Raw genomic sequence first — 55,310 nt, forward strand, 5'->3', positions numbered from 1 at the left:
CGACTCGGAGAGCCCGACCACCGCGACCATCGTGGCGATCCCGATGGCGATACCGAGCGCCGAGAGCACCACCCGGGCCCGTCGGGCGCGCAGCCCGACCGCGCCGACCCGGAGCACATCGCCCGGGGCGAGGCGGGCGGGCCGGAGATCCTGCCTCATGAAACAGCCTCCTCCGGGCGCGAGGGCGGTGCGGGCGCGGCCGCCGAGCGCTGGTCCGAGACGATCCGGCCGTCCCTGAAGCGGACCCGGCGCGGCAGCGCGTCCGCGATCTCGTTGTCGTGGGTGATCACGCAGACCGTGGTGCCCGCCGCGTTCAGCTCGTGCAGCAGCTCCATGACGATGGCGCCGGACGCGGTGTCCAGGGCCCCGGTCGGCTCGTCCGCCAGCAGCAGGGTGGGCGCCCCCACCACGGCGCGGGCGATGGCCACCCGCTGCTTCTCGCCGCCGGAGAGCTGGTCGGGGGTGTGCGAGCGACGGTGGTCCAGCCGTACCCGGGCCAGCGCCTCCCGGGCCCGGGCCCGGCGTTCCCTGGGCGGGACGCCCGCGTAGAGCAGCCCGTCCGCGACGTTCTCCACCGCGTCGCGCCCCGCCGCCAGGTGGAAGTGCTGGAAGACGAAGCCGATGTGGCGGGAGCGCAGGGCGGAGAGCCGGGAGTCGGGGAGCCGGGACACGTCGTGGCCGGTGATCCGGACCGTGCCCGTGGTGGGCCGGTCGAGGGTGCCCATGAGGTTGAGCACGGTGGACTTGCCGGAGCCGGACGGGCCGACGACGGCGAGCAGCTCGCCCCGCTCGACGGTGAGGTCCACCCCGCGCAGGGCGTGGACGCCGCCGGGGTACGTCCTGGTGGCGCCGCGCAGTTCGACGACCGGGGCGGAGGACGCGTCGACGGGCGGGGACGCGGGGACCGGACCGTCTGCCGGCCCGGGGACCGGTCCGCTTGTCGGTACGGGGCTCATGAGGCGGCCACACCGACCTTCAGGCCGGCGCGCACGTCCGGCCCGCTGACCTCGATCAGCCCGTCGGCGGTCATGCCCGTCTCCACCCGCACCATCCGTGACGTGGCGCCCTCGACGACCTGGAGCCCGTAGCCGCCGTTCTCGCCGCGCAGCGCCACGACCGCCTCGACCGGGACCGCGAGCACCCCCTTGCGCTCCTCGCTGACGAACTTCACGCTCGCAGGGGCCTTGGGGTCCTCGCCCTTGACCGCGCGCGCCCCGCCGTCGAGGGAGATCTCGACGACGACACCGTCCCCGGCCCCCTGGTCCTCCGCCTCCCCGGACTCCCCGGGGCGTGCCGTCCCGGTGACCCGGCCGCCCTCGGTCTTCCCGCTGGGCAGGGTGACCTCGACCCGGGCGCCGCGTGCGGCGAGCGCGGCCTCGCTCCGGTCCAGCTCGGCCCGGACGACCGGGTCGGTGGAGGCGATCGTCAGGACCGCCCCGTCCGGGCCGACCCGGTCGGCGAGCGCCGCGTCGGCGGAGACCACCTTGACCGGGCCGGGCTGGAAGACCACGTCCCCCTGGCCGACCCGGCCGGTGGGCTCCCGGTTCAGCGACTTCTGCCACTGCTTCACGGCGGCCTCGGTGGCCGCGTCGTACCGGACGTCGATGTACAGCCCGGCCCCGTACCCCAGGTCGCGCAGGTTGCGCTCCAGCTGGAGCACGTCGCTGCCCCGGTCGCCGAGCTTCATCTCGCGGAACATCGGGACCGGTCCGTAGAGCAGGGTGACGGGCTTGTCGTTCAGCTCGTACAGCGCCTGTCCCCTGTTCAGGGTGCGGCCCTCGGCGGCGGCCACGGTCACGGTGCCCTCGACGGCGGACTTGACCGCACGGCGCCGGGCGAAGCCGAGGGTGCCGTCGACGGTGGTGGACCGTACGAGGTCGGCGCGGGCCACGGCCGTGGTGGCGGGCGGCAGGTCGCCGCCCCGGCGGGTGGCACCGGCGTCGCCGCCGCCGAGGAACAGCCACCCCCCGGTGACGGCGGCGGCCACCGCCACCGCGCCGAGCGCGAGCAGCAGGGTCGAGCGCCTCACTGCATGCCGTCCAGACCGTCGAGCAGCTTCGTCCGGCACGCCTCGCGGGCCTTCTTGTACGTCGGCGAATCCGAGTCGATGCTCGGGGACGCCGGGTTGGGGTCGCCGCCGGGCTGGGCGATGCCGCCGCTCATCGTCGGATTGGTGAACCGGGAGACGCCGTGGTCCCGCATGCACGTGGCGTGCGCCAGCATCGATTCGTAGGACTTCTGCTGGTCGCGCTTGGGTTCGGCGTCCAGTGCGGCCCTGAGCTCGGGCACGCAGGCACCGTCCTTGCCGCCCTTGATGCCCTCGTTGCGGCCGGGCTGGGAACCGATCTCGTTGACCTTGTCCCAGTCGAGGTGCCCGCTGAGCCTGGGGTCGGGGAAGTCCGGGTAACCGCCCTTGGCGCGCATGCACTGGACGTACTTGACCTGGGCGTCGTAGAACGCGCTCTTGCCGGCGGGCGGCGCGCTCGCCTTGTCGGTCTCCTGCGGGGAGGAGGTCTTCGGGCCGTCCGGCACGTCGGCGACCGCCTCGCTCCGCGTGCCCTCCGCTCCGTCGTCCCCGCCACCGCAGCCGACGGAGAGGGCGAGCACGGGCAGCGCCACGAGCGCGGCGACCCGGAGCCGGGCGGTGGTCCGGGGGCTCCGGGTGGTCCGGACGGTCCGGGTGGTCTTCCGGTGGGAAAGGTTCATGCACGGCACGTTGGCCGTCGCGGATGACGGCCCGTCCATGGCCACATGATGGGAACGTAACAATGCCCCCGGCCTGCGCGTTCGTCCCCTCGGACCCCGGACGGAACGGCCCCGGGCATGCACATAATCGGCCCCATGCCGCATGTGTTGCTCATCGAGGACGACGCGTCCGTACGGGACGGGATGGAGCTGGTGCTGCGCCGGCACGGGTACGGGGTGTCGACCGCCGCCACCGGCGAACAGGCCCTGGCCGCCCTCACCGGCGAGGAAGGCGCCCGGATCGAACTGGCCGTGCTCGACCTGATGCTGCCCGGCATGGACGGCTTCGAGGTGTGCCGCCGCATCCGCGCCCGCTCGGCGACCCTGCCGGTCATCATGCTGACCGCGCGCGGCGACGACCACGACATCGTGACGGGGCTGGAGGCGGGCGCCGACGACTACGTCGTCAAACCCGTCACCGCCCCCGTCCTGGAGGCCCGCATCCGGGCCGCGCTGCGCCGCGCCGAACCCTCGGCACCGGCGCACCGGCCCGGTGACCTCGCCGGGCTGGTGATCGACCGGCTCGGGCTGACCGTCACCAAACACGGCGTACCGGTCCCGCTGCCGCCCACCGAACTGCGGCTGCTGCTGGAGCTGTCGGCCTCCCCGGGCCAGGTCCTCAGCCGGGAGCAGCTCCTCGAATCCGTCTGGGACCACACCTTCCTGGGCGATTCCCGGCTGGTGGACGCGGCGGTCGGCCGGCTCCGCGCCAAGCTGGAGGACGTACCGGCCAGGCCCCGCTACGTCCAGACCGTACGCGGCTTCGGCTACCGCTTCGGTCCGCTGTGAACCGGCAACGAACCCGGACACGCGCCCGGCATCCGGTCGGCGGGCTGCGCACCCGGTTGGTCGCCACCTTCGTCGCCGTCGCGCTGATCAGCGCGGTCACCGCGACCGCGCTCGCCTACCGGGAGGCCCGCACCGCCGTCCTCCAGCGCACCCAGAACGCGGCCGTCAACGACGTCCGGGCGCGGGTCGGGGCGGTGGCCGCCGACTTCGACCTGCCGCCCGACCAGCGCTCGCTGGACCGGTTCGCGGCCCGGGTCTCCGAGGGCATCGGCGGCCGGATCGTGGCCGTCCGCTACCGGGACCTGTCCGCCACCTCCGACCCGTACGCCGACACCGCGTCCCGGATCGGCGCCGGGCTGCGCGCCGCCGTCCGCACCGGCGACGACGCGGTGTTCCAGCGGGTGCGGTGGCAGGACGAGCCGTACCTGGTGGTCGGCATGCCGGTGGCGTACGCGGACGGGGACCGCTCCGCCTCCGGCCTGGAGGTCTACGCGATCACCGATCTGCGCGCCGAGCGCGACGACACCGCCGCCCTGCTGGACTCGGTGCGGGCGGGGATCGTGCCGGTGGTGGTGCTGGCCGCCGTCCTGGCGCTGCTGGCCGCGGGAACGGTGCTGCGGCCGGTACGCAGACTGGGCCGGGCCACCCGTGAGCTGGCCGCCGGGGACCTCGGCAGCCGGGTCGCCGTCACCGGGCACGACGAACTCGCCGACCTGGCCCGGACGTTCAACGAGACCGCCGACGCGCTCCAGGCGTCCGACGCCGACCTGCGCGAACAGGAGGCGAAGGCGCGCCGCTTCGTGGCGGACGTCTCCCACGAACTGCGCACCCCGCTCGCCGCGATGACGATGGTGGCGACCGTCCTGGAGGAGGACGCCGACCAGCTGCCCCCGGACGCGGCCCGCGCCGCCCGGACCGTCGGCGCCGAGACGGCCCGGCTGGCCCGGCTGGTCGAGGAGCTGATGGAGATCTCCCGCTTCGACGCCGGAGCGGCCCGGCTGAACGCGGCGGAGACCGACCTCGCCGACACCGTCCGGGCGTCGCTGGCGCTGCGCGGCTGGACCGACCGGGTCCGCACGGAGCTGGACACGGGCGTACGGGCGGTCGTCGACCGGCGCCGCGTCGACGTGATCGTCGCCAACCTGGTCGGCAACGCGCTGCGGCACGGCGCCCCGCCGGTCACGGTCACCCTGCGGACGTGCCGCGCCGCGGACGGTGCGCCGTGGGCGGTGCTGTCGGTCGCCGACCGGGGCCCAGGGCTGCCGCCGGGCGCGGAACGACGGGTCTTCGACCGGTTCTACAAGGCGGACGAGGCCCGTACCCGTTCCGCCGACGGTGGCGATGACGGCGGGCAGGGCAGCGGCCTCGGCACGGCGATAGCGCTGGAGAACGCCCGGCTGCACGGCGGCACGATCGAGGTGGCGGACGCGGCCGGGGAACCGCCGCGCGGCGCGGTGTTCACGCTCCGGCTGCCGCTGCGGCGCACCGGACCGGATGAACCGGAGGAGGGGACGGAATGAGGATGCGACGAGCGGCGGCGGCCGCCGTGCTGGGCGTGGCCGCGCTGACCGGCTGCGGGGTCCAGCCGACCGGGGTGGTGGAGGCGGGCGAGCCCGCCTCCGGGCTGACCCGGGGAGTGCGGCTGTACTTCGCCTCGCCGAGCGGGCTGACCGCGGTGCCGCTGATCGACCAGCGGGTCGACGACCTGAACGGGGTGCTGAAGCTGCTCGGTGCGACGGAGCCGCCCGCCGGCCAGGGGCTGGTCTCCCTCGTCCGCCTCGGCGGCTACTCGGCGACCGGCTCGGGCGAGCGGGTCACCGTGCGGACGGAGGGGCCGTACGGAGGGTCGGGGCGCGACCAGGCGACCGGGCAGCTGGTGTGCACCCTGGCCCGTACCCAGTCGGTGCTCGACCCGAGGGTCAGGGCCGACGACGTCCGGGTCACCTTCCGTCCGTCCGAGGGCGAGCCGCTGGGGCCGCTGGGCTGCGCGGAGTTCCTGGGGCGGTGACGGCGGCGGGGAGCGGGGCGGCGTGAGGGGCCGTCACCGGGGAGGGCGGGGCGATACCGCCGGATGGCCCTCGTGCGGGTTCGCCCCGGCGGGGCGCGGCGTTGACTGAGGGCGGCGGCCGAGGGCGGCGACGGTGATCGCCCGCCCGGACCCGCCGCCACCCGCGAACGCCGAGGAGCCCCCGTGTCCCCGTCCCGTCCGCCGGTCCACCGGCGCACCCCGCCCCCCGCCCGGATAGGCCTGGGCATAGGCATCGGCACCTGTGCCACCGCCCTGCTCCTGCTCACCGGCTGCGGCACCACCCCGGCCGCCGGCCCCGCCGCCACCCGACCCGCCGTACGGCCCGGCACCGCGGCCTCCCCGGGCGTCGGCGGCCCACCCGGCCGGGCCCGCGTACGGGCCGCCCCCGTACCGCACGCACCGCGCGTCCACCCGCGCGAGATACCCGGCCTGGGCCCCAGGACCCGGGCCGGGATACCGGCGGACTCCCGCCAGGCCCTCGTCGTCACCGGCGACGACTACGACTCCAGCCTCTCCACCGCGGTGCTCTACACCCGCGACGACCCGGCCCGGGGCTGGCGCCCCGCCACCGGCCCCTGGCCCGCCCACAACGCCCTGGACGGCTGGACCGACCGCCACGAGCAGGGCGACCTCCGCTCCCCGGTCGGCGTCTACGGCCTCACCTACGCGGGCGGCCTCCTCACCCCGCCCCGCACGGCCTTCCCCTACGACCACAACCCGCTGTTCACGGTCGACGGCGAGGGTTTCGACGGCGAACCCCTCGAAGGCGCCTTCGACTACGTCGTGGCCATCGACTACAACCGCGCCCCGCACACCTCCCCCCTCGACCGCACCCGCCCCCTCGGCGAGGAACGCGGCGGCGGCATCTGGCTCCACGTCGACCACGGCGGCCCCACCCAGGGCTGCGTCTCCCTCCCCGCCGACCGCATGCGGGAACTCCTGACCGATCTGGACCCGGCGAAGAAACCCGTCGTCGTCATGGGCGACGCCGAGGGCCTGGAACGCTGAACCGACAACGGGGCACGGAACGGGCCCGTACGCTGATGGCAGCCCGTTTCCGTACCAGGAGGCTGTGATGACCGTGGTTGAGGAGAATGTGCTGACCCAGGAGGTCTTCGAGGACCTCGCCCGCCACGCCATACGCGCGGAAGAAGCGCTGCGTCTGGAGTTCGTGAACGGGAAAATGGGGGTCAAGGCAGTGCCGGACGGGGACCACGGGCGGATCATCGAATGGCTCACCCGGCAGTGCATGCAGGCTGACCCCAGCCGTTGGCTCTATGCCGAGCAGGGGCTGCGCATCGAGACGTACCGCAGGGGGAACGCCCGGCCCGATGGGGCGCTCGCCACTAGCGGCACCTTCGTCGGCCAGGGAGAATGGGCCGACCCCGCCGGTGTCCTGATGGTCGTCGAGGTCACCTCGTACGACGAGGACACCGACCGCCGGGACCGGGTCGAGAAGCCGCGCGCGTACGCCGAGACCGGCATCCCCGTCTACCTGCTCATCGACCGCGACACCTGCGAGGTCAAGGTGCACTCGCAGCCCGACGGGGTGCGGTACGAGTGCGTGGTGACGGTGCCGTACGGGAAGACCGTCGAACTGCCCGACCCGGTGGGCATCGAGCTGGACACCGAGCCGCTGAAGAACTGGGTCCGCTGACGCACGCCGAAGGGCCGGACCCTCTGCCGGGTCCGGCCCTTCGACGTACGTACGGAGAGGAGCGGCCCTACGCGGGCTTCTCCTCCAGGCGCGGGAACAGCACCGCGCCCTTCGTCACCGTGGCGCCCACCGGGAGGCGGCCCCAGGTGCCGGCGTCCTGCACGCGCTGGTCGGCCAGGGCGCCCAGGGACGCCTCGGCGCCCAGCGAGTCCCACAGCTTCTGCGAGGTCTCCGGCATCACCGCGTTCAGCAGCACCGCGACACCGCGCAGCGACTCGGCGGCCGTGTAGAGGATCGTCGCGAGGCGGGCCCGGCCCTCGGCCGAGTCGTCCTTGGCGACCTTCCAGGGCTCCTGCTCCGTGATGTAGCCGTTGACCTGCTTCACGAAGTCGAAGATCGCCAGGATGCCCGCCTGGAAGTCCAGCTCCTCGCCGATCTTCGCGTCGGCGGTGGCGACGGCCTTCGCCAGACCCTCCTGGACGGCCTTCTCGGCGTCGCCCGGGGCGGTGGCCTCCGGCAGCTCCCCGCCGAAGTACTTGCCGACCATGGCGGCGACGCGCGAGGCGAGGTTGCCGTAGTCGTTGGCCAGCTCGGAGGTGTAGCGGGCGGCGAAGTCCTCCCAGGAGAACGAGCCGTCGTTGCCGTACGCGATGGCGCGCAGGAAGTACCAGCGGTACGCGTCCACGCCGAAGTGCGAGGTCAGGTCCTGCGGCTTGATGCCGGTCAGGTTCGACTTCGACATCTTCTCGCCGCCGACCATCAGCCAGCCGTTGGCGACGACCTTGCCGGGCAGCGGCAGCCCCTGCGCCATCAGCATGGCGGGCCAGATCACCGAGTGGAAGCGGAGGATGTCCTTGCCGATCAGGTGCACGTCGGCGGGGAACGTCGCGTCGAACTTCTCCTGGTTGGCGCCGTAGCCGACCGCCGTGGCGTAGTTCAGGAGGGCGTCGACCCACACGTAGATCACGTGCTTGTCGTCCCACGGCACCGGGACGCCCCAGTCGAAGGTCGAGCGGGAGATCGAGAGGTCCTGGAGGCCCTGCTTGACGAAGTTCACGACCTCGTTGCGGGCGGACTCGGGCTGGATGAAGCCCGGGTTCTCGGCGTAGAACTCCATCAGCTTCGGGCCGTAGGCGCTCAGCTTGAAGAAGTAGTTCTCCTCCTTGAGGATCTCCACCGGCTTCTTGTGCACCGGGCACAGCTTGACGCCGTTCTCGTCCTCGATGAGGTCGCCGGGGAGCTTGTACTCCTCGCAGCCCACGCAGTACGGGCCCTCGTACCCGCCCTTGTAGATGTCGCCCTTGTCGTACAGGTCCTGCACGAACTCCTGCACCCGGTCGGTGTGGCGCTTCTCCGTCGTACGGATGAAGTCGTCGTTCGCGACGTTCAGGTGCTCCCAGAGGGGCTTCCACGCCTCCTCGACGAGCTTGTCGCACCACTCCTGCGGAGTGACGCCGTTCGCCTCGGCCGTGCGCATGATCTTCTGACCGTGCTCGTCCGTGCCGGTGAGGTACCACACCTTCTCGCCGCGCTGGCGGTGCCAGCGGGTGAGCACGTCGCCTGCGACGGTCGTGTAGGCGTGGCCCAGGTGAGGAGCGTCGTTGACGTAGTAGATGGGGGTCGAGACGTAGAAACTCTTCACGCCGTCGCCCCCTTGCTTCTCGGATCCAGTGGCCGCCATGGTCGAAATCCTAACGGCCCGCGGGAGACCGGATCACACCGATAAACCCTCCCGGGGGCGCGGAGACCTTTGCGAAACAACCCTTCCCGTAGCAAAGACGCATCCTGGGAGGGAGTGGACACGCATGCACGAGGCAGGGGACATCACGATGCGGGTACTGGTCGCCGAGGACGAGGAGATACTGGCGGAGCTGGTCGCCACCGGGCTCCGCCGGGCCGGCTTCGCCGTCGACACGGTGTACAGCGGTGACGCCGCCGTCGCCTACCTGGGGCTGCACGACTACGACGTGGTCGTCCTCGACCGCGACCTGCCTCGGGTGCACGGCGACGACGTGGCGCGCGGACTGGTCGCCTCCGGCTCCCGGACCAGGATCCTGATGCTGACCGCCGCCGTCTCCATGGAGGACCGGGTCGCCGGGCTCGACCTCGGCGCCGACGACTACCTGGGCAAGCCGTTCGAGTTCCCCGAGCTGGTGTCGCGGGTCCGGGCGCTGCGCCGCCGCAGCGCCCGCCCGGTCCCGCCGCAGCTGGAGCGGCACGGCATCCAGCTCGACACCGTGCGCCGCACCGCCTCGCGGGACGGGCGGGAGCTGGACCTGTCGCCGAAGGAGTTCTCGGTGCTCCAGCTGCTGCTGGAGGCGGACGGCGCCACCGTCAGCGCCGAGGAGCTGCTGGAACGGGCCTGGGACGCCAACGCCGACCCCTTCACCGGCGCGGTCCGGGTCTGCATGAGCAAGCTGCGCGGGAAGCTCGGGGAGCCGGCCCTGATCCGTACCGTGCAGGGCGTGGGGTACGCCCTGTGAAGCGGCTGACCGAACGGCTGGCCCACCGGCTGGCCGGGGTGGAGCACTCCCGGATCCGGGCCCGGATCGCCCTGGTGTACGGCGGGGTCTTCCTGATCCTCGGCACGGCCCTGCTGACCACCGTCAACCTCGCCTCCCGCGCCGGTACGGACTCCCAGGCGCGGGACATCGCCCGCACCGCGGCCGTGGTCCAGCCCGGCTACGCGGTGAACGGTCCGCTGATCACCCGGCGCAGCCTCGGCCCGCCCACCGTCTACGACCTCACCGACAACGTCAGCGACGCGGCCGGCCACCAGCTGATGATCTGGTCCGTGGCGGCGCTGCTGGTGATGACGGCCTGCGCGGTCTGCGTGGGCTGGTGGACGGCGGGGCGGGTGCTGCGGCCCGTCCACGCCATGACCGCCAAGGCGCGCCGGCTCTCCGAGCACAATCTGCACGAGCGGATCGCGTCCAGCGGCCCGGACGACGAGCTGAAGGAGCTGGGCGACACGCTGGACGCGCTGCTGGCCCGGCTGGAGAAGGCGTTCGACAGCCAGCGGCGGTTCATCGCCAACGCCTCCCACGAGCTGCGGACCCCGCTCGCCACCCAGCGCGCCGCGATCCAGATCGGACTGGACGACCCGACCCCGGAGGACCTCGTACGGACCCGGCAGACGCTCCTGGACAACAACCGGCGCAGCGAGCGGCTGATCGAGGGGCTGCTGGTGCTGGCGCGCAGCGAGCGCGGGCTCGCGGACGGTGAGCGCGAGGTGGTGGACCTGGCGGGTGTGGTGGAGGAGGAGGCCGCCCGGCATCCGGGCCGTCCGGGGCGCCCGGACGTGCGGGCCGACGCGCACTTCTGCGTGGTGCGCGGCAACCGGATGCTGCTCGCCCAGCTGGTGGGGAACCTGCTGGCCAACGCCGTCACGTACAACGTGCCGGGCGGGACGGTGGACGTGTCCCTGGTGACGGCCGGGGGCGGGGCGCTGCTGGAGGTGCGCAACACCGGGCCGGTGGTCGGCGCGGCGGACATCCCGGGGCTGTTCGAGCCGTTCCGGCGGGGCGAGGGCAAGGACCGGATGGGGCGCGGTTCGGGGCTGGGCCTCTCGATCGTGCGCTCCATCGCGGTCGCGCACGGCGGTACGGTCACGGCGGTGCCGGGCCCGGAGGGCGGGCTCGCCGTGACCGTACGGCTGCCGGTGGATCAGGCGCCGGTCTCGGCCGACCCGGCGGCGGAGCCGGTCCCGGCGTCGCTCTCGGTGTCGGCGTCGCGGGCCGTGAGCCAGGCGGGGAACGCGGCCAGTACCTCGCGGTAGAACCTGGCGTCCGGGACCTCGCGGGGGGCGGGGCCCGCGTGGAAGAACCCGGCGTTCGGGGCGTCCAGCTTCCGAAGGAAGTCGAAGCCCTTGCCGTCCTCCTCGCCGAACGCGACGAACTGGAAGAACAGCGGCAGCCGCGCCGCGTCGGCCAGTGCCTGCCGGGCGGCCTGCTTGGCGTCCGGCGGCCCGTCCGTCTGGAAGACCACCAGGGCGGGACCGGTGGACCCGGAGCCCTCGTAGTGCGCGACGACCGCCTCGACGGCCGCCTGGTAGTTCGTACGGCCGAGGCGGCCGAGGCCCGCGTTCAGCTCGTCGATCCGGCCCTCGTGGTCGGCGAGGCCGACGGTGGCGGTGCCGTCGATGTCGGTGGAGAAGAAGACGACGGGGACGGTCGCCTCCTCGTCCAGGTGCGCGGCGAGCGCCACCGTCCGGTCGCCCAGGTGCTGGGCGCTGCCGTCCTTGTAGAACGGCCGCATGGAGCCGGAGCGGTCGAGGACCAGGTAGACGGTGGCGCGCAGCCCGGTCAGCCCGTGCGCCTTCAGCCCGGACTGGGCGGCCTTGTACGCGTCGGCCAGCCCGGGAGCGCGCGACTTCACCTTGGCGAGGCTGAGGGCGGGCTTGGCGGTGGCCGCAGGGGCGGTGGTCGCCGGGGCCGGGGTTTCGGGGGCGGGCTCGGGGGCCGGCTCCTTCACGGTTTCGACTTCGGCCGCGACGGGCTCGGGGGCCGGGGCGGCCTCCGGCTCGGGGGTCGGTTCCGGGGCGGCCTCGGCCTTGGCAGGCGCGGGCTCGGGCGTGGGCTCGGCCTCGGCCGCCGGCTCGGCCGCCGGCTCGGCCGCCGGTTCCGGCGCGACGACGGGCTTCTCGGCCTCGGGCTCTTCGGCCTTGGGCTTCTCGGCCTCGGGCTCTTCGGCCTTGGGCTTCTCGGCCTCGGGCTCTTCGGCCTTCGGCTTCTCGGCCTTCGGCTTCTCGGCCTTCGGTTCCTCGGCCTTCGGTTCCTCGGCCTTCGGCTCTTCGGCCTTCGGCTTCTCCGCCTTCGGCTCCGTCGACTCCGGCTCCGGGGCCGAGCCCTGGGCCGGGACGGTGGCGAGGGACGGACGGTCGAAGGCGGCCGCCACCAGGTCCGAGGCCACGTCACCGGCGCCGGCGCCGCTGTCGTCACCGGCGGAGCGCGGTGCGGCCGGGGCCGGTACCGAGACCTTGGCGGCCGGCTCCGGGGCGGGCTCCGCGACCGACTCGTCAGCCGTAGCCGTAACCGCGTCGGCGGTCGTACCGGCAGTCGTGTCCTCGGCGGGCCCGGCCTCCGCCGCCTTCGCTTCCGACTTCGGCTCCGAGTCCGTGGGCGCGGTGCGTTCGGTCTGGGGCGGGACCGTGGCCGTCGGTGCGTCCTGCTCCGCGCGGTCACGGCCGAACACCTTGCGCAGCAAGCTCCGAATGCCCATGGGCGAGGCCTTTCGCGTCAGTTGGGTGAGGGAAATGTCCGACCTGCTGGAATTGATCCCTGGCCAGGGCGGATACGTAAGGTTAGCGGCCGGATCCGGCCCTTCGGCGGTGCGGCTCTCTGGACAAGTCCTGTGCGTATGGCGTGCGGGCCTGATGTGCGTCGGTCAAATCTGCTCATCCGGTCGTGAGATGCGTTGTTAACGTGACCGCGCGGTGTGTCCGATCCAAATGCGGGCACACCGTTGTCCGTTGTTCGAGACCGTTCCCAAGAAGGGCCTCCACGTGGGAAAACCAACCCGTAGAACACGTTTTGTCGTCTGTGCCGCAGCGGCCGGAGCGATGCTTTCCGGTCTTGTCCCCGCAGCCGGTGCGATGGCCTCCCCGGTCTCCGGGACGCCGTCCTCGATCCGGGCCGCCGAGGACCCCGCGACGCCCACCGAGGGCATGCCGGACGACGGCTTCGAGAACGAACCCGAGTCCGAACAGGACGACTTCGCGGGAACGGGAGCCGGGGCCGCGACCGCCACCCCCGCCCCGAGCGCCTCCGCCTTCGCCGCCGCCCCCGTTCCCGGCCGGGCCGGGGACTTCAAACTGGTCACGGGGAGCGACATCTCCGGACTCGTCACCAAGCTCGACGCCGCCCTGCCCAAGCAGGGCCTCACCGAGCTGATGGAGCAGGCCAACCGCCCCGCCGGCTGGGAGGGCGCCTGCGGAACCGCCGGAATCTACGGCCCCGACCTGGCGGTCAACCACCGGGTCTGCTGGAAGAGCGACGACGCCACCTCGTCGGAGTGGGTGCCGCAGGCCATCACCGGCGTCTCGGACGCGCAGGAGGACGAGGACTGGGGCACGTCCAACTCCGACCCGATCGCCGTGGCCGGCTACGACGCGGAGAACCCGGGCCGCAGCGACTACGCCTCGGGCGCCGGCAACTGCCTGGCGAGCCCGACGACGGACGCCTGCAACGAGAAGGGCATCCGGGTCAGCTTCTTCAACCAGGCGACCCGGATGTACCGCCATGTCCTGCTGGTCTGGCCGTACATGAATTCCAAGGACCACATCTCCTTCGACGCGCTGCACGCCCGCGAGGGCACGTGCGTCGGCACGGTGACGGCGTCCTGCGCCGCCCAGAACGGCATCCACGCCGGCGGCATGGTCTGGTACGGGAACTACCTGTACGTCGCCGACACCGCCAACGGCATGCGCGTCTTCGACCTGCGCAAGATCATGGACCTCAACCCGGACAACAACGCCGACGTCGACGACAAGACGCCGGACGGCCTCACCAGCAACGTCGTCGACAAGCGGCGCATCGGCCGGCAGAGCAACGTCTGGTACGGCTACGGCTACCGCTACGTCATGCCGCAGATCGCCACGCTGAAGTTCAGCACCGCCAAGAACGGCGGGACCACCAGCGGCAACCAGTGCTACGCCACCGGCCGCCCCAAGGCCTCGTACGTCTCGCTGGACCGCACCGGCACCGACCACCTGATCCTCGGCGAGTACTGCAACACCAACAACGGCGGCACCAGCCCCGGCCGGGTCGGCACGTACCCGATGACGGCGCTGACCGCCGCGGTCGAGGGCGCGCCCGGCACCGTCGCCGAGGCGGACCTGGCGTACGGGCTGCCCACCGGGGCCACCTTCAACGGCGAGGCCCTGTGGCACAAGATCCAGGGAGTCACCCGGTACGAGGGCAAGTGGTACTTCCACCGCAGCAACGGCTACAGCAACGGCCGGCTGCTCCAGGCCACGCCCGGCACCGTCGACGGAACGTCCCAGCTCGTCGGCAACGCGAAGACCCTGGCGTCGGCGTTCGGCCCCGAGGACCTCTATCTGGCGCACGGGCGCGGCGACGGCTTCGCACCGCAGCTGTGGTCGCTGAGCGAGCACGCGCCGAGCAGCACGTGCGGGGCGTGCAAGCGCGAGGTGTACAGCTACAACATGTCCGAGGTGATCAGCGACTTCGGCTGACCCGTACGTTCCACCGGCCCGACGTTCTAGAGTCGGACCCATGGTTTCCGGTGAGGCGCCGCAGGCGGAGGGCAGTGTCCGGGTCGATGCCTGGATCTGGTCGGTCCGGCTGACGAAGACCCGGTCGCAGGCGGCCGCCGCCTGCCGCGCGGGACATGTGAAGGTCGCCGGCGAGCGCGCCAAGCCCGCCCAGTCGGTGCGTGTCGGCGACGAGGTACGGCTCCGGCACGAGGGCCGCGACCGGATCGTGGTCGTGTCGAAGATCGTGAAGAAGCGGGTCGGCCCGCCGGTGGCGGCGGAGTGCTACGTCGACAACAGTCCGCCGCCACCGCCGCGCGAGGCGGCCGCCCAGATCCCGGTACGGGACCGGGGCGCGGGCCGCCCGACCAAACGGGACCGGCGCGAGATGGACCGCCTGCGGGGCGCCGGCCCCGGGCAGTAGGACGTACGGGGCTCAGAGCACGATCACGGTCTTGCCGCGAGCCCCGCCCGTCCGGTTCCGGTCCAGGGCCTGCGGGGCGTTCTCCAGCGGGAGTTCGGCGTCGACGGGCACCCGCAGCACCCCGTCGGCGGCGCCCGCCGCCAGCACGTCGAGCAGGACCGGGCTGGGCTCCAGCCGGAAGTCGATCCCGGTCACCCCGGCGGGCAGCACGGCCCCGGCGGCGACGCCCCGGGTCGTGACGGCGACCCCGCCGCGCCGCACCGGAGCGGCCCGTTCCGCGAAGGCGTCCGGGCCGTCGGAGACCAGGTCGATCATGGCGTCGACGCCGTCCCGGCAGCTCTCCCGCAGCGCCGCGTCGAGCGGGCCCGCGGTGGTGTCGACCGTGGCGGCGGCGCCCAGCTCCGCCATCCGCCGCCGCTCGTCGCCCCGCACCACGGCGATCACCCGGATGCCACGGGCCGAGGCGAGCTGGGTCAGATAGCTGCCGACACCGCCCGCCGCCCCGATCAGCAGCAGCGTCTCGTGGCCCCGCAGCGCCGCCGTCTCCAGCAGCTGCGCCGCGGCCATCCCGGCGGACGGCAGCGCGGCGGCGGCCCGCAGCGGGAGGCCGGGCGGGACGGCGGTGACGGCGGAGTCCTGCGGGACGGACACGTACTCGCAGTAGCTGCCGCCGCCGGTGGGGTTCGGGCGGGGGACCCGGCCGAAGACCTGGTCGCCGACCCGGAAGCGGTTGCGGCCGCTGCCGATCATGTCGACCCGGCCCGCGAAGTCCACGCCCAACACCATCGGGAACACCTGCGGCACCGGCCCGTCGCCCGGGGCGCCCTCCGGCGTCTGCCAGTCGGACGGGTTGAGCGCGGCGTACTCGACCCTGACCCGCACCTCACCGGCCTGCGGCTCGGGCTTGGGCAGCTGCACCAGTTCGGGGTCGGCCCGGAACGCGCCGACGGCTATGGCTCGCATGCGGAAGACCTCTCGCTCGCCCCCGGTCCGGCAGTCACGGGAACCACTCTTCCCCGGCCCGCCCGTCATCGCACGTCGGCGCCGGGGCCCCTGGATTTCCCGCCGCCGGAGCCGCTCCGCCGCCGCTCCGCCGCCGCACCAGCACCGCGCAGACCACCGCCACCACCAGCCCCACCGCGCACACGATCCACGCGGTCGTGCGCAGTGAGCCGGTCAGCGCGTCGTACACCGCCGCCGCTCCCGCCGTCTCGTCGCCCGGCACCTCGGACAGCACCCGGCCCCGGGCGACCGCCACCACCGCGCGCAGCACCAGCGCCCCCAGCGCGAAGCCCAGCCCGGTCCACGCGAGGGCGGCCAGCGCGGCGGTCGTGGAGCGCCGGTGCCCCGGACCGCCGCCCCGCGCCCAGGCCCCGGCCACCGCCAGGGCGGCCAGCAGCACGGTGGCCACGGCCGGCCACACGCTGCCGTCGCGCAGCAGCCGGAAGGTCTGGCGCAGCTGGTCGGCCCGGTCGGCGGAGATCAGGGTGATGTCGGTGTGCTGGACGGGGACGCGGTCGGCGAACGGCACCCCGTTCTCCTCCAGGTTCCGTTTGACCTGCTCGGTCACGGGTGCCAGGTCGATGGTGACGGCTTCGCCGGTGCTGCCGTCCAGGGCGGCGGTGACGGCCTCGTGGGCGGTGCGGTTGGCGGTGGTCCAGGCGTCCCGGAAGGCGTCGGTGGTGGTGAAGGAGAGCACGGCCCGGTGGAGGAAGCTCCGTGCGGCGCCCTGGAGGGGGCCGGCGTCGAGCTGGCGCATCGCCCCGTCGGTGATGAGGTCGGCGACGGTGTTCCGGACGTCGGGGTCGTCGGCGAGCGGGGCGACCGCGTCGACGTAGCGGTCGGTGTTGTCGATCTCCAGGTCGACCCAGGCGGAGAGCGCGCCGACCGGGACGAGGACGGCGAGCAGCACCACCAGTACCGCCGAACAGGCCGCCGAGAGATACGTCCGCACCCTCCCAGGGAATCCCGCGGCCGCCCGACGCGCCCCGGGCCGTACGCCATCCGAGTTGCCGGGTGACCCGGCCGGGTGTGCCCTGGAGGGGACAGGAGTCACGGAAGGAGAACTCCGCATGTCCACACACGCAGCAATGCCGACGCGCGGCCGGCCGGGATCGCGGGTCCGGACACACGGGCACAGCGCGCTCTCCTGGGCGATCCCCGTCATCCTGGGCGGGGCGTACGGGCTGTACGCCTCGTTCATCCTCCGCAACAACGGCGCGACCGGCTACCGCCAGTTCTGGTACGGCCTGATCACCGCGGTGGTGCTGGCCGTACTCTGCTTCGCGCTCGGCCGGGTCCAGCACCGGATGATTCCGCTGGTGCGCGGGCTGGCCTACGGTCTGCTGACCTCGGCGGCGATCGGCCTGCTGGTCGGGCTGACCGGGTCGAGCGTCCTGCGCTCCTCGATGCTGGGGCTCTCGGTCGGCCTCGGCATGTTCATCACGGCCTTCTACCTCTTCTACACCCACGAGCAGCAGACGTAGCCCCCCCGGGACGACGGAGCGGGCCCGTACGCCACGGCGTACGGGCCCGCTCCGTGTTCCACGGCCACGGTGTCAGTCGCGCACCACCGTCACCGGGCACGGCGCGTGCTGGGTGACGTGGAGGCTGACCGAGCCGAGCAGGGTCGCCTTGAAGCCGCTGTAGCCGCGCGCCCCGACGACCAGCAGGTTGGCGCCCTTGGCCCGGTCCAGCAGGGACTGGGCCGGGTTGCCGATCACCACGATCTTGCTGACCTTCGCCGCGCCCTCGGCGCCCAGCGCCTCCTCCAGCGTCTCGGTGAGGGCCACGGTCGCCAGGGCCTGGGGGTCGAAGTCCTCCGGCATGCCGGGCATCATCGACGCCCAGCTCGTCGCGGGGTACTCCCAGCTGTTGACGGCCTCCACCGTGTCGCCGGTCAGCTCCGCCTGGCGTACGGCCCAGTGCAGAGCCTTGACCGACGACTCGGAGCCGTCAACGCCCACCACGATCCTGCCCATCACTGCCTCCAGCTCGGTTCGGCTCAGTGCGCATCTTTCGGTGCAACTCTAATCAAACCGGGCGGTTGTGCTGGGCCGGGGGTCAGTCCAGGCGGAGGTCGGCGAGCTGCTGCTCGAACGGCACCACCTCGTCGTCGAGCCCGGAGGTCCGGGAGGCGCCGGAGACCGCCCGTCCGCCGGTGAGCGCGGCCGCCAGTTCGCCCCCGGCCCGGCGGATGCGGGAGGGCAGCCCGTCGGTGTACTCGTCGCCGCCCGAGCCCCAGTCCTCCGAGGCCGCGTACACGGACGTCGGCAGGACGGTGGCCCGCAGGTAGGCGAAGAGCGGACGCATCGCGTGCTCCAGCACCAGCGAGTGGCGGGCGGTGCCGCCGGTCGCCGCGACGACGACGGGCTTGCCGGTCAGCGCGGTGTTGTCGACCAGGTCGAAGAACGACTTGAACAGCCCGCTGTACGAGGCGGTGAAGACCGGCGAGACGGCGATCAGCCCGTCCGCCTCCACGACCTCCTTGATCGCCGCGTCCAGGGCGGCCGGCGGGAAGCCGGTGACCAGGTGGTTGGCGATGTCCACGGCCAGGTCGCGGAGGTCGATCACCCGGATCTCGACGGGGCGGTCCTGCTCGGCGAGCAGCCGATCACGGGCGGCCCCGGCCAGCCGCTCGGCCAGCAGCCGGGTCGAGGACGGGCTGCTCAGCCCGGCCGACACGGCGACGAGGCGCACGGGCTCGGTGGCGAACACGGTGGTCACGGTGGTCAGCTCTCCTTCGTGGTCGGTGCGGCGGCGCGGGCGGCGGCGACGGCGGGGTGGACGGGCGCGGAGTCCGGGACCCCGGCCGGGCGCAGTGCGGCGAACTCCTTGCGCAGCACCGGCACGACCTCCTCGCCGAGGAGGTCGAGCTGCTCCAGGACCGTCTTCAGCGGCAGCCCCGCGTGGTCCATCAGGAACAGCTGGCGCTGGTAGTCGCCCACGGCGTCACGGAACGACAGGGTCCGCTCGATGACCTCCTGCGGCGAGCCGACGGTCAGCGGCGTCTCGCGCGTGAAGTCCTCCAGGGACGGCCCGTGTCCGTAGACCGGCGCGTTGTCGAAGTACGGGCGGAACTCCCGTACCGCGTCCTGCGAGTTCTTCCTCATGAACACCTGGCCGCCGAGGCCCACGATCGCCTGCTCCGCGGTGCCGTGCCCGTAGTGGGCGTAGCGGCGGCGGTAGAGGTCGACCATCTTCCGGGTGGGGAACATCCCTTAAACACAGATCGAGGGTTCGGGCCCTGTGACCTGGGCAACACGTGGCCCCACCAGCGGTGTTCGGCTGGTGGGGCCACGTGTGCGGGGCTCAGGCTCCCCTAATAGTCCCGGGTGATCGCCAAGAACTGCTGGGTCACACCCCCGGTGCGCGGGTCCTCGGGGTGCCCATACTCCGCGTGCTCGGCCATCTGGAGGTACAACCCCATCAACAAGTCATTGTTCTCTTCCGCCAGTAGGTCTTTTAAGGCGATCATGAGACCGCCGCAGACCACGCAGTTTTCAGGGTTGACGGGCCCGGTTCGAGGGGTGCGAAGGAGTTCGGCTACGTCCTGGTCATCCATGGTGGTTCCTTGCTGCGGCTGCGTACTCGGGGAATGGGGCGTTCGGGTAGGTGTAGGGGTACTCGATCCCCAGTGCCTCTATCTGGAGCGAGAGACGGCGGTCTGTCTCGGCCGATGGCTTGTGGGGGCTGGCGTCCTGCTGCCGATCCAGGACCAGACGGTCTCTGACTCGTAGCGCGGCTGACATCGCTCGGGCCGGGGGCCCGGACACGTTGAACGAGTAGGCACCCACAAGGGCCTGCACTTCGGCTTTGGTGGGAGTCCGCCACGGGGTGGTCCAGGGGTTCCGGAGGGTGGGACTCACGTGCTGCGGCGGTGCGGCGTGGCGGCCACTACCGGCAGGAATGATCAGGGCGGCTAACACGCCGATCATTCGAACGATAAGGTCGATCACAGGTCGTCAGCTCCTCATAGCTGGTCGGCCGAATGCCCTGGCAGGATCGTGAGGCGGTCCTGTCGGGGCGCTTTCATGTGCCCGGGACTGTGAGTGTTCACGGAACGTGGCTCTTAGCGCCCGGCTCCCTCTGCGGTGCCCTTGTCTCTGTCGGGACAAATATTCGCCCTGCAAATGCAAGGTGGATATGCCAACGGAGAGGCGAAGCGGGGGTCTTCCTCTTCTGCATCGATCCGGGAGAACGGCGGTGCGCCACCGTGCCTCGGGTGCCCCTCCACTCGTCCGGCTGTCTGGTCCACTGGTCCCTCAAAGTGGCTCGTGCGAGTTTGTTGTTTCCAGACTCGACACCGTGATGACGAAGCAACAGAGCGTTAGGCTGGACAATGTGAACTGTCCAGTTGGACAAGCGCTGTTGTCCAACGAAGTCGGAGGGGCGTCATGGCTGTTGAAGCGGAACCAACCAACCCCGACCCGGCCGCTACTCCACTGACGTTCTTCGGCAACGAAGTGCGAGTCGAACGTGAGCGGTGGGGGATCAAACGGGAAGCCCTCGCGTCTGAGGCGGCGTGCGGCTACTCGTTGGTGGCCAAAGTTGAAGCGGGCGCACGGCTACCGCAGATGAGCTTCGCTCGCGCTTGTGATCGACTGTTCCCCGGGTCTGAGGGACGCTTCGAACGCCTCTACCCGCTCGCACTGCGTTACGCCTTCCCGGGTTGGTTCCGGCGCTACTTGGAACTGGAGTGGAAGGCAAGCAGTCTCCGCATGTTTCACCCCCAACTCATGCCAGGGCTGGTCCAAACCGAGCGGTACGCGCGGGCGGTTCTGCGGACCGATCGACCATCGAACCTTGAAAGCCTGGTGACTGGTCGCATAGAGCGGCAACAGATCTTGGAACGCGAGTCCGACCCTGCCCGCCTGTGGCTGGTGCTGAACCAAGCGGCACTGACCAACCAAGTGGGGGGCCGTGACGTCATGCGTGAGCAACTGGAACACTTGCTGGCGCTCGCGAACACGCCTCGCCATCGAGTGCAGATCGTCAAGGACGAAGGAAACCATCACGGGTACGCCTCGCCGTTCGGAATCCTGTCGTTCCCTGATGACGAAGACGTTGTTCACGTTGACGGCTTCCCCCGGGGGTACGTGCTCGCGGAACCGGACGACGTTCAGAAGGCCACGGATGCCTATGATCTGCTGATGGCTATGGCGGCCTCACCCGATGCGTCCGCTGACCTCATCTCTTCCATCCTGAAGGGCTACACATGAAGACTCCCCGACCGCGCCCGGTCCCTGCGGATGGGTGGCGTAGCAGCTCCTACAGTCAGGCGAACGGCGGTGAGTGCATCGAGTGGCACATGGACTACGCAACGGCGCATGACGTCGTTCCGATCCGGGATAGCAAGCTGGACGGCGGCCCGGTGCTGATGGTCGGCCCGGCCGCGTTCTCCGCCTTCGTGCGGTTCGCCAAGCTCGGCTAGCAGACCCATCCCAAGCCCCATTGCCCATGCGGGTGGTGGGGCTTCTTGCTGCCTGGGGTCGGTTGGACGTCGGCCACCAGGGTCGGCCTGCCTGCTTTTGGCCGGCTGACCCGATCCATCCGCAGATGATCTTGAAACTCCTCCGCGGAATCTCGTTGACATTTGCATTCGCGAACCGGCAGAGTCTCCCTCGTTCGGGTTCTACCTGCATGGTGAACCACGGGTCAACGAGAGGCTTTGCAAATGAACTTCCTACGTTCGCGCCTCGGCCTTGCTGTGGCTGCGGCACTGGCCGGGCTGATGATGATGGTCGGTGGCGTGGCGGCGGCGGGTTCGGCGTCGGCCGCTCCGGCATCGTCGGCAAGCGAGTACTGGATACCGAAGGGGCTCAAGACGCACAAGGTCACGGCCTCGGCGCTCCGCTTCCGGGCGTCCCCGAACGGTCGGGTCAAGGGCCTGCTGTTCAGGGGTGACAGGGTCTTCATCCGGGAGTCGTACGTCGGCTCCCCCTGGGTCAAGGTCGTCTTGGTCGGGAAGAGCAAGAGCGGTTTCCCGCACAAGACGCGCGGTTGGGTGCACCGCGCGTACCTCAAGCGGTGGTGATCACTGCTGATCCCCTCCGGCGCGGCCTCCTCATGGTTCGAGGAGGCCGCGCCTCTTGCTGTTCACGAGACCTGGCTCGGGTGAGTCCCGCGCGTGGGCAAGTGGAGGCTGGAGACAGGCTTTGGGCGGGAGCTGCGATTGGGCGAGTGATCACGGGCCTTACGCTCGTTGGCGAATCGGGCGGGTGGTGCACCTGCCCGTGTTTGCGTCCGATTGGCCCGTGATCTTAGAGGCTCGCCCAATCGTGGCTGCCTAAAGCCTGTCTCCAGCCTCCACCCCCGGCCACTCTGGAGGGACCACTAGGCGGAAGGAAGATCAACTGTGCGACGCACGAAGGTTGGTTCCGGCATCCGAACGAAGGGACGCGGAAAGGTCTACGTCCTGGGCGACGCGGACGGGCATCGGTGGGTCCAGTGCACGGGATGCAAGCTTGATCGATATGCCCCCGGCGTAGCACCGGCACAGGCAGCGGCGCGGCAGCACGCAAGGAGCTGCGCGGCCTGACGCTACGTCAGATCAGTTCAATCTCACCGCATGAGAACGCAGTTGCGTGCGGGCGGTGGGCGTCAGTCGAGACCGGCGTCAGCCGCAGCTCGGCGGGCGCCCGGCCGCCCGCACGCCTGTGCGGTCTTGAATGAGTAGAGAAAAGTTGGACCGCTCGACCCGCCGAGTGGCGGCATGACGCGGAGAGCTTCTTTCAAGCCAAACGGGCCGAACGGCGGCTTCGTGCCGGACTCGACGTGGCGGCGATACCGAGCCACGCTGAGTCACTTCTGGCAGGCTGCCCCGCACTTCTGATCACCGGACGCATATGCCCGGCCCGGCATGCCGGTGCGCAAATGGCGCATTCCCGATTCGGGCGCTGGCCTGAAACGGCCCCCCTCTGTCATGCGGCAGTGAATTGCTCTTGCAAAGACCTATGGGTCGGCGCAAGCTTTGTTGCCCGGGGCCTCGGAGTGACGCCGACGCAATCTGATGCCCCATCACAAAACTATGGGTGAGGGGATGAAATGCAGCGAATACCTGTTGATGTAGCCCGGCTCGGATCGCTCATGTGTGTGGTTCCGCCTGAGCCTCGGGTGAATCAGGAAACCGGGCAGATCCGCACAGATGCAGACGGCAAGGAAACCTGGGTCGTGGGAATTTCCGTCCGGCAGTTGGACCGGCGCCGGGCCGACGTAATCGAGGTGGCCGTCAGTGGTGAGCCGAAGGGCATCACAGAGGGGATGCGGGTCACCATCGATGGACTCATGGCCGTGGCCTGGGAGATCGACGGTCGAAGGGGGACCAGCTTCCGGGCCTCCTCGGTGCTCCCCGGGGGTGCTCCCGCGACTCCGCCGGCTCGCGTGAAGGGCGTTGAGTCGTGACCGGGATACCCGAAAGGGAATGGGACTGGGTGGCCTTTCTCGATTCCGTAACGGGCGTCGCAGCAATCGCGAAACTCCTGGACGCAAATCAGATGCCGGACAGTACGAGAGTCGTATGTCTAGAGCGTCTCGCGTTGGACTCTCAAGAGTCGGTCCGCCTCGCGGAGCTTCTGGTATCACGAGCAAAGAAGGGTGACAAGTGGTGGTAGCAAGCAAAGAAGTTGTGCGTTTGCTGATGCGGGATCTCCGAGTGTTGGCGGGCTGTGATGCTCTGCTGACGGCCTTGGACGATGGCCCGATCGTTGCTCAGCTCCTCTCTCTGGTGGAGGTTCGGGCGGCCTCGGCGTCGGACCACGCACGCGCGATTCTGATGGAACATCAGATACGAACGAGCCACGCCACGGATCACGGAGAGGGTGGCTGATATGCCCTGGGAGTTGGTCATCTGGATCTTGTCGGTGCTGCTCTGCCTGGTCCTCCTCACCCAACGATGGTGGGAGGAGTGGGCGGCGAAGCATCTCGCTCGGTTGAACGGTGGGCCCTGGCGGTGGTACCTGCTCGGCTATCCGATGGCTCTGGTCCGGGTGCCTCTCACATGGCGGAAAGTGTGCCGCGTGCTGGACCTCGACATACCGAAGCGCCATCGATACTCGATGGTCAATCGGGACACGATGGTCAAGGGAACCGCGCTGCGAGGGCTTCCGCCTCGGCTCGGGTTCCCCCGCGTGACGAGGATGGGATTCACGGTCTCCGTGAGGCTGCATCCTGGCCAGACACCGGCCCCGTTCATCGCCGCATCTGATGCGCTGGTTCACGCCTGGCGAGTGCATCAGGTGCGCGTGACCTCCCCACGCCGTGGCTTGGTCGAAGCGGTCGCCACGGGCTATGACCCACTGTCGCGTGTCGAGTCCTGGCCGACCATGCCGACTCCTCGACTGTTGGCGGCCACGCTCGGGAAGGCAGATGACGGTTCGTACTGGACTGTTGATCTACGCAAGTCCCCTCACTGGCTGGTGACCGGTGCCACGCAGTCGGGGAAGTCCACTCTGTTGGCGGCCTGGCTCACGGAACTGGGCTCACAGCCGGTGATCTTGGTCGGGGTGGACCTCAAGGGCGGGATGGAACTCGGTCTGTACGAACGGCGGTTGTCCGCGCTGGCGACCGACCGGGAGGAGGCTACGCGGCTCCTGACGGCGTTGGTCGCGGAACTCATGGGGCGCATGGCGGCGTGTCGGGCTGCTGGCGTGCGCTCCATTTGGGAGCTGCCAGAGGAGAGCCGTCCGGCCCCCGTGGTCCTGGTGGTGGATGAGGTGGCGGAACTGTTCCTCGTCGCCTCACTGAGCGCTCGGAAAGAAGTCGTTGAGTGCGCGACGCTGCTACTTCGGATAGCGCAACTCGGGGCCGCTCTGGGCGTTCACATGATCCTCGCTGGCCAACGCTTCGGGTCTGATCTCGGTCCGGGGGCGACTGCCATCCGGGCACAACTCGGGGGCCGCATCTGCCACAGGGTGCACGACGAACAGACGGCGGTGATGACTCTGGGTGACCTCGCGCCGGATGCGGTGGCGGTAGCCCAATCGATCACAGAGAACGAGAAAGGCGTTGCCGTGACTGCCCTGGAGGGGCATTGGATGCGGGTCCGCTCACGTCTGGTCACTCCTGAGTCTCTTCGGACACACGCAGACCTGACGGCTAATCAGGTCAGTGCGCCATTCCTCGACCGGATGCCGGAGGGGGGTGTCGAGGATGTCTGAGGTAGCGGCGCTTCCCTTGGTGATCGTCTTCGGAATCGTGACGGTCCTTCTGGTGAGATCGCGTGAGGTCAATTGGTGGGTTGCCTCGTTGATCTTCCTGTTCGGCCTCTATGTCGGGCAGACCCCGGCTGTGTTCATGATCTCTGGATTCGTGAACTGGATATTGGAGCGATTGACCGCGTGAGGTGATTTCGCGTGCCCCATCGTTACGTCCGCTGCCCGTTCTGTTTCCGCTCTCGACTCCGCACGAAGAGCGGGAGATTCCGGCGCTGCGTCTGTTGCCGGAAGAGCAGCCGAGTTAAGTAGCAGAAATCCGAACCGACCTTCTGGAGCGAAAGTGTTGGCAATCGATTGTGACGTCGAAAGTATCCCCTCTTCAATTCTTGCGAACGAAAGGGCACCGCCGTGACTCCTGGAATTGTTTCACTCATCCGCGATCGGCACTCCTCTCTGAAATACGGGGCGGAGTGCCGTCGTGTTCTCTCTGACATTGATCGCGACTTTATTCGGCTAGCTAATGAGCCGCAATTTGCAAGATGGCGGAATCAGGTCGAAAGGGCGGGTGGATGTGAGAATCCGATCTATTTGGCGGGTCGTGTAACGCATTATGATTCTGAGGGATTTTCCGTCGCTCATTATGAAACCAGTCTGGAGCCTGGCGGTCGAATAGCAGTCCGGTGCGGAAATCGTAGACGGTCTCAATGTGAGCCATGTTCACGTATTCATTCGGGTGACTCCTACCAAATCGTTCGGGCCGGGATGGTGGGAGGAAAGGGGACTCCTGAATCAGTTGGTAGCCATCCGCAGGTATTCCTCACTCTGACCGCCCCTTCATTCGGAGCGGTGCACCGCGCTGGTTCTACTCCTTGCCGTGTTCGAGCATCGGATATTAAGTGCCAGCACGGGCGCCCCCTGACGTGCCCTGTTCGGCACGCGGAGGATGATAGGAGAGTCGGCAGCGCATTGTGTGAAGAGTGCTACGACTACAGCGGACATGTTCTTTGGCACGCGCACGCCGGCGAACTTTGGAACCGCACGGTTCGCAATATCCGTAGGTTCCTCGCTGACGCGATCGGTGTGAATCGTTCCCGGCTTAACGATCACGTCCAGCTCGTCTTCGCGAAGGTCGCTGAATACCAACGGCGTGGCGCTGTCCACTTTCACGCCATCATGCGCCTTGACGGGCCTGACGGCGCCGCGTCGCTACCTCCGGACTGGGCGACTCCCGATCTGCTGGAGAGCGCGGTACGGGCGGCAGGGGCCTCTACTAGCGTCCCTCTGAATCACACGCTGGCCGTGGGGCCCCGGGTGCTGACCTGGGGGCGTCAGATCGATGTTCGTGCCCTGGATGGCGCTGCTGAGGGTTCGATGTCGGCTGAGACCGTGGCGGCCTATCTGGCCAAGTATGTAAGTAAGAGTGTCGGTGATGCCGGAGGCGTGGATAGCCGAATACGGTCCTACGAAGAAATACGCTGCGCATCGGCCTCTACTCACATCCGCGCGCTTATGGGGGCATGTTGGCGACTTGGTGCGCTGGCTGAGTTCTCATCTCTACGCCTCCGAGCATGGGCCCACACCCTCGGATATCGCGGACACGTTCTCACCAAGTCTCCTGCGTACTCAACTACCTTCGGCCGACTCCGGGCTATCAGGGTGGAATATGTGAAAGCGAGAGCCAGTGAGAATAAAACTGTGCTCGGATCTCTGATGGTATCCGCGTGGCGTTACGTTGGACGCGGATACACCCCGGCAGAGGGAGAAATAGCCCGTGGAATCCGGGAGGATCTAGAGGAGAACCGGCGCATCAAGCGTTGGGGGCTCGAATGATCAGTAGGGCGGAACTTTCGATAGTTCACACCCTTGGTGAGGAGAGCTGGATTCTCGCTGGTGTGCCTGAAAATGCGCGGACTGATTCTTTCGAAGAGAATTCGACCATGATGCTAGGTCCAGTGATTTCGGTGCTAGCTGGATCGGTGCAGGGAGACACGTTCACGCTGGGGGGCGGCCTAGGGGCAGTGCGGTTCATTTCCGGTTCGCGAAACCTATTCAGCTACACCCTGGGGGTTCTGAGGAAAGAGGCGGATGTCGTTGCTTCGGACGGCCTTATTCGTCTGAGGCTTGTCCGGCGTGAGTTCTCCAGTCTTCACGGAAGAATTATTTCCCTCGTGGTTCCTGAGGCTGAGACCTTTTAGTGAGAAAAAAGATAGGGCCCCAAGCGAATGATCCGCTTGGGGCCCTATCTCTTTCCCTATTTCTTTTCTGGTGCGGAAAATGAATCATACGGATTGATCGCACTTACGATTAGTCTTGGTTTTGAGCCTCGGGGGAGCAAGGTGACCTTTACGCCGAACTCCGAGAGGATTTCCTGGCGTGACTGGAGAGTTCCGGATTCCCATTGCTCCCTTATGGTTTTACCGGTGGGGACTGATTTGATTCCCGAGGGCGTCTCGGGCAACTTTTTAAGCTGAGCGATTTTATCGCCCATCCGTCGATACTCCTCCTTGTACCACTCGTAATCGTCCTCGTCCTCGTACATTCCCGCCTTTCGATCCTCACGCAAGCGTGCGCGGGAGGCTTGAATTTCTGCTATTCGTGCAGCGTAATTGGTCCCTGCTATGTAGACTCTCTCCATTACTTGACAGTCTCCGAATTCGTCCAGGAATACCTTTGTCGCTTCCTGGTCGAATAGATGCGCGCGCATATTGGGTGATGGCTTGCAGTGGTCGGCCACGCCTCGGTGTCGAGCATTGCAGTGATACCCGCCCTTGTGGCTAGCGCGCAGACTGTGCGAGCAAAGTCCGCAGATTCCGCGCGAAGAGTAGAGTTCCTTTCCTTGCCCGGCTCGACCGAACGGGCGGCCCTTGGTCGTATCACGTGGTTCGGGTGCGCACTTCTCGACTAGCGCAAGATGAGTCGAGTAATCCCAAAGTTCTGGTGCAATCTTGATCGGTTCTCCATGTTCGTCGCATATCGGCTCGCCCTGAGAAAGGAGATATCCGAGCGCGGCTTTACTAGTGAGGATTCTCCGCAAGCTGTGGTCGCTCCAAAGGATGCCTTTCGGCTCTCTTCCGTACATCACTGCTAGCTCGTCCTGAGGGGAGAGTATCCCCTCACGATTAAGCCGCTTCATCTCGTAATGAACGGTGATGTCGCCCGATGAATCAAGGAGTATGCGTTGGGCGACTTTGCGAATTTCCTTAGTCGGGAATTCGCGTAGGCGGACCTCGGTTACCTTGCCATTGGGTATGGCTCGGTAATACTCGTACCCGTAAGAGGGTTTGCCGAACACTCGGCCCAAGTTGCGTGAACTTTCCCTCGACTCGGCGGACCTCTTGCGGCTAGCTCGGTGTTCGAGCTGGGCACCCAAAGCCTTCACGAGTAGTTCGGTCTCGTCGTTCGGGTCGTCGAGATTCCATACGCCGTCGTGGTCAGCAGTAATGAGTAGCTGGCCTTTTTCGTGGATGGTGTACGCGGTATTGAGAACATCGCGCACGTTGCGTCCGATGCGGTCGACGGCCGCGCCTGCGATCCCGTCGTACGGCCCCCTGCGGCCAGTAAGCCATGGGCCTAGCTGAGGGCGTTTCAGAGGGTCTGTTGCCCCGCTTACCTCCCAGTCATCGGCCCACGCAATGATATGCGCGCCAGCTTCTGTGACTTCCTTGATTACTAGATCGCGCTGTTTCTCTGGGCTGTGGCTGGCTTCGTTTTTCCGGCTGAGTCGGCGTACCGCTACTAGGCAGCGACCACAACCGTCATAGGGCGTTGTCGCGGGAGTTTCCACATTCGCCATGGTGCCCCTCCTAGAGACTGTTCTCTAGGGATTTTTGCCGTGTGCTCCATGGGCCAGAAGATGTTGTTGTGGAAGAAGCCGTCGCCGTAGTACGCGGCCTGCTCGGCGATCTCCGGGGAGCGGATCGAGCCGTGCCAGACGAACGGCGGGACGCCGTCCAGCGGGCGCGGGGTCGCGGTGAAGGACTGGAGCGGCGTGCGGAACTTGCCCTCCCAGTCGACGACGTCCTCCCGCCACAGCTTGTGCAGCAGGGCGTAGTTCTCGATGGCGAGCGGGATGCCCTGGCGGATGTCCTTGCCGAACCAGGGGTAGACCGGTCCGGTGTTGCCGCGGCCCATCATCAGGTCGACGCGGCCGTCCGCGAGGTGCTGGAGCGTCGCGTAGTCCTCGGCGATCTTCACCGGGTCGTTGGTGGTGATCAGCGTGGTGGACGTGGACAGGATCAGGTTCTCGGTGCGGGCCGCGATGTAGCCGAGCGTGGTCGTCGGCGAGGACGGGACGAACGGCGGGTTGTGGTGCTCGCCGGTCGCGAAGACGTCCAGACCGACCTCCTCCGCCTTCTGCGCGATGGCGAGCGTGGCCTTGATCCGCTCGTTCTCGCTCGGGGTCCTGCCGGTCGTCGGGTCGGTGGTGACGTCTCCGACGGTGAAGATGCCGAACTCCATGGCCCGCCTCCAGAAACCTAGTTTCGTTGAACGTTGAACTATCTGAACACACCCTACAACGGAGAGCCCCCCCTGACCTATTCCACGGGGGCCGACGGGGCGGCCGTACCCTGGACGGGACGCGAGCGGGCCGCCCGGCACCGCCGCCGTGACGAAGGGCAGGGCCATGAGCGGGACGGGCGGGAGTGAACGCTGGAAGGAGCGCGGCGTCATGCTGCGCGTCTTCGTCTACGTCTTCGCCACGCACCTCTTCGCGGGCTTCGTCTGGATCCTCTTCTACGTCGGCGAGCACGCCAAGAAGTAACGGCGCGCGCGGCACGGGGAGACCCTCCGGGGCGGTCCCGCTCCGGAACGTGACACCCGGGGCGTGCTCGACACGCCTCCCGGAACGACACCCCCCGGACCCTCCGGAAGCCCTGGTCCTCCGGCCCTCCCGGTCCTCCCGGAGGCGTAGGCCCCGGGGCCGCGCCGGGACCGGCCCCCGGACCGATACGGCCCGCCCCGCCGCCCGCCTACGCTGCGGCGACGGTACGCGGCAGGGCGTACCACCGCGCCCCCGGAGGAGTCCCCGTGCCGTTCCCCGCCGCCACCCACGTCCGTCTCGCCCGCCCGTCGAGGGACCTCGCCGCCGCCGAGCGGTTCTGGTCCGACGGCCTCGGGCTCACGGTCCTGTTCCGGGCCGGGGCGGGCCGGGAGCCGGGCACGCACGACCTGCTCATGGTCGGCCACCCGGACGCGTCCTGGCACCTCGAACTCGTCCACGGCGGCGACCACCCCGTCGACCCCCGCCCCACCGAGGAGGACCTGCTCGTCCTCTACTACGACGGCCCGGTCCCCGAGGAGACCGTGCGCCGCCTCCTGGCCCACGGCGGCACCCGCGTCACCTCCCCGAACCCGTACTGGAACGAGTGGGGCGTCACCATCGAGGACCCCGACGGCTACCGCCTCGTCCTCTGCCGCCGCGGCTGGTCCCATTCCTGAAGCTCCGCGGGGGCGCGATCCCCGCGATGCCACGGCTGGATGCTGTCGATCCTCGGATCCTGGAGGAGATCGACGACCTGCGGGAGCAGCTGCACCACGCGGTGCAGCAGGTTCCGGTGAAGTGGACCCTCGATCTGCGCAAGGCGCTGACGGCCGGCGCCATCGCGGCGTCGAAAACGATCGAGGGGAACTTCTCAACGCTCTGCACTGGATGCTCCAGGGGCACCACCCCCGCAAGCTCGCCGGGCAGTGGCGCAGGACCTCGATCCGCATCACCGCGCCGGGCGACGAACTCGCCACCGACTACGAGGGCCCGGACCAGGAGCGCGTCCCCGGGCTCATGAGCGAGTTCGTCGACTGGCTCGACGGCGGCGACCTGGACAGCCACGTCCTGCTCCGCGCCGCCATGGCCCACCTGAACCTGGTGAAGATCCACCCCTGGTCCGACGGCAACGGCCGGATGTCCCGCTCGTTGCAGACCCTCCTCATCGCCCGCGGAGGCGTGCTCGCCCCCGAATTCTCCTCGATCGGTGGTGTCCCGGGGCCGTCCACTCCGGGAACCTGCCCCGGAGTGGACGTGCGGGCGGGGTGGGCTGTCGGTCCTGACCGCGGCGAGGAACGCCGGCCAACTGGCGGTGCCGAAGATCGGCAGAGCCCCATCAACCGGAGCAGATGCCGAGCCTGCTCCCTCATGACGTGGCGTCCACCCACGAGACGTCTCACTGCGGCTCCGTCCACGATGGCCCAGAGCTGGAGCGGGTCCTTCCTGGTGAGGGAACACGGGGCGGGACGCGGGCCGGGAAAGGTCGTGTCGGCGGAACTCGGGCGCGTTAAGCTCGGGCCATGACCTTCACGCCGTGCCGGAACTGGTGGCGCTCCTTCTAGGAGCGGCCGCCCCGCCTTCGCACGGAAACAGGGCCGTTCGTCCACGGACGGCCCTTTTCGCTGCCCTCATGGGGGCCGTCCTCCGCACCGCCGCGACCGCGGCCGGGACCACAGGGAGAGACCCCGCCATGAGCACCGCGACCGTACCGTCCGAGCAGCAGCGCACCGCCGAGCTGGAGGAACGCATCCGGCAGGCCCCGGGGGAGTTCCGGGTGATGACCGGGGACCGGCCGACCGGGCCGCTCCACCTGGGGCACTACTTCGGCACCCTCCACAACCGGGTCCGGCTCCAGGACGCCGGGGTGGACGTCTTCGTGATCGTCGCGGACTACCAGGTGCTCACCGACCGGGACGTCGCCGACCGGCTCACCGAGAACATGGAGGGGCTGCTGCTGGACTACCTCGCCGCCGGGATCGACCCCGCTCGGGCGACGGTCTTCAACCACAGCGCCGTACCCACGCTCAACCAGCTGATGCTGCCGTTCCTGAGCCTGGTCTCCGTCGCCGAGCTGAACCGCAACCCCACCGTCAAGGACGAGATCGCGCACTCCCGGCAGTCCTCCGTCAGCGGGCTGATGTTCACCTACCCCGTGCACCAGGCCGCCGACATCCTGTTCTGCAAGGGCAACCTGGTGCCGGTCGGCCAGGACCAGCTGCCGCACCTCGAAGTCACCCGGACCATCGCCCGCCGCTTCAACGAGCGGTACGGGCGGGTCTTCCCGGAGCCGGACGCGCTGCTCTCCGCCGCGCCGCTGCTCCTGGGCACCGACGGCACCAAGATGAGCAAGAGCCGCGGCAACTCCATCGCGCTGCGCGCCGACGCCGACGAGACCGCCCGGCTGATCAAGGGTGCCCGGACCGACGCCGAGCGGCACATCACCTACGACCCCGAGAACCGGCCCGGGGTGGCCTCCCTCGTCCTGCTGGCCGCCCTCTGCCTGGACCGGGACCCGCACGCGGTGGCCGAGGAGATCGGCGGGGGCGGGGCGGCGGTGCTCAAGCGGACCGTGACCGAGGCCGTCAACGCCCGGATGGCGCCGATCCGGGCCCGGCGGGCCGCGTACGCCCGCGACCTCGGGTACGTACGGTCGGTGCTCCGGGCCGGGAACGAGCGGGCCCGGGAGATCGCCTCGGAGACCCTGGCCGAGGTGCGCGGGGCGATGGGCGGGGTGGTCTGAGGGCCGGGTCAGCGGGCGTCCGGCGCCGGCCAGGCACCCCGGGCGGCGGTGTCCAGGACGAGCGCCGCGATGTTCCACGCGTCGTCCGCGCCGCTGTGGTGGCGGCCCTCCAGCGGGAGGCCCGCCACCTCCAGGGCCTGGGCCATCCCGGGGCGCTTGCGCAGGCCGTGGGCGGCGGTGAACGGGATCTTGGCGTTGGTGTGGTGGCGGCCAAAGGGGTACGGGGTGCCGGTCGCCCGGCACTGGCGGACGAACTGGTTGCGGTCGTAGTCGCCCCAGCTGGCCCAGGGGCGGATCCCCGCCCGGTGCTCGGCCGCCAGCAGCCGGCAGGCCTCGGCGAAGGAGACCCCGGTGTCCACCTCGGCCTGGGTGAGGCCGGTCAGCCCGGTGCAGAAGGCGCTGACCGAGGAGCGGGCGGGCCGGACCAGGATGCGGTGGCGGGCGACCCTTCCCCGGGCGATCCCGTCCTGGAGGGCCTTTCCCCGGGCGGTCCTGCCCCGGGCGGCCCGTCCCCGGGTGCGCGGTTCCTCGTCGTCGGGGTCGGTCTCCGCCTCCGCGGCCGCGCTCAGGTCGACGACGGTGAGCCCGATCTCGATGATCTCGCTGACCGCGCCGGGCGGCGGCTGGCCGTCCCAGCAGGTCGCCTCGATGTCGATCACGTTGAGGAGTTCGGGGGTCGTGTCCATGGCCGCAGGGTAGGCGGCGGGCGGTGCGTCCGGCATCCGGGATTCCGGGGGCCGGACGCGCCCTTGGTCACCGCCTCGGGGCCGCGCTCCGGCTGCGGCGCAGGAGTTCGGCCAGGCCCCGGCGGGTCGCGGCGATCACCACCCGGTCCTCGGCGCGCAGGACGTACCCGGGGTGCAGGTCCCAGAGCAGGCCGGACGGCTGGCCCGGGGAGGCCGGGGTGGGGAAGGACAGGTCCGGGCGGCGGTCGCCGGGCGGGTTGGCGTCCAGGGCGAGGACCCGCCAGGCACCCGCCTGGAACGCCTCCTCCACCGTGCGGCCCTCCAGCTGCGGATGGCCCGCCACGGTGATCGCCGCGAACAGCATCACCTTCCGCTCGACCGGGATCGCGCCCAGGATCTGGCGCCCCATCATGGCGACCGCGAAGGACGGCGCGGCCAGGTGCGAGACGGAACGGGACCGGGTCACGGCGTGCGGGTGGGCGGTGCGCAGGGTGCGGTAGACGGCGGTGGCGAACTCGTCGTCGTACAGCCGCAGCGCCACCCGCAGGTCCTGCTTGACCGAGCGGGCGTAGAGCGTCGCCTCCAGATTGGTGATGTCGACGCTGGTCAGCGCGAGCAGGGCCCGGGCGCGCTGGATCTTCGCCGCTTCCAGGACGCCCTCCTGCGTGACGTCCCCGACGACCACCGGTACGTGCAGCCGCCGGGCCACCGGGATGCCGCGCGCGTCCGGGTCGTTCTCCACGCACACCACCGGGACGCCCAGTTCGCGCAGCCGGACCAGCACCCGGGTGCCGATCTTGCCGAGCCCGAGCAGCACCACATGGCCGGAGAGCCCGCGCGGCGGGCGGCGCAGCGAGGACGCGGTGCGCAGCGAGCCGAACGCCTCCAGGACCCCCGCCACCAGCAGCGGCAGCAGCATCAGCCCGGCCACACCGGACAGCAGCTGGATGATCTGACGGGCCTTCCCGTCGTCCGCCGGGTCGCCCATCGCGAACAGGTCGAGCAGGGTGAAGTACGCCGCGCGCACCGGCGGGGTGTGGGTGGTCACCATGGACGCGACGGCCAGGCCCAGCACGGCCAGCCCGACGCCCAGCGCCGACCAGCGCAGCCGCCGCGAGAAGACCTGGCTGAGCGGCGCGCCCCGGCCGCCCATCCGGGGCGTCGGTCCGCTCTCCCCGGCCTGGCTGATCGCCTCCAGGACGACCGTGCCGCGCCCGGTGGCCGCCGCCACCTGGCGCTCGTCGGGCAGCAGCCGGGGCCCTTCGTCGCCGCTGCTGTCGGAGCCCTCGGCCCCGGCCGGGTCGTGGGTGGTGGAGGAGAGGAGGGCGAGGGTGCACAGGCCGGGGTCGGCGATCTGGCCGCCGCCGGGCGGGGTGCGTTCGGCGGCGCGCAGCAGCAGGCCCTCCGCCTGGATGACCTTGCTGGAGCCGGTGAGGACGGTCGCCGTGAGGGCGGGGGCGGCGGTGTCGGCGTCGGAGAGCACGGTGGTGGAGGCGTCCAGGGCGGCCCGGTCCAGGCCGGGCGCGGTGACGGCGGCGGCCTGGTCGAGCAGGGTCTCCAGATGCTGGCCCAGCTTGCGGTTGTAGAGCCGGATGACCAGGCGGATCCGCGGGTTCATGCGGCGGGCGGTCAGCGCGGCCCGGATGTTGCGCTCGTCGTCGTCGTAGACCAGGGCCAGCGCGGTGGCCGTCTCCACGCCCGCCTCCTCGAACGCCTCGTCGGACGGCTCGGCGGCCTCCAGGATGCGGACCGCGTCGACGCCGGCGTTGGTGTCGTCGCCGAGCCGGGACGCGCCGCTCTGCGAGTCCGTGTCGTCCGGGTCGGCGCCGCCCCGGCGGGCGCCGTTGCCGCCGTTGCCGTTGCGGTTCATCGCCGAGGAGACGCGCCCCAGCAGCGAGCTCAGGCCCCGCCCGGCCAGGGGCAGTTCGGGGCGGCGGGCGTCGCGGCCGGGCGGCAGGACGAGGGTGACCCGCTCGCCGTACACGTAACGCAGCTCTACGGCGAGCCGCCGGGCCAGCGTGTCGTCGCCGCAGACGACCATGTGGCCGCTGAACGGGGAGCGTTGGGGCTGTGGGGGAAGTGAGGGCACGAGTCCCAGCATGCCTTTCTCCTTCGCTCCGTGGGGAGTTGACCGGTGGAAAGGAGCTACTCCAGGGGCGGGGCCGCGTGGCGGGCCGCCGGGTTGGCCAGGGCGTGGCGGGGGTCGGCGACCCGGACGATCGCCGTCTCGACCGCCGCGATCCGGTCCGCGAGCAGCCCGAGCGCGGCGACGGCGCGGGCCATCGGGTCGCCGTCCGGGCCGCCCAGGGCCTGGGTGCGCACGTAGGAGGCGGTGATCGCGGACCAGCGCTCGGACTGTTCCGGGGTGAGCAGGCCGCGCAGCGCGGCCAGCTTGAGCAGGTTCGACTCGGCGCCGCTGGTCAGCGTCTGGGCCTCGCCCGCGTAGTGGTCGCCGACCACGGCGGACAGCTCCTCCTCGTTCATCACCGGCACTATCCGCTCCGCGATCTTGTTCATGTCGCGGTACGAGCCCTGGAGCCGGAACGGCGGCTCGGTGCGGGTCTGGTCGGTCTGCGCCGCCGAGGCGATGTACGCGGAGTTCACGGCCAGCACCGTCTCCCGGGCGGTCAGCAGATGGCGCAGCACCGCCGTGATCCGGTCCGTCTCGGCGGGTGTGTACGGGTGCTCCAGCCGGTCCGGGCGCGCCGAGGGGTCGCCGGAGGCGATCCGTACGAACAGGGCGAGGTCCTCGCGGGAGCGCCCGGCGAGCGGGGCCAGTGCCGGGTTGGCGGTCAGGGCGTTCTCCACGAAGCTCAGCGCGAAGACGTCCTCCCGGCCGGTCAGCACCTCGCCCAGGTTCCAGACGTCGGCCCGGTTGGCGAGCATGTCGGGGATGCGGAACCGCTCGCCCGACTCGGTGTACGGGTTGCCCGCCATGCACACCGCGAACCGCTTGCCCCGCAGGTCGTGGCTGCGCGGTTCGCCGTCCCGGACGCCCTCGATGCGGCGGGTGGCGTCGCAGAGCGGGATGAACTTCTGGAGCAGCTCCGGCGAGGTGTGCTGGATGTCGTCGAGGTAGAGGAGCGTGTTGTTGCCGGACTCCAGCGCGAAGTTGATCTTCTCGATCTCCTGGCGGGCGGTCGCGGTGCGGGCCTGGGCCGGGTCGAGCGAGGTCACGTCGTGGCCCAGGTTGGGGCCGCTGACCTTGACGAGGACCAGGCCGAGCCGGTCGGCGACGTACTCCATCAGCGTCGTCTTGCCGTAGCCGGGCGGCGACACCAGCAGGAGCAGGCCCTGGGAGTCGGTGCGCCGGTCGGCGTCGGCGGTGCCGAGCTGCTTGGCCAGGCTGTCGCCGATCAGTGGCAGGTACACCTCGTCGAGCAGCCGGTTGCGGACGAACGCCGACATGACGCGCGGCCGGTGGTCGTCCAGCCGCAGCCGGGCCCGCTCGGCGTCGACCAGGGCGGTGCGGCGGCGCTGGTAGGCGCGGAAGCCGGGGACGGTCACGGCGCGGAACTCGGCGGTACGGGCGAGGAGTTCGTCGATCCGGACGGTCAGGGCGGAGCGTTCGATCCGGGGGTGGGTGCCGAGCAGGCCGTCGACCCGGGCGGTCAGCGGGGCGTCGTGGTCGTAGCGGTCGAGGACCCCGGCCGGGCACAGCTCCACGGCGACGGCCTCCGCGAGGTCGCCCGCGTCGAGCCCGGCACCGCTCGCGGCGGCGTACGCGCCGAGCCAGCCCTCCACGAGCTGGCGGCGGGCCGGCAGGTCGTCGCCGAGCGCGGCGAGGTCGTCGTCGTAGGCCGGTGTGCCGGTGGTACGGCGGAACTTGTCGAGGAAGGTGCGGACGGGGGCGCTGGTGACGAAGCCCTCCGGGCCGCCGGTCAGCTCCTCGAAGAGGTACCCGGCGACGGCCGCCGGATCCGCGTCCGGCACGGTCGCGTCCGCGGCGCCGATCTCCGCCGCCCACTCCTCCCGCAGCGCGTCCACCGCCGTGTCGAGCCCGAAGGTCTCCCGGGCGCGGGCCAGCGAGCGGGCCCGCCGGGTCCACGAGACGCGGCGCGCCTCGTCGGTCCCGTACGCCCAGAAGAGCTGGGCCGCCGCCCGCACGGTGGGCGGGCAGCGCAGCAGCCCGGCCCCGGAGTGCAGCCGCAGCAGGGCGGTGAGGATCGCGGTGGCGTCCTCGTCGTGGACGCCCCGCTGGTACCCCTCGTCGTACGCGGCGGCCGCCGCCTCCCGGACGAGGGCGGCGAGCCCGGCCGGGTCCAGGGCGGCCAGGGTGTGCGCGCCGTGCTCGTCGAGCAGCCGGGCCGCCAGGTGCTCGCCCCGGTAGACCCGGGGGGACTCCGAGGGCAGGGTCTGCTCCCAGTACGGGCGGGTCGCCTCGAACTCCGGGTCGGTGACCGGGGACCGGTAGTCGGTGCCGGTGAGCGCGAAGGCGAGCCGGTCCCCGTGCGGGACGAGCGTCAGGTCGAAGGGCTGGGTGTTCACCGCGAACCGGTGCCGGCCCAGCCGGATCGTGGCCCCGCCGTCCGCGTACAGCTCGCCCCGGTCGCGCAGCGCCCGGCCCGCCTCCTGGCGGGCGGCGACCAGCCGGCCGTCCAGCTCCTCGGCCCGCACCGGGTCGCCCAGTCCGCGCAGCTCGTCGGCGGTGCGGCGGACCTTGGCGACCATCGGGTCGGAGGCGAAGTAGGTGTGGATCGCGTCGGTGTCGTCCAGCGCGGCCAGCCGCCGGGAGACGGTCTCCAGGACCCGGGCCGCCGACTGGGCCAGCCGCTCGGCGCGCCGGGCGCGGGCGTCCTGGAGGGTCTGCTTGCGCGCCGAGAACGCCTCGTACACCTCGGTGCGGCGCCCGGCCAACTCGGCGAGGAAGTCGTCGAACTCGGCGAACCGCGACTCCAGGTTCTCCAGCTGGAGCAGCAGCCGGGACAGCTGCTCGTCGCAGGCGTCCGGGGTGTCGGCGGCGGCGATCGCCCCGGTGACGGCCTGCCCGAGCAGCGCGAACTCGGCGGCGAACTCGGCCCGGCCCTCGTGGTCGAGGAGTTCGCGGCGGCGCGCGTCGAGGGTGGCGCGGGCCCGGTTGACCCCGCCGAGGACCTCCGCGATCCGCTCCAGGATGCCGGTGCGGACGGTGGTGTCGCCGATGTCGAGCCCGGCGACGACGTCCGTGACGGTGCTCAGCCCGTCCGTCATCGAGCCCAGCCGCTCGCCGAGCTCCGCCGCGTCGGCGACGGTGGCCAGGTCGGACGCCTCGGCGGTGAGCCGCTCGACGTCCTGGTGGTAGGAGGCGAAGGCGTCGTCCCGGCCGAGGAAGGCGACGGCGCGCTGGGCGGCCGATTCGAGGTCGGCGGCGGCCTGGGCGGACAGTTCGGCGATGCGGTCGGTGTCGGCGTACCGCATCTCGGCGAGGGTGGAGAGACGGCCGTGGGCGCGGCGCAGCGCGGTGAGCTGCTCCACCCAGGCGGCGGCCGAGCGGGGGGCCTCGCCGCGGACGCGGCGGACCAGGGCGGTGAGGTCGTCGGCGGCGGTGTCGAGCGCCTCGGCGGCCTGCCGGGTCAGCTCCCGTACCGTCTCGAACTCGACGACGACCTGCTCGGCGGTGGCCTTCAGTTCGGCCAACGGCTCTGCCAGGGAGTCGAGTTCGGGGTCGGTGAGCCAGTGGTAGCGGTCGGTGGCGCGGGTGCAGTCGGCGACCAGTCGCGCGTACACGGCGGCGGTCGGCGTCGTCTCGGCGGCGCTGTGGGCCAGCGCCAGGCAGTCGGAGATGCCGCGCACCAGATCGGCGTTGCCGACCCGGGCGAGCGGGCCGGTCCCGGCGGGGCGGGAGGCCGCGTACGTGTCGGAGACGTACGGGGTGCGCCAGCGCTGCACGGGGTGGACCCGGGCCGGTTCGTCGCCGGTGCGCAGCAGGACGAGGGTGCCGTCGTCGAGCAGGGCGTGGCCCCGGCCCTGGAGCGGGGTGGCGACCTCCTGCCGGATCAGGTTGTACGGCAGGAGCAGGGCGCGGCCGTCGTCGGGGGAGCGGAAGACGTAGAGGACGTCCTCGCCGTTCGGGGAGCGCACGGCGCCCTCGAAGACCGGGTCGGTGAGCGGCTCGGCGATGTCGAAGGTCTTGGCGGTGCCGGTGGTGAGGTAGTAGCCGCCGGGGAAGATGATCCCCTGGTCCTCGGGGAGGCGGTGGCAGGCCGGTCCGATGCCGTCCAGCCGCCGCACGGTGGAGAGCAGCGAGTTGAAGACCAGGTACCGCCAGGCGTCCTCGTTGTACGGGCGGACCCGGAGCAGGACCAGCGGGCCGATCGTGGCGTGCTCGACCTCGGCGTCGGCGAGCGACTGGAGGGGTTCGGCGACCGGCTCGCGGTAGATGCCCTCGGCGGTGTCGGTGTCGTTGACCGTCTTGACGGTGAGGTGGCCGCCGAGGGTGTCGACGAAGAGCGGGGCGTCGTCTGGGGTGTCGCCGCCGACCGCGATGTGCGGGTGGCGGCCCAGGACGTGGGCCTCGCGGCCGGCGGCGGTCCAGGTGAAGTCGTGCGAGGGCGGGAAGACGTGGTCGCGGTCGCCGCGCGCGTCGAGGAAGGCCCCCGGCGCGCCGTCCGGGCCGAGCGCCCAGCGCAGCACCCGCACGCCGTCCGCGTTCTCCCCGGTGCGGAAGACGGCGAGCAGCCTGCCCTCGACCCGGCGCAGCCGCAGCAGCCGCGCGTCGCGGTAGTAGCGGTGCAGGGAGGCGAACTCGCGGACGAAGTCGCCGTCGGCGAGGAGTCCTTCGGTGTCGGGCGCGTCCAGCTCCGCCCCGTACCGGGCGAAGACCTCGGCCACCTCGGCCGGGTCGGCCGCCCCCGGTCCGCGTTCGAAGCCGAACAGCAGCCGCCCGCCGGCCGCCACCAGGTCGCGGGCGACGGCGGGGTGGGCGGTGCGGAGCTGCTCGGTGCCGGTGAGGCGCAGCTCGGTGGAGCCGAACTCCTCGGTGCGGCGGGCGTTCAGCTTCTCGGCACGGCGGGCCAGTTCGGCGGCCCGGTCGCCGAGCCGGCGGCGCAGTACGTCGTACGTGCCCGCGTCCACGGGGCCGCCGGTGGGCGCTGCGGTCGTGGTGTCGGTGTCCATACGTACGGCTCTTTCTGCGAGGTGTGCGGTGAGACCGACCGGCACATGGGGGGCGGTGTGTCGCGTCCCGGTACCGGGCCCGTCCGGCGGTGGACGGGCCCGGCACCCGCGGATCAGACGGCCGGGGCCGATCCGTTCCGCGCCGCGGGGACGGGGACCGGGGCGGCGGCCGGGGCGCCGGTGAGAGCGGAGACCGGCAGGTCGGCGAGGCCGGCTTCCCGGGCGGCGGTCAGCAGCTGCTCGACCTGCCCGGCGCTGACCCCGGCTCCCGGCGCCTTCATCATCCGCATCAGCAGCGCGGAGACCGTCAGGTTGCGCACGTCGCCGGTGGAGACCGAACCGAGCATCCGGGTCAGGTCCTCGGTGAACGACGAGGAGCCGTCCAGCCACGGCCCGGCGAGGGCCTTCGCGGTGTCCGAGTTCGCCACGAACCCGTCGAAGCTCTTGCCCATCGAGACCGCGGAGACCAGCCGGTCGAAGAAGACCGACTCCCCGCCGACGATGTCGATGTCGGCGTTCTCCAGGCCGGTGGCCAGCACCGTCGCCTGCGCCTCGGCGACCTGCCGCTGCACGTCGAGCCCGGCCAGCCGGATCTCCTTCTCCGCGGCGAGCCGCAGCCGGTACTCCTCGTGACCGCGCGAGGCGTCGTCCAGCGCCGCCATCGCGGCCGCCTTCTCGGTGAGCCCGGCCGCCTCGGCCTTCAGCTTCTCGCCGATCATCGCCGCGTCGGCGGTGGCCTGCGCCTGGGTGCCCTCGGCCGTGGCGAGCGCCTTGAGCCGGGCGCCCTCCGCCTCGGCCTTGAGCCGCGCGGACGTGGCCTCGGCCTCGGCGAGACCCTGCTTCTCGATGACGTCGGCCTGCGCGTCGCGCACCTGCACCTCGGCGAGACCGGGGGCGGCGGACTCGGCCTGGATGCCCTCGGCGAGGCGCAGCTTGGCCTGCGCGTCCAGGTCCGCGGTCTTCAGCCGGGCCTCGGCGAGCGTCAGCTGCTCGGCGGCCAGGTGGGTGGCGGCGGCCTCGGCGGCCTCGGCCGCCTTGATGTCCTTGACCAGCTTCTCCTGGGCCTCCGCCTCGGCGGCGATGATGACCGAGCGGCGGGTGCGCTCGGACTCCTCGACGGCCCGCAGCGTCTTGATGGACTCCTCCTGCTCGGCGACCGTGCGGTCGACCGCGATCCGCTCCCGGATCACGTCGGCGACCTCGCGGCGCTCGGCCTCGACCTCCTTGGTCGCGGCGATCCGGTCCAGCTCGGTCTGGCGCTCGCGCCCGATGACCTCGATCAGCCGGTCCTTCTCGATCCGCTCGTTCTCCACGGCGATGACCCGCTCGCGGTTCTTCTGCGCGACGGCGATCTCCCGGGCCTGGTTCTCCCGCTGGATGCCGAGCTGCTCCTCGGTGCGGATGAACGCGGCCTGGGCGCCGAGCCGCTCCTCCTCCTGGACCTTGGCGGTGGCGGCCTCCTCACGGGCCCGCAGCGTCTCGACCTCGCGGCGCTGCTTGATCTCGGCCTCGGCCTGCCGGCGCTCCAGCTCCAGGATGGTCTCCCGGGCGTCGACGTCCTGCCGGGTGATCTCCTTCTGCTCGGTGCGCTGGAACTCGTTGGTGCGGACGTGCTCGATCGCGGTCAGCTCGGTGATCTTGCGGATGCCCTGGGCGTCCAGGATGTTGGCGCCGTCGAGCTGCGTCAGCGGCGTCTGCTCCAGGAAGTCGATCGCCGCGTCGTCGAGGTGGTAGCCGTTCAGGTCGGTGCCGATGACCCGGATGATCCGGTCCCGGAACTCCTCGCGCTTGGTGTAGAGGTCGACGAAGTCGAGCTGCTTGCCGACCGTCTTGAGCGCCTCGGCGAACTTCGCGCCGAAGAACTCCTGGATCGCCGCCTCGTTGCTGGCCCGGCCCGTACCGATGGACTGGGCGACCTTGATGACGTCCTCGACGGTCTTGTTGACCCGGACGAAGAACGTGATGTGGATGTCGGCGCGGATGTTGTCCTGGCAGATCAGCCCCTCGCGCCCGGTGCGCCGGATCTCGATGGTCTTCACCGAGATGTCCATGGTCTCGGCCTTGTGCAGCACCGGCAGGACGATGGCACCGGTGAAGGTGACGTCGACCTTCTTGGTCTTGGAGATGATCAGCGCCTTGCCCTGTTCGACCTTGCGGAAGAGCCGGGTGATGACGAGCAGCAGCGCTACGGCGATGAGGAGGACGACGGCGACGAGCACACCGAAGCCCAGGGTGATGGCATCCATGACAGTCCTTGACGGCTGGTGAAGAAGAAAGTGGTGAGGGGCGCGACGGCCCCCGGCGGCGACGGCAGCGGCCTGCTGCCCGTGCGGCGGTGACGGCGGTGACGGTGCGGCGAGCGTCGTCGGCCCGGCCCGGTCCGGTGCGCGCGGTGGCGCGGACGGTCAGCCGGTGCGGCGCTTCGCCCCGCGTGGTCGGGCCGGTGACGGCGGGCCCGGGTCCAGGGCCTTGTCGTAGGGCGAGATCCAGAAGAACTCGCCGGCCTCGTCGTACGCGTACAGCAGTCCGGCGCTGCCCGAGGCGAGGGCGGCGGGGTCCGCCGGAGCGAGCAGCCTGACCTGGACGATCGCGGTGGAGCCGTCGTCCGCGGTGACCTCGGCCTGCCCGAAGTCGGCACTGACCGTGCCGGTGCGTACGGTGCAGACCCGGCCCAGGAAGTCCTGGCGCGACGGCGGGGGCTCGTCCGGGAAGCGGCGGCGGAAGAGGCGCACCAGCACCCGCAGGACGATCAGCCCGATCAGCAGCGCCCCGACGAGCACCCCGCCGGCCAGTCCGGCCCGGGTGAGGCCCGAGACGGTGGAGCGGTGCAGCAGGACGGTGCCGCTGAGCGCGGCGAACCAGCCGACGACCGTGATCACGGAGACCGAGACGGTGACCGGCACCCCGCCGGCCCCGGCCAGGTCGGTGTCGAGGTCGCCGTCGAAGGAATGGTGGTCGGCCGCGCCGATCAGGACCAGGAGCCAGAAGAAGACGACGACGGCGAGTGCGGCGCCGAACAGTACGGCAGGAAAGGAAGTTGCCGCGTTCAGGAACTCTCGCATCTCTCCACCCCCTTGACTGGCTGGGGGCGGTATGAGGCCCGGATGCTGCGGCGCGGCCTGAATCGACGCCGCAGCAGCCGGGTCTCCCCCCGTTTCCCCCGTGTTTCCCCCGGTTGGTGCTGACGGCATCGTGTCATGGCGGCAGAAGAGAAACACTGCCGGAACCCGGCAATCTTCACCCCGTCTTGATGCCGGGCACCGGCACCGGCGAATATGCGTTGGACAGGTGTGTCATCACCACGTCACAAGTGTGTCAATACCCCGTCAGGGTTGGAGGAGAGTGCGTGCCGGAGCCGGAGATCCCTGATGGAGTTCTGGGTGACTATGCCCGCATCCTGGCCGAGGTGGCGGTCACCGGCCGCCGGCTGACGCGGGACGAGCTGGAGGACCGCCGGCTGCTGGGCAAAGGCGCGGCCGAGGACGGCTTCCAGCTCCGCGCCCTGGTCTCCCGTCATCTGGCGGAGACGCGCACCGTCTGGCCGCTCGGTCCCGGGGCGGACGCCGCGTCCACGGAGTCGGTGCTGGCGGCGGTCGAGCAGGCGGTGGACGCCTTCGCGGAGGGGTTCGAGCGGGCCCAGCGGATGACGGTGCGCCGCGAGGAGGCGGCCCGCCGCGAGTTCATCGACGACCTGCTGTACGGGCGGAGCGACCTGGGGCGGCTCGCCGAGCGGGCCACCCGGTTCGGGCTGCGGCTCTCGCGCGCCCATGCCGTCGCGGTGGCGACCGGCCCGGAGGCGTACACGGAGACCGACTCGGTGCCGCGCACGGTCGAGACGGCGATGCTCACGCGCTTCAGCGGCCGCAAGATCCTGCTGACGACGAAGGACGGGCGGCTGGTCTGCATCGCGCCGGGCAGCCAGCCCGACGTGCTGCGGTTCTTCGCCAAGCAGTCCCACGCGGCGACCGACGGCGGCCGGGTCGCGGTGGGCCGCCCGCACCACGGCCCCGGCGGGGTGGTCCACTCCTACGACGAGGCGCTGGAGGCGCTGGACCTCGCGGAGCGGATGGACCTGGAAGACCCGGTGCTCTACGCGGCGGACCTGCTGGTCTACCCCGTGCTGACCCGTGACCGGCAGGCGATGGCGGACCTGGTCCGCAGCGAGCTGGGCCCGCTCCAGCAGGCCCGGGGCGGTGCCGAACCGCTGCTGAGGACGCTCAACGTCTACTTCGAGGCGGGCTGCGTGGCCGCCGAGACGGCCCGCCGGCTCTCGCTGAGCGTGCGGGCGCTGACGTACCGGCTGGAGCGCATCCACCAGTTGACCGGCTCCGACCCGGCCGACCCGATGCACCGCTACACCCTGCAGACGGCGGTCATCGGCGCCCGGCTGCTGGACTGGCCGGCCAACGAGCTCTGACCGCACCCCGGCGGAACGGGAGGCGGAACGGGAGGCGGAACGAGAAATGGCCGGGGACGCGCAGGGGGGAGTCGCACGTCCCCGGCCTGCCGGGCACCGCCGATGGTCAGTCGGCCGTGCTGTGTCCGGCGATCCGGGGCCGGAGCGGCGACGGGCCGCTCCGGCGGACGGAGGATGAGGGAGCAGTCCGAGGGACTACAGGTCGAACTCGTGCGGCGGGAGGTCCAGCGCGAAGCACGCCTCGCGCACGACGGCCTGCTCCGTCTTGTCGAAGTCGCCGTCGGCGCCGCCGATGACGATGCCGATCTGGATGACGGCGCGGGCCTCGGCCGGCTTCTTCTTCGCCTTGCCGATCTCCTGGAGGATGCTGACCTTGCCGAAGGCGAAGTCGGCGGTGAGCTTGTTGACGTACTCGTTGAAGCGGCGCTGGAGGTCGTCGGCCGGGAAGTTCTGCAGGACCTCGTTGCTCGCGATCAGGGAGGCGACGCGCTGGCGCTCGGAGGGGTCGACGGAACCGTCGGCCGCGGCGACAAGGGCGCACATGGCCATGCTCGCGTCACGGAACGCCCCGCTCTTCAGGTCGTTCTTCTTCGCTTCCAGCTGCGACTGCATCGACGAAGCGGATTCCTTGATCCGGTCCCACAGTGCCATGTCGTCTCCATACGTTGCGTTGCGGCTCGCCTTGCGGCGCGGTGCCGGACGGGAGTTCAACTCTACAGACGTGTAGAAGTTAGCAGCAGGAGTACCCGCCGCGCTCCCTGACCGGAGGTCAGTAGGATGCTGCGACACCGCGGCGGACGCGGCGGCGCAGAAGGGCGGACCCCCGATGGACTCGGCCAGGCCCGGCCACCCCCAGGACAACGAACCACGATCCGGCCGAGTGCCCGACACCCCGCACCGGCTTCCCGGCGGGGTGTGTCCGCCCCCCGCGGAGGCCAGGCCGCCCCGGCGCGGCCAGGGCGAACTGGAGTCCCAGGTCCTCGCCGTACTGCGGTCCGCGAAAGGCCCCGCGACGGCCGGCTGGGTCCAGGAACGCCTGGACGGCGACCTCGCCTACACCACCGTCATCACGATCCTCTCCCGCCTCCTTGTGAAGAAGGCCGTGACCCGCACCCGCGAGGGCCGCTCCTACGTCTGGACGTCCGCCGCCGACGAGGCCGGACTCGCGGCCCTGCGGATGCGCCGGGTGCTGGACGGCGAGCGGGACCGGGGGGCCGTCCTCGCCCGTTTCGTCTCGGCCCTCTCGCCCGGCGACGAGGAACGCCTGCGCGCCCTGCTCGCCGGGGCCGCCGCCCCGGACGACCCGCCGCAGCACGGCCCCCGGGAACCCGGTTCCCGCGAGACGGAAGGCCAGTAGCCCGCCGATGGGTGTCTTCGTCTGGCTGCCGCTGATCCTGCCGTTGACCGCGCTGCCGATCGCGCGTCTGGCCCAACAGCATCTGCACCCGCGTATCGCGACCCGGCTGCTCGCCGTCGTCGGCGTGCTGCTCGCCCTGTGCAGCACGCTCTGCCTGGGCCTGCTGATGGTCGTGGGCACCGCCCAACTGCCGGGCAACCCGCTCCCGGACAGCTGGGCGGACCCGGAGGTGCGCGAGGCGGTGCCGTACGACGAGAAGGCGGGCGTCGTCGCGATCGGGGTACTGGCCGTGGTACTGGCGGCCTGCGGCCGGACGGTGCTGCGCCATGTGCGGCTGCGGGTGCGCGCGGGCCGGGCACTGGCCGCCGCGCCCTCGGTCGTCGAGGACGGGGTCGCGGTGCTCCCGGACCCGGAGCCGTACGCCTACGCGCTGCCGGGCACCCCGGGCCGGGTCGTCGTCTCGACCGCGATGGCCGACTGCCTGGACGCCGACGAGCGGCGCGCCCTGATCGCCCACGAGCGGGCCCACCTCGCGGCCCGGCACCACCGCTATCTGCTGGCCGTCCATCTCGCGGCCCGCGCCAACCCGTTCCTGCGGCCGCTGCGCACCGCGGTGTCGTACAGCACCGAGCGGTGGGCGGACGAGGAGGCCGCCCGCGCGGTCGGCGACCGGCGGGTGGTGGCGATCGCGGTGGGCAAGGCGGCGCTGTACTCGCACCGGGGGCCGGACGCCTCCGCCGGGTTCGCCGCCTTCGCGGCCCCGGCGGGCCCGGTGCCGCGGCGGGTCGAGGCGCTGCTCACCCCGGTGGAGCCGGTGCGGCTGTGGCCGCCGTCCTCCGCCCATGCCGCCCTCGCCGCGCTGGTCGCGACGGTGGGCACGGTGGCCTCGGCGCTCTCCTCGCTGAACGCGGCGGTGACGCTGGTGGGCATCCTGCACGCGGCGACCCCGCTCTGAACCGTTCGGGAGCGGACGGTTCGCGGCGGGGTCGCGGGGGTGGTGCGGGTGCTGCGGGTGCGTCAGGACTGGTCGGCGGCGGGCGCGAAGTCCTGCTGCGCGGCGACGGGCTCGGCCCGTACGTCCCCGGGCTTCGTACCGGCTCCGGCTCCGGCCGGGGTGCCGGCGCCGCCGGAGACCCCGGCGTCCGTCCCCTTCCCGGCGCGCCAGGCGCCGATCCGGGCCGCGACCGGCTGGGTCCAGCGGGCGGTGAGCGGGCCGACGATGACCAGGATGAGGACGTAGGCGGTGGCGATGGGCCCGATCCGGGGCTCGGTGGCCACCGCGAGACCGGCGATCACGATGGAGAACTCACCGCGCGCGACGAGCGTGCCGCCGGCCCGCCAGCGGCCGCGCGAGCCGATCCCGGCCCGCCGGGCGGCGTACCAGCCGGTGGCTATCTTGGTGAAGACGGTGGTGATCGCGAGCAGCGCGGCGGGGATCAGCACCGGCGGGATCTCGGCCGGGTTGGTGGAGAGCCCGAAGAAGACGAAGAAGACGGCGGCGAACAGGTCCCGGAGCGGCGTCAGCAGCTTGCGGGCCCCCTCGGCGACCTCCCCGGAGAGCGCGATGCCGACCAGGAAGGCGCCGACGGCGGCGGACACCTTCAGCTCCTGCGCGACCCCGGCGACCAGCACGGTCAGCCCGAGGACCACCAGCAGCAGCATCTCCGGGTTGTCGGAGGAGACCGCCCGGCTGATCAGCCGGCCGTGCCGCAGCGCCAGGTAGAGCACCAGCCCGACCGTGCCGAGCGCGATGAGCAGTGCGACGCTGCCGCCGGCGAGGCCGACACCGGCCACCATCGCGGTGAGCAGCGGCAGGTAGACGGCCATCGAGAGGTCCTCGATGACGAGGACGCCGAGGATGACCGGCGTCTCCCGGTTGCCGAGCCGTCCGAGGTCGGTGAGCACCTTGGCGATGACCCCGGACGACGAGATCCAGGTGACCCCGGCCAGGGCGACCGCCCCCACCGGACCCCAGCCGAGCAGCAGCGCCGCCACGGCTCCCGGGGTCGCGTTGAGTACGAAGTCCACGGCCCCGGAGGGGTACTGGGTCTTGAGGCTGGTGACCAGTTCCGACGCGCTGTACTCCAGTCCGAGCAGGAGGAGCAGCAGGATGACGCCGATCTCGGCGCCGACGGCGGTGAATTCCTCACTGGCCCCCAGCGGCAGGAGCCCGCCCTGTCCGAAGGCGAGTCCGGCCAGCAGGTAGAGCGGGATCGGGGAGAGGCCGATGCGGCCGGCGAACCTCCCGATCAGTCCGAGCCCCAGAATGACGGAGCCCAGCTCCACCAGCAGTGCGGTCGTGTCGTGCACGGTCAGCCCTCCGCGATGATCTCGGAGAGCGTGTCCACGCCCTCACGTGTTCCTACGACGACAAGCGTGTCCCCGATGGCCAGCCGGAAGTCCGGCCCGGGGGACGGGTGCGCGCTGTGGGTCCTCAGCACGGCGACGATCGACGCCCCCGTCCTGGTGCGCGCCTTGGTGTCCCCGAGCAGCCGCCCGCCGTACGGGGAGCGGGTGCCGAGCGGGATGTGCTCGGTGACCAGGTCGATGCCCTCGGTCCGGACGGCGTCGATGGGCGCCGCGTCGATGAGGTGCGCGAGGCCGGTGGCCTCCTGGGGCGTCAGCGGTACCGAGAGCCGGCACGAATCAGGGTCGTCCTGGTCGTAGAAGCCGATGAACCGGCGCCCGTCGTGGTGGACGACGACGGAGATGTGCTGGCCCGACTCGGTCGTGTAGTCGTACTGCACACCGACTCCGGGCAGCGTGGTGCGGTGGGTTCCCATGGCTTCCTCCCGAGGGTGCGCGCCGACTCCGACGCACTTGGTGATCTCTTTATCCGCCCATTACCTTATCCGGAGGGTCCCACCGGCCACGGGGCGTGGGCCGCACGGGTGGGTGTACGGGGGGTTGCGCGGGGGTGCCGGACGAGCCGGAGCGGGCCTCTGCTCCCTTCCGGGCCGTCACCCCGCTGGATACGCTGCCGGGATGTCCGCCCCGGAAGGCCTTCGCCGAGAGTCCGCCCGCGTTCTCCTCCTCGACGAGCGGGAACGCCTGCTCCTGCTGAGGTTCCGGGTCGACCCGGACGACCCCGGGAGCGGTCACGGATGGTGCACCCCGGGCGGCGGCGTCGAGGACGGGGAGAGCCCGGCTGAGGCGGCGTCCCGCGAACTCCGGGAGGAGACCGGGCTGTCGATCGGGCCGGAGGAGCTTGGCGCGATGGTCGCGGAGACCTCCGGGTACGCGGATCTCGGATGGGCCGAGGGTGTCTTCCGGGACGTGTTCTTCCACGCCCGGGCCACGGGCGGCCGCATCGACGAGTCCGGGCTGGCGGACGACGAACGCAGGTACCACGCCGGGTACCGCTGGTGGACGCTCGCGGAGCTGGCGGCCACCGAGGAGACGGTCTACCCCTTCGGCCTGGCCCGACTGGTGGCCGGACTCGTGGCAGGGCGGGTCCCGGAAGCCCCGGTCCGGCTGCCCTGGCACCACTGACCCCGGGCGGCACGACCCCTACCCTCGGGCGGTATGGAGTGGATATCGCCAGTCAGCACGGCGCTCGGTGCGGTGATCGGAATCGGTTCCACGCTGCTCACCGACCGGCTCAGATGGCGCAGGGAGCGGGCCGGGCAGAGCCTCGACGTCCGGCGGCAGCTCTACGCCGAGTACACCGCCGCGCTCTCCCGGACGCGCACGGCGCTCGACGAGTGCGCGCGGGAGGAGGGCCACGGGGAGGAGCGCCGGCAGCGGGTGCGCGAGGTGTTCCTGGCACCCGGGGCCTACGAGATCCGCCACCAGCTGGCCATCGTCGCGCCCCGGGAGATCGTGGACGCGGCCCGTTCCGCGTTCCTGGTCCTGCGGGACACCCGGGACCTGCTGGTGGCGGGGGCGGCGGACGCGGACGGTCCCGTCGCCGGCGGCCCCGCCTACCGTGAGCTGGAGGACCGGCTCGACCGGGCGCTGGCGGAGCTCCGGGCCGTGATGCGCCAGGACCTCGGTGCCGTCGATTCGATCACCCGGCGGTGAGGCGGGGGCGCGGGGGAACGTCCGGCCCGGGGCCGCCCCGGGTCAGCGGACCGGGAAGCCGTAGAGGTAGCCCTGCTCCCGGAGCCAGGGGAGGACCTCGCGGAGGGCGGTGAGGGTCTGGGAGCGGTCGCCGCCGGCGTCGTGGAAGAGGACCGTCGGGCCGTTGGCTATCTCGCGCTTGACGGTGGCGACCATGACGTCCGCGCCGGGGCGCTCGAAGTCCTTGGTGTCGACGTTCCAGCCGAGCGGACGCATGCCGTGCGAGGCGGCGAGCTGGCGGCTGAACGGGGTGAAGGCACCGCCCGGGGCGCGGTAGTACTGCGGGCGGACACCGCCGGACGCCTTGGTGATCATGCGCTCGGCGTCCAGGATCTCCTTGGACTGGTACGCCTCGGACTTGCGGTCCATCGAGGTGTCGTGCGAGACCGTGTGGTTGCAGAGCCGGTGGCCTTCCGCCACGACCCGCTTGACCAGGTCCGGGTAGGCCTGGGCCTGCGTGCCGACCATGCAGAACGTGGCCTTCACCTTGTTCTCCTTGAGCAACTGGAGAACCTGCGGGGTCCAGTTGGGGTCCGGGCCGTCGTCGATGGTGATGTTGACGCCCTTGGCACCCTTGTCCGAGGCGTGCGCGATGTCCACCGCGACCTTGGCGGCCTTGCCCTCGTCATGGGCCGGCGACGAGACGCTCGCCTCCGGCTTGCTCGCACCGGCGGGGTCGGCCTGCGCGGTCCACACCGAGGCGCCGGCGGCCAGCGCCGTCACTCCGAGGGCGGCCCCGAAAAGTCGGCCGTGCCATCCCCGTCCCTTGTGCTTCGCCATGCCGCCCGCCCCTTTTGATTTCGTCTCCGCCGTGCCCTGCGTCAATGAAGCCATACGAACGCCCGTACGGGCCCCGCTGTTACCGATCGCGGACGATTCCGCAGGGGATCGGCGACAGTCGGAGCCCGTACCGGACCTCGGAACCGGAGCGTCCGCTACCTCACCAGCTCTTTTGCGAGTTACTTCACGTCGACGAAGTCACCGGCGGCGCTGACGGCCGGGGTGGTGGACGTGCCGGCGAAGCTGTAGCGCCAGTAGCCGTCGACCGACGCCTTGGCCGTCGTCTTCAGCGTGCCGGTGCTGCTGGTCCTGATGGTCTTGACGGTGGTGTAGGTGCTGCTGTTCTTCTTGCGGAACTGGAGCTTCACCGACTGGCCCGCGTAACCGTGGTACTTGTTGTCCTCCCAGTTGGCCCGGGAGAGCTTGCCGGTGATGGTGAGGGTCTTGCCCTTCTTCACCGGCTCGGGCGCGGCGTTGACCGTCAGCTTCGAGTAGCGCTGCACCTTGAACCGGGCGGCGGCGTCCCGGTGGATGTAGTTGAGATCGTTGGCGGAGACCAGGACGCCGAGGTCCCAGGTGGCCGCCGCCTTGTTGTTGACGAAGCCGGTCGACGCCGTCGGGTCGAACGTCAGCGTGCCGGAGCACGTCGACGTGGTGGCGTTCGCCTTGACGCAGGTGATCTCGTCGTCCCAGATCTGCGCGTAGTTGGGGTTGGGGCCGAAGGCGCTGATGTACGTGGTCTCCGCGATGCCCGAGTTGTCGGACGCGGTCACCGAGACCTTGAAGGACACCTTGTTGGTGGTGCCGACCACGACCGGCTTGCCGCCGTTGACGACGACCTTGTCGATCCTGATGTCGCCCGAGCCGCCGTCCGCGGCCTGGGCGGCGGTGGTGCCGATACCGGTGGCGGCCAGCGCGAGGCCGGCGCCGATCAGGGCGACCCGTCCGGCTCCGCCGATGTTCCCGGTCCTGTTCGTGTGATGCATGGAACCCCCCTGTGAAGTTCTTGATCAACCACCAGGAGCCTACGTCGTTGGCCAAGACTTTGCCCTGCGCTTATTGAATGGTGGTCTTCTCCGTCCGCTCCGTCTCTTCCGCGCCGCGGAAGAAGGCGAGCATGGCGGCGTTGACCAGGTCGGGGTGGTCGATCTGCGGGCCGTGGCCGGTCCCGGCGATGATCTCGGCGCGGGCCCCGGGGATCAGCCGGGGCACCCGCTCCAGCTGGCGCTTGGGGTGGACCAGCAGGCTGCGACGGCCCATGACCAGGTAGAACGGCATACGGATGGTGCTGAGCTGATCGTCGGTCAGCGGGAGGGGCGAGGGCCGCCGGATCCGGAAGGCCCGTACACCGGCCTGGATCATCGCGCGCAGCTCCGGCACCACGAGCACCGGCTGTTCCAGCCAGGCGGCCAGCCGGGGACGCAGCGCCTTCGGGGCGAAGGTCGCGAACAGGCTGGCGAAGATCCAGACGAAGAAGCGCAGCCCCACCTTCTCCAGCCCGCCCGGGTCCAGCGCGGTCACCGAGGCGAGCCGGCCGGGGCGGAGGTGGGCCTGGTTGATGACGAGCCAGCCGCCGTAGGAGGAGCCGACGAGGTGGACCCGGTCCAGCCCCAGCGCCTCCAGGGCCTCGTCCATCCACCGGGCGGCGCGCTCGGGCTGCCACATGGGCTCGCGGTGCACGCTGCGGCCGGGGTCGCCGGGGGTGTCGAGGGCGTAGACGGGCCGTTCGGCGGCGAGCGCCCGGGTGTTGGGGTACCACTGCGCGGAGCAGCCGCCGGAGCCGTGGATCAGGACGACCGGGGTGCGGGCGGCGGCGGCCGGGTCGTCGGGGCCGTACCGGTACACGTGCGTGGTGCCGAAGCTGGTCTCGACATCGGTCTCGGCGCCGGCCGGGGCGCCCAGCGCGTACAGGGCGTCGCAGGCGGCGAAGTAGCGGTCGCGCAGCTTCTCGTTGACGTAGCGGCCGATGTCGCGGCGGGCTCGGGCGGTTGTCTCGGGCACAGCGCACCTCCGGTGAGGCTGGTCGGGACGTCACCGGGAAGGGGAATCGGCCCCACCCGGTATTGATACGACCGTACCATTATGTTGGTACGGCGGTACCATGAAGATGTCCGGGCAGGCGGCCGGGGCGCGCGTGCGAGCGATGAGGTGGAGGCCGGGAAGTATGCCGAAGCGCGTGGACCACGAGGAGCGGCGGGCCCTGATCGCCGAGGCGCTCGTCCGGGTCGCCGGGCGGCGCGGGCTGCACGCGGTCGGCATGCGCGACGTCGCGGCCGAGGCGGGGGTGTCGCTGCGGCTGGTGCAGTACTACTTCGGCACCAAGGAGAAGCTGCTGCTCTACGGGCTGCGGCACCTCACCGACCGGTTCTCCGCCCGGGTCGGCGAGCGGCTGCGGGCCCAGGGCCTCGGCCCGGGTCCGCGCGCGACGGCCGAGGCGCTGCTGCTGACCTCGCTCCCGACCGATCCGGAGAGCCGCACCTTCCATCTGCTCTACACCTCGTACGCGGTGCTGTCGGTGACCGACGAGGCGCTGGCCGCCCAGCCGTTCACCGACCGGCCGGACGCCGCCGAGGACGTCCTGGCCGGGCTGATCCGGCAGGCGCAGGACTCCGGCGCGGCCGACCCGGGCGCGGACGCGCGTACGGAGGCGGTCGGCCTGCTCGCGATGGCGGCGGGGATGGGGACCGCCGTCCTGGTCGGCCAGCGCACCCCGGAGTCGGCCGCCGCGGTCCTCCGCCACCACCTGGACCGCGTCTTCACGCCCCCGGCGGCCGGGTGACGGCGTACGGCGGGGGTGTGCCCTCCCCGTCCGTGGCCGTGGCGCCGCCCCCGCCCGCCGTTCCCCGCTAAGCGGTGGCCCAGGGTCGGTGGCCCGGGCCCGTCGGGTGGGTGCCCGTGACGCCCATGACCACCGAGTAGAGGCTGGTCTCGGCGGTGAGGAAGAGGCGGTTGCGCTTGGGGCCGCCCCAGGAGATGTTGGCCACCGCCTCGGGGACGTCCAGCCGTCCGATCAGGGTGCCGTCCGGGTCGTAGCAGTGCACGCCGTCGCCCATCGCGGCGGCCCAGAGCCGGCCGTCGGCGTCGAAGCGGATGTTGTCGAAGCGGGCCGCCGCGCGGGCACCGGCCTCGGCGAAGACCTCCCCGTCCGTCAGCGTCCCGTCCTCCCGCACGCCGAGGACGCGGATGAGGCCCGCCCCGGTGTCGGAGACGAACAGCCGCCGCTCGTCCGCCGAGAAGACCAGCCCGTTGGGGGCCCGGAAGCCGTCGGCGACCAGGCGCACCTCGCCGGTGACGGGGTCGACGCGGTAGACGTGGTTGGCGCCGATCTCACTCTCCGCGCGGTGGCCCTCGTAGTCGCTGGTGATGCCGAAGTCCGGGTCGGAGAACCAGACCGAGCCGTCGGACTTCACCGTCACGTCGTTCGGGCTGTTCAGCCGCCTGCCCTGCCAGTGGGAGGCCAGCACGGTCACTGTGCCGTCGTGCTCGGTGCGGGTCACCCGGCGGTTTCCCTGCTCGCAGGTGACCAGGCGGCCCTCGCGGTCGAGGGTGTTGCCGTTGGTGTGGCCCGCCGCGCGGCGGAAGACGCCCACGGCGCCGGTCTCCTCGTCCCAGCGCAGCATCCGGTCGTTGGGGATGTCGCTCCAGACCACCTGCCGCCAGGCGGGCACGTAGAGCGGGCCCTCGGCCCACCGGCAGCCGGTGTACAGGACTTCGAGGGCCGCGTCACCGTTCATGCACCGCCCGGTGCGGAACCGGTCGTCGAAGGATTCGTAGAGTGCGGGGCGTTCCTGAGTCATGACGCTCGTCCCTCTCGGCAGGACCGAATGGTTTCCTGTGCAGAAGGGAGAATGCAAGATGCCGTATGGCTGTGACAAGAATCTGTCGAACGGAGAGCCGTGGATCACATCGATCGCGTACTGCTGACGGAACTTCAGCGGGACGCCACCCAGTCGTACGCGGTGCTGGGCCGGGCCGTGGGGCTCTCGGCCGGCGCCACGCACGAGCGGGTGCGGAAGCTGCGGGAGCGCGGGGTGATCCGGCGGACGGCGGTCGAGGTCGATCCGGCGGCCGTGGGGTACGGCGTGCTGGCCTACGTGACGGTCGACTCCACCTCGTGGATGGGGGATTCGGCCGAGTGCTTCGCGGCCGTTCCGGAGATCCAGGAGGCGCACGTCATCGCTGGGAACGCCTCGGTGCTGGTGAAGGTCAGGACCGCGACCACCGAGCGGTTGCAGGACGTGCTGCGGCGCATCCACGCGATCGAGGGGGTCAACGGGACCAGGGCCACGGTCGTCCTGGAGACCTTCTTCGAGCGGCCCGTCCCGCCGGACTCCGGCGTCCGGGACCAGGACTGAGCTTCCGGCGCCCGTCGTGAACCCCGAGGGGCCGTGTCGCACGGG

Annotated in this window: 50 protein-coding genes and 4 pseudogenes (1 of these 54 running past the window's edge); 27 read left to right on the forward strand and 27 right to left on the reverse strand. The window is 71.0% G+C overall.

What is annotated here, in order from left to right:
• The 4 genes in view from ACIQGQ_RS09575 to ACIQGQ_RS09590 are tightly spaced (each overlapping or abutting the next) and all read right to left on the reverse strand, a layout consistent with a single transcriptional unit that may run on beyond the window.
• Positions 1-159, reverse strand: the 5' portion of a protein-coding gene (locus ACIQGQ_RS09575) for an ABC transporter permease (RefSeq protein WP_402392789.1). It extends 1,035 nt beyond the left edge of the window; 159 of the gene's 1,194 nt are visible here — the first part of the coding sequence; the start codon lies at positions 157-159; its stop codon lies off the left edge, out of view.
• On the reverse strand, positions 156-956 hold the full coding sequence (locus tag ACIQGQ_RS09580; RefSeq protein ID WP_402392791.1) for an ABC transporter ATP-binding protein: 801 nt from the start codon (positions 954-956) through the stop codon (positions 156-158). Before ACIQGQ_RS09580 ends, ACIQGQ_RS09575 begins: the two co-directional genes overlap by 4 nt.
• Entirely contained in the window at positions 953-2,029 is a 1,077-nt protein-coding gene (locus ACIQGQ_RS09585; RefSeq protein WP_402392794.1) for a peptidoglycan-binding protein, read from the reverse strand. The genes ACIQGQ_RS09580 and ACIQGQ_RS09585 overlap by 4 nt, the downstream gene beginning before the upstream one ends.
• Positions 2,026-2,706, reverse strand: a complete 681-nt coding sequence (locus tag ACIQGQ_RS09590; RefSeq protein WP_402392796.1) for a hypothetical protein — start codon at positions 2,704-2,706, stop codon at positions 2,026-2,028. Before ACIQGQ_RS09590 ends, ACIQGQ_RS09585 begins: the two co-directional genes overlap by 4 nt.
• A 135-nt stretch (positions 2,707-2,841) precedes the next feature.
• Here ACIQGQ_RS09590 and ACIQGQ_RS09595 point away from each other — a divergent pair, with 135 nt between their 5' ends.
• The 5 genes from ACIQGQ_RS09595 (at position 2,842) to ACIQGQ_RS09615 (ending at position 7,220) form a co-directional block, all read left to right on the forward strand.
• Complete coding sequence (locus ACIQGQ_RS09595) at positions 2,842-3,534, forward strand: response regulator (protein WP_402392799.1); 693 nt, start codon at positions 2,842-2,844, stop codon at positions 3,532-3,534.
• Positions 3,531-5,054, forward strand: coding sequence for an ATP-binding protein (locus ACIQGQ_RS09600; protein ID WP_402392801.1), 1,524 nt, complete (start codon positions 3,531-3,533; stop codon positions 5,052-5,054). Before ACIQGQ_RS09595 ends, ACIQGQ_RS09600 begins: the two co-directional genes overlap by 4 nt.
• Positions 5,051-5,542: a hypothetical protein gene (locus tag ACIQGQ_RS09605; protein ID WP_402392804.1), complete on the forward strand. Its 492-nt coding sequence runs from the start codon at positions 5,051-5,053 to the stop codon at positions 5,540-5,542. The genes ACIQGQ_RS09600 and ACIQGQ_RS09605 overlap by 4 nt, the downstream gene beginning before the upstream one ends.
• 234 nt (positions 5,543-5,776) lie before the next feature.
• On the forward strand, positions 5,777-6,571 hold the full coding sequence (locus ACIQGQ_RS09610; protein ID WP_402393423.1) for a L,D-transpeptidase family protein: 795 nt from the start codon (positions 5,777-5,779) through the stop codon (positions 6,569-6,571).
• Positions 6,572-6,638: 67 nt separating this feature from the next.
• On the forward strand, positions 6,639-7,220 hold the full coding sequence (locus tag ACIQGQ_RS09615) for a Uma2 family endonuclease (RefSeq protein WP_402392807.1): 582 nt from the start codon (positions 6,639-6,641) through the stop codon (positions 7,218-7,220).
• A 67-nt stretch (positions 7,221-7,287) separates the two neighbouring features.
• Here the strand turns inward: ACIQGQ_RS09615 and metG are convergent, their stop codons facing one another.
• Positions 7,288-8,901 carry a methionine--tRNA ligase gene (gene metG, locus ACIQGQ_RS09620; RefSeq protein ID WP_402392809.1) on the reverse strand — a complete coding sequence of 538 codons (1,614 nt, stop codon included), beginning with the start codon at positions 8,899-8,901 and terminating at the stop codon, positions 7,288-7,290.
• A 148-nt stretch (positions 8,902-9,049) separates the two neighbouring features.
• Between metG and ACIQGQ_RS09625 the strand changes: the two genes are divergently transcribed.
• Together ACIQGQ_RS09625 and ACIQGQ_RS09630 are read left to right on the forward strand one after the other, a co-directional pair.
• The gene (locus ACIQGQ_RS09625) at positions 9,050-9,703 is read left to right on the forward strand and encodes a response regulator transcription factor (protein ID WP_366289130.1); all 654 of its coding nucleotides are present in this window, start codon (positions 9,050-9,052) and stop codon (positions 9,701-9,703) included.
• Positions 9,700-10,998, forward strand: coding sequence for a sensor histidine kinase (locus tag ACIQGQ_RS09630; RefSeq protein WP_402392811.1), 1,299 nt, complete (start codon positions 9,700-9,702; stop codon positions 10,996-10,998). Before ACIQGQ_RS09625 ends, ACIQGQ_RS09630 begins: the two co-directional genes overlap by 4 nt.
• Here ACIQGQ_RS09630 and ACIQGQ_RS09635 read toward each other — a convergent pair.
• Positions 10,887-12,440 (reverse strand): VWA domain-containing protein, encoded by a 1,554-nt coding sequence (locus tag ACIQGQ_RS09635; protein ID WP_402392813.1) that lies wholly within the window; start codon positions 12,438-12,440, stop codon positions 10,887-10,889. The two genes, ACIQGQ_RS09630 and ACIQGQ_RS09635, sit on opposite strands and share 112 nt — an antisense overlap.
• Positions 12,441-12,780: 340 nt before the next feature.
• Between ACIQGQ_RS09635 and ACIQGQ_RS09640 the strand changes: the two genes are divergently transcribed.
• A complete protein-coding gene (locus tag ACIQGQ_RS09640; RefSeq protein ID WP_402392816.1) occupies positions 12,781-14,415 on the forward strand; it encodes a hypothetical protein in 1,635 nt (544 codons plus the stop codon).
• Positions 14,416-14,455: 40 nt separating this feature from the next.
• On the forward strand, positions 14,456-14,857 hold the full coding sequence (locus ACIQGQ_RS09645; RefSeq protein ID WP_366288713.1) for an RNA-binding S4 domain-containing protein: 402 nt from the start codon (positions 14,456-14,458) through the stop codon (positions 14,855-14,857).
• A gap of 12 nt (positions 14,858-14,869) precedes the next feature.
• Here the strand turns inward: ACIQGQ_RS09645 and ACIQGQ_RS09650 are convergent, their stop codons facing one another.
• Positions 14,870-15,820, reverse strand: a complete 951-nt coding sequence (locus ACIQGQ_RS09650) for an NADP-dependent oxidoreductase (RefSeq protein ID WP_402392818.1) — start codon at positions 15,818-15,820, stop codon at positions 14,870-14,872.
• A gap of 34 nt (positions 15,821-15,854) precedes the next feature.
• Positions 15,855-16,811: a hypothetical protein gene (locus ACIQGQ_RS09655; RefSeq protein WP_402392821.1), complete on the reverse strand. Its 957-nt coding sequence runs from the start codon at positions 16,809-16,811 to the stop codon at positions 15,855-15,857.
• Between the two features lie 118 nt (positions 16,812-16,929).
• Here ACIQGQ_RS09655 and ACIQGQ_RS09660 point away from each other — a divergent pair, with 118 nt between their 5' ends.
• Entirely contained in the window at positions 16,930-17,343 is a 414-nt protein-coding gene (locus ACIQGQ_RS09660; protein ID WP_402392823.1) for a hypothetical protein, read from the forward strand.
• Positions 17,344-17,415: 72 nt separating this feature from the next.
• On the opposite strand, the gene ACIQGQ_RS09665 is transcribed toward ACIQGQ_RS09660, so the two are convergent.
• The 4 genes and pseudogenes from ACIQGQ_RS09665 to ACIQGQ_RS09680 form a co-directional block, all read right to left on the reverse strand.
• The gene (locus tag ACIQGQ_RS09665) at positions 17,416-17,838 is read right to left on the reverse strand and encodes a universal stress protein (RefSeq protein ID WP_402392826.1); all 423 of its coding nucleotides are present in this window, start codon (positions 17,836-17,838) and stop codon (positions 17,416-17,418) included.
• 82 nt (positions 17,839-17,920) lie between these two features.
• Positions 17,921-18,574, reverse strand: coding sequence for an FMN reductase (locus ACIQGQ_RS09670; protein WP_402393426.1), 654 nt, complete (start codon positions 18,572-18,574; stop codon positions 17,921-17,923).
• 14 nt (positions 18,575-18,588) lie between these two features.
• Positions 18,589-19,065: pseudogene (locus ACIQGQ_RS09675) on the reverse strand (LLM class flavin-dependent oxidoreductase); the annotation flags it as partial.
• Positions 19,066-19,178: 113 nt separating this feature from the next.
• Positions 19,179-19,421 (reverse strand): hypothetical protein, encoded by a 243-nt coding sequence (locus ACIQGQ_RS09680; protein ID WP_402392828.1) that lies wholly within the window; start codon positions 19,419-19,421, stop codon positions 19,179-19,181.
• Between the two features lie 832 nt (positions 19,422-20,253).
• Here ACIQGQ_RS09680 and ACIQGQ_RS09685 point away from each other — a divergent pair.
• From ACIQGQ_RS09685 to ACIQGQ_RS09710, 6 genes are all read left to right on the forward strand, one after another.
• Positions 20,254-21,078 carry a Scr1 family TA system antitoxin-like transcriptional regulator gene (locus ACIQGQ_RS09685; RefSeq protein WP_402392831.1) on the forward strand — a complete coding sequence of 275 codons (825 nt, stop codon included), beginning with the start codon at positions 20,254-20,256 and terminating at the stop codon, positions 21,076-21,078.
• Positions 21,075-21,290 (forward strand): DUF397 domain-containing protein, encoded by a 216-nt coding sequence (locus ACIQGQ_RS09690; protein ID WP_402392834.1) that lies wholly within the window; start codon positions 21,075-21,077, stop codon positions 21,288-21,290. Before ACIQGQ_RS09685 ends, ACIQGQ_RS09690 begins: the two co-directional genes overlap by 4 nt.
• Before the next feature lie 243 nt (positions 21,291-21,533).
• Entirely contained in the window at positions 21,534-21,893 is a 360-nt protein-coding gene (locus ACIQGQ_RS09695; RefSeq protein WP_402392837.1) for an SH3 domain-containing protein, read from the forward strand.
• Positions 21,894-23,685: 1,792 nt separating this feature from the next.
• Positions 23,686-25,014 carry an FtsK/SpoIIIE domain-containing protein gene (locus ACIQGQ_RS09700; protein ID WP_402392840.1) on the forward strand — a complete coding sequence of 443 codons (1,329 nt, stop codon included), beginning with the start codon at positions 23,686-23,688 and terminating at the stop codon, positions 25,012-25,014.
• Entirely contained in the window at positions 25,007-25,198 is a 192-nt protein-coding gene (locus tag ACIQGQ_RS09705; protein ID WP_402392842.1) for a hypothetical protein, read from the forward strand. Before ACIQGQ_RS09700 ends, ACIQGQ_RS09705 begins: the two co-directional genes overlap by 8 nt.
• A 221-nt stretch (positions 25,199-25,419) precedes the next feature.
• Positions 25,420-26,841, forward strand: a complete 1,422-nt coding sequence (locus ACIQGQ_RS09710; RefSeq protein WP_402392845.1) for a replication initiator — start codon at positions 25,420-25,422, stop codon at positions 26,839-26,841.
• A gap of 421 nt (positions 26,842-27,262) precedes the next feature.
• On the opposite strand, the gene ACIQGQ_RS09715 is transcribed toward ACIQGQ_RS09710, so the two are convergent.
• Complete coding sequence (locus tag ACIQGQ_RS09715) at positions 27,263-28,804, reverse strand: recombinase family protein (RefSeq protein ID WP_402392848.1); 1,542 nt, start codon at positions 28,802-28,804, stop codon at positions 27,263-27,265.
• 29 nt (positions 28,805-28,833) lie between these two features.
• Positions 28,834-29,469, reverse strand: a pseudogene (locus ACIQGQ_RS09720) (LLM class flavin-dependent oxidoreductase); the annotation flags it as partial.
• Between the two features lie 166 nt (positions 29,470-29,635).
• On the opposite strand from ACIQGQ_RS09720, the gene ACIQGQ_RS09725 reads away from it, so the two are divergent.
• The 3 genes and pseudogenes from ACIQGQ_RS09725 to ACIQGQ_RS09735 form a co-directional block, all read left to right on the forward strand.
• A complete protein-coding gene (locus ACIQGQ_RS09725; protein WP_366288753.1) occupies positions 29,636-29,773 on the forward strand; it encodes a DUF6126 family protein in 138 nt (45 codons plus the stop codon).
• A 266-nt stretch (positions 29,774-30,039) separates the two neighbouring features.
• Positions 30,040-30,450 (forward strand): VOC family protein, encoded by a 411-nt coding sequence (locus ACIQGQ_RS09730; RefSeq protein ID WP_402392851.1) that lies wholly within the window; start codon positions 30,040-30,042, stop codon positions 30,448-30,450.
• A 211-nt stretch (positions 30,451-30,661) separates the two neighbouring features.
• Positions 30,662-30,874 (forward strand): annotated as a pseudogene (locus ACIQGQ_RS09735) (Fic family protein); the annotation flags it as partial.
• A 287-nt stretch (positions 30,875-31,161) separates the two neighbouring features.
• Here the strand turns inward: ACIQGQ_RS09735 and ACIQGQ_RS09740 are convergent.
• Positions 31,162-31,380: pseudogene (locus ACIQGQ_RS09740) on the reverse strand (hypothetical protein); the annotation flags it as partial.
• Between the two features lie 83 nt (positions 31,381-31,463).
• Between ACIQGQ_RS09740 and trpS the strand changes: the two are divergent.
• Positions 31,464-32,513, forward strand: coding sequence for a tryptophan--tRNA ligase (gene trpS / locus ACIQGQ_RS09745; RefSeq protein ID WP_402392854.1), 1,050 nt, complete (start codon positions 31,464-31,466; stop codon positions 32,511-32,513).
• 8 nt (positions 32,514-32,521) lie between these two features.
• On the opposite strand, the gene ACIQGQ_RS09750 is transcribed toward trpS, so the two are convergent.
• From ACIQGQ_RS09750 to ACIQGQ_RS09770, 5 genes are all read right to left on the reverse strand, one after another.
• Positions 32,522-33,199 carry an exonuclease domain-containing protein gene (locus ACIQGQ_RS09750; RefSeq protein ID WP_402392856.1) on the reverse strand — a complete coding sequence of 226 codons (678 nt, stop codon included), beginning with the start codon at positions 33,197-33,199 and terminating at the stop codon, positions 32,522-32,524.
• Between the two features lie 67 nt (positions 33,200-33,266).
• On the reverse strand, positions 33,267-35,300 hold the full coding sequence (locus ACIQGQ_RS09755) for an NAD-binding protein (protein ID WP_402392858.1): 2,034 nt from the start codon (positions 35,298-35,300) through the stop codon (positions 33,267-33,269).
• Between the two features lie 44 nt (positions 35,301-35,344).
• Entirely contained in the window at positions 35,345-40,294 is a 4,950-nt protein-coding gene (locus ACIQGQ_RS09760; RefSeq protein ID WP_402392861.1) for a DNA repair ATPase, read from the reverse strand.
• 113 nt (positions 40,295-40,407) lie between these two features.
• Complete coding sequence (locus tag ACIQGQ_RS09765) at positions 40,408-42,540, reverse strand: flotillin family protein (protein WP_402392863.1); 2,133 nt, start codon at positions 42,538-42,540, stop codon at positions 40,408-40,410.
• 159 nt (positions 42,541-42,699) lie between these two features.
• Positions 42,700-43,356: a hypothetical protein gene (locus tag ACIQGQ_RS09770; RefSeq protein WP_366288767.1), complete on the reverse strand. Its 657-nt coding sequence runs from the start codon at positions 43,354-43,356 to the stop codon at positions 42,700-42,702.
• Between the two features lie 284 nt (positions 43,357-43,640).
• On the opposite strand from ACIQGQ_RS09770, the gene ACIQGQ_RS09775 reads away from it, so the two are divergent.
• Positions 43,641-44,711: a PucR family transcriptional regulator gene (locus ACIQGQ_RS09775; protein WP_402392865.1), complete on the forward strand. Its 1,071-nt coding sequence runs from the start codon at positions 43,641-43,643 to the stop codon at positions 44,709-44,711.
• Positions 44,712-44,906: 195 nt separating this feature from the next.
• Here ACIQGQ_RS09775 and ACIQGQ_RS09780 read toward each other — a convergent pair whose 3' ends face one another.
• On the reverse strand, positions 44,907-45,362 hold the full coding sequence (locus ACIQGQ_RS09780; protein ID WP_366288771.1) for a TerB family tellurite resistance protein: 456 nt from the start codon (positions 45,360-45,362) through the stop codon (positions 44,907-44,909).
• A gap of 229 nt (positions 45,363-45,591) precedes the next feature.
• On the opposite strand from ACIQGQ_RS09780, the gene ACIQGQ_RS09785 reads away from it, so the two are divergent.
• Entirely contained in the window at positions 45,592-46,068 is a 477-nt protein-coding gene (locus ACIQGQ_RS09785) for a BlaI/MecI/CopY family transcriptional regulator (protein WP_402392868.1), read from the forward strand.
• A 7-nt stretch (positions 46,069-46,075) separates the two neighbouring features.
• Positions 46,076-47,023 (forward strand): M56 family metallopeptidase, encoded by a 948-nt coding sequence (locus tag ACIQGQ_RS09790; protein ID WP_402392870.1) that lies wholly within the window; start codon positions 46,076-46,078, stop codon positions 47,021-47,023.
• 62 nt (positions 47,024-47,085) lie between these two features.
• Here ACIQGQ_RS09790 and ACIQGQ_RS09795 read toward each other — a convergent pair whose 3' ends face one another.
• The gene (locus ACIQGQ_RS09795; protein WP_402392872.1) at positions 47,086-48,378 is read right to left on the reverse strand and encodes a cation:proton antiporter; all 1,293 of its coding nucleotides are present in this window, start codon (positions 48,376-48,378) and stop codon (positions 47,086-47,088) included.
• 2 nt (positions 48,379-48,380) lie between these two features.
• Positions 48,381-48,851: a TrkA C-terminal domain-containing protein gene (locus tag ACIQGQ_RS09800; protein ID WP_352274180.1), complete on the reverse strand. Its 471-nt coding sequence runs from the start codon at positions 48,849-48,851 to the stop codon at positions 48,381-48,383.
• Between the two features lie 202 nt (positions 48,852-49,053).
• Between ACIQGQ_RS09800 and ACIQGQ_RS09805 the strand changes: the two genes are divergently transcribed.
• Together ACIQGQ_RS09805 and ACIQGQ_RS09810 are read left to right on the forward strand one after the other, a co-directional pair.
• Positions 49,054-49,560 (forward strand): NUDIX hydrolase, encoded by a 507-nt coding sequence (locus tag ACIQGQ_RS09805; RefSeq protein ID WP_402392875.1) that lies wholly within the window; start codon positions 49,054-49,056, stop codon positions 49,558-49,560.
• Between the two features lie 33 nt (positions 49,561-49,593).
• Positions 49,594-50,091, forward strand: coding sequence for a hypothetical protein (locus ACIQGQ_RS09810; RefSeq protein ID WP_402392878.1), 498 nt, complete (start codon positions 49,594-49,596; stop codon positions 50,089-50,091).
• A gap of 42 nt (positions 50,092-50,133) precedes the next feature.
• On the opposite strand, the gene ACIQGQ_RS09815 is transcribed toward ACIQGQ_RS09810, so the two are convergent.
• The 3 genes from ACIQGQ_RS09815 to ACIQGQ_RS09825 form a co-directional block, all read right to left on the reverse strand.
• On the reverse strand, positions 50,134-50,910 hold the full coding sequence (locus ACIQGQ_RS09815; RefSeq protein WP_402392880.1) for a polysaccharide deacetylase family protein: 777 nt from the start codon (positions 50,908-50,910) through the stop codon (positions 50,134-50,136).
• Between the two features lie 179 nt (positions 50,911-51,089).
• Entirely contained in the window at positions 51,090-51,896 is an 807-nt protein-coding gene (locus ACIQGQ_RS09820; RefSeq protein ID WP_402392883.1) for a calcium-binding protein, read from the reverse strand.
• A gap of 70 nt (positions 51,897-51,966) precedes the next feature.
• A complete protein-coding gene (locus ACIQGQ_RS09825; RefSeq protein ID WP_402392886.1) occupies positions 51,967-52,911 on the reverse strand; it encodes an alpha/beta fold hydrolase in 945 nt (314 codons plus the stop codon).
• A gap of 163 nt (positions 52,912-53,074) precedes the next feature.
• On the opposite strand from ACIQGQ_RS09825, the gene ACIQGQ_RS09830 reads away from it, so the two are divergent.
• Positions 53,075-53,689 carry a TetR/AcrR family transcriptional regulator gene (locus ACIQGQ_RS09830; protein WP_402392888.1) on the forward strand — a complete coding sequence of 205 codons (615 nt, stop codon included), beginning with the start codon at positions 53,075-53,077 and terminating at the stop codon, positions 53,687-53,689.
• 67 nt (positions 53,690-53,756) lie between these two features.
• Here the strand turns inward: ACIQGQ_RS09830 and ACIQGQ_RS09835 are convergent, their stop codons facing one another.
• Complete coding sequence (locus ACIQGQ_RS09835; protein ID WP_402392891.1) at positions 53,757-54,707, reverse strand: SMP-30/gluconolactonase/LRE family protein; 951 nt, start codon at positions 54,705-54,707, stop codon at positions 53,757-53,759.
• Between the two features lie 99 nt (positions 54,708-54,806).
• On the opposite strand from ACIQGQ_RS09835, the gene ACIQGQ_RS09840 reads away from it, so the two are divergent.
• Positions 54,807-55,265 (forward strand): Lrp/AsnC family transcriptional regulator, encoded by a 459-nt coding sequence (locus ACIQGQ_RS09840; protein ID WP_402392894.1) that lies wholly within the window; start codon positions 54,807-54,809, stop codon positions 55,263-55,265.
• Positions 55,266-55,310 lie beyond the last annotated feature (45 nt).

Origin of the sequence: Streptomyces sp. NPDC092952, from assembly GCF_044754785.1 — a bacterium.
Classification (GTDB): Bacteria; Actinomycetota; Actinomycetes; order Streptomycetales; family Streptomycetaceae; genus Streptomyces.

What these genes read in the sequence shown, in the direction of transcription:
- ACIQGQ_RS09580 (WP_402392791.1), bottom strand. Translation starts at nt 956, where the DNA reads ATGAGCCCCGTACCGACAAGCGGACCGGTCCCCGGGCCGGCAGACGGT.
- ACIQGQ_RS09590 (WP_402392796.1), bottom strand. Translation starts at nt 2,706, where the DNA reads ATGAACCTTTCCCACCGGAAGACCACCCGGACCGTCCGGACCACCCGG.
- ACIQGQ_RS09595 (WP_402392799.1), top strand. Translation starts at nt 2,842, where the DNA reads ATGCCGCATGTGTTGCTCATCGAGGACGACGCGTCCGTACGGGACGGG.
- ACIQGQ_RS09605 (WP_402392804.1), top strand. Translation starts at nt 5,051, where the DNA reads ATGAGGATGCGACGAGCGGCGGCGGCCGCCGTGCTGGGCGTGGCCGCG.
- ACIQGQ_RS09615 (WP_402392807.1), top strand. Translation starts at nt 6,639, where the DNA reads ATGACCGTGGTTGAGGAGAATGTGCTGACCCAGGAGGTCTTCGAGGAC.
- metG (WP_402392809.1), bottom strand. Translation starts at nt 8,901, where the DNA reads ATGGCGGCCACTGGATCCGAGAAGCAAGGGGGCGACGGCGTGAAGAGT.
- ACIQGQ_RS09625 (WP_366289130.1), top strand. Translation starts at nt 9,050, where the DNA reads ATGCGGGTACTGGTCGCCGAGGACGAGGAGATACTGGCGGAGCTGGTC.
- ACIQGQ_RS09635 (WP_402392813.1), bottom strand. Translation starts at nt 12,440, where the DNA reads ATGGGCATTCGGAGCTTGCTGCGCAAGGTGTTCGGCCGTGACCGCGCG.
- ACIQGQ_RS09640 (WP_402392816.1), top strand. Translation starts at nt 12,781, where the DNA reads ATGCTTTCCGGTCTTGTCCCCGCAGCCGGTGCGATGGCCTCCCCGGTC.
- ACIQGQ_RS09645 (WP_366288713.1), top strand. Translation starts at nt 14,456, where the DNA reads ATGGTTTCCGGTGAGGCGCCGCAGGCGGAGGGCAGTGTCCGGGTCGAT.
- ACIQGQ_RS09650 (WP_402392818.1), bottom strand. Translation starts at nt 15,820, where the DNA reads ATGCGAGCCATAGCCGTCGGCGCGTTCCGGGCCGACCCCGAACTGGTG.
- ACIQGQ_RS09660 (WP_402392823.1), top strand. Translation starts at nt 16,930, where the DNA reads ATGTCCACACACGCAGCAATGCCGACGCGCGGCCGGCCGGGATCGCGG.
- ACIQGQ_RS09665 (WP_402392826.1), bottom strand. Translation starts at nt 17,838, where the DNA reads ATGGGCAGGATCGTGGTGGGCGTTGACGGCTCCGAGTCGTCGGTCAAG.
- ACIQGQ_RS09680 (WP_402392828.1), bottom strand. Translation starts at nt 19,421, where the DNA reads ATGGATGACCAGGACGTAGCCGAACTCCTTCGCACCCCTCGAACCGGG.
- ACIQGQ_RS09685 (WP_402392831.1), top strand. Translation starts at nt 20,254, where the DNA reads ATGGCTGTTGAAGCGGAACCAACCAACCCCGACCCGGCCGCTACTCCA.
- ACIQGQ_RS09690 (WP_402392834.1), top strand. Translation starts at nt 21,075, where the DNA reads ATGAAGACTCCCCGACCGCGCCCGGTCCCTGCGGATGGGTGGCGTAGC.
- ACIQGQ_RS09695 (WP_402392837.1), top strand. Translation starts at nt 21,534, where the DNA reads ATGAACTTCCTACGTTCGCGCCTCGGCCTTGCTGTGGCTGCGGCACTG.
- ACIQGQ_RS09700 (WP_402392840.1), top strand. Translation starts at nt 23,686, where the DNA reads ATGCCCTGGGAGTTGGTCATCTGGATCTTGTCGGTGCTGCTCTGCCTG.
- ACIQGQ_RS09705 (WP_402392842.1), top strand. Translation starts at nt 25,007, where the DNA reads ATGTCTGAGGTAGCGGCGCTTCCCTTGGTGATCGTCTTCGGAATCGTG.
- ACIQGQ_RS09715 (WP_402392848.1), bottom strand. Translation starts at nt 28,804, where the DNA reads ATGGCGAATGTGGAAACTCCCGCGACAACGCCCTATGACGGTTGTGGT.
- ACIQGQ_RS09725 (WP_366288753.1), top strand. Translation starts at nt 29,636, where the DNA reads ATGAGCGGGACGGGCGGGAGTGAACGCTGGAAGGAGCGCGGCGTCATG.
- trpS (WP_402392854.1), top strand. Translation starts at nt 31,464, where the DNA reads ATGAGCACCGCGACCGTACCGTCCGAGCAGCAGCGCACCGCCGAGCTG.
- ACIQGQ_RS09750 (WP_402392856.1), bottom strand. Translation starts at nt 33,199, where the DNA reads ATGGACACGACCCCCGAACTCCTCAACGTGATCGACATCGAGGCGACC.
- ACIQGQ_RS09755 (WP_402392858.1), bottom strand. Translation starts at nt 35,300, where the DNA reads ATGCTGGGACTCGTGCCCTCACTTCCCCCACAGCCCCAACGCTCCCCG.
- ACIQGQ_RS09760 (WP_402392861.1), bottom strand. Translation starts at nt 40,294, where the DNA reads ATGGACACCGACACCACGACCGCAGCGCCCACCGGCGGCCCCGTGGAC.
- ACIQGQ_RS09765 (WP_402392863.1), bottom strand. Translation starts at nt 42,540, where the DNA reads ATGGATGCCATCACCCTGGGCTTCGGTGTGCTCGTCGCCGTCGTCCTC.
- ACIQGQ_RS09770 (WP_366288767.1), bottom strand. Translation starts at nt 43,356, where the DNA reads ATGCGAGAGTTCCTGAACGCGGCAACTTCCTTTCCTGCCGTACTGTTC.
- ACIQGQ_RS09780 (WP_366288771.1), bottom strand. Translation starts at nt 45,362, where the DNA reads ATGGCACTGTGGGACCGGATCAAGGAATCCGCTTCGTCGATGCAGTCG.
- ACIQGQ_RS09790 (WP_402392870.1), top strand. Translation starts at nt 46,076, where the DNA reads ATGGGTGTCTTCGTCTGGCTGCCGCTGATCCTGCCGTTGACCGCGCTG.
- ACIQGQ_RS09800 (WP_352274180.1), bottom strand. Translation starts at nt 48,851, where the DNA reads ATGGGAACCCACCGCACCACGCTGCCCGGAGTCGGTGTGCAGTACGAC.
- ACIQGQ_RS09805 (WP_402392875.1), top strand. Translation starts at nt 49,054, where the DNA reads ATGTCCGCCCCGGAAGGCCTTCGCCGAGAGTCCGCCCGCGTTCTCCTC.
- ACIQGQ_RS09810 (WP_402392878.1), top strand. Translation starts at nt 49,594, where the DNA reads ATGGAGTGGATATCGCCAGTCAGCACGGCGCTCGGTGCGGTGATCGGA.
- ACIQGQ_RS09815 (WP_402392880.1), bottom strand. Translation starts at nt 50,910, where the DNA reads ATGGCGAAGCACAAGGGACGGGGATGGCACGGCCGACTTTTCGGGGCC.
- ACIQGQ_RS09820 (WP_402392883.1), bottom strand. Translation starts at nt 51,896, where the DNA reads ATGCATCACACGAACAGGACCGGGAACATCGGCGGAGCCGGACGGGTC.
- ACIQGQ_RS09830 (WP_402392888.1), top strand. Translation starts at nt 53,075, where the DNA reads ATGCCGAAGCGCGTGGACCACGAGGAGCGGCGGGCCCTGATCGCCGAG.
- ACIQGQ_RS09835 (WP_402392891.1), bottom strand. Translation starts at nt 54,707, where the DNA reads ATGACTCAGGAACGCCCCGCACTCTACGAATCCTTCGACGACCGGTTC.